Below are 57,671 nucleotides of genomic sequence, written 5' to 3' on the forward strand. Positions count from 1 at the left end.
TCGACATCAACCTGCCCGGGATGAACGGGTTCGAGGCGATCGAGCACCTGAAGAGCTCGCCCGAGACACGCGCGATCCCGGTGGTCGCGCTGAGCGCGTCGGCGATGGAGCGAGATCTCAGGCGCGCCGAGCAGGCGGGTTTTTCCCGGTACCTGACGAAGCCGGTGAAGATCGAGGAGCTCGAAGGGGCGCTGTCGGAACTCGTGGCGAGGCCGCGGGCGTGATCGGGAGGATCCACGGCAAAAGGAGGGGATGGCCCGAGGAGGGCCCCGGCTGGTAGGCTGCGGACGCACGCATGAACATTCGCGCCTCCAGGATCGTTTTGGTCGTCGCTGCTTGCCTGCTCCCCGCCTGTGGCGGCGAGAGCGCATCGTCCCCGCCGCCGGAGATGCCGCCATCGAGCGGCGCCGCGGAGCGCGAGGAAGCGCCGCCCCCGCCGCCCGAGGCCGATCACGGGCCGGAGCCCGGGGAGGGTCCTGCGGCGAGCGAGGACACGAAGAGCCCCAAGCCGTCCGCGACGAGCGAGGACAAACCCGCGACGGCGGCGTCGGACGTGCCGGGCGCGAATCTGTCGATCGGGCAGCTCGAGGCGGACGGGCTCATGGCGAAGGACATTCAGTGCAAGACCGAGGGCGGCGGAATGGCGCTGCTCGGGGCGGTGCTGGTGACGGCGTGGATGTCGCCGCAAAAAAAGGCGCTCGACGCATGCGCGCCGGCCGGGACGGAGACGCGCGTGGTGTGGAAGGCGCGCGGCGGGAAGGTGACCGATGTGCAGGCGGCAGGGAGCCCCAAGGTGAAGGCGTGCGTCGAGCGAGCGCTCTCCGGGGGAAAACCCGTGCTCGAAGGGCATTGCGCCGCGACGGTCGTGCACGGAAAGTGAAGGGGAGGACGAAACGATGACCCGCCGCGCATTTTCCGTTGCCGTGTATCCGCGATATGAAGGGCGCATTCTCTTGATTCGTCATCGGCGGCTCGGCATCTGGCTGCCGCCGGGCGGGGAGATGCTGCCGGACGAGTCGCCGCTCGAAGCGGCCGCGCGCGAGCTGCGGGAAGAGACGGGGCTCGTCGGTCGGTTCCCCGTGGTGAGCGATATCGACGGGACGCCGCCCGGGTTCATCGGGTACGAGGAGCACCCGGCCGGGAGCAAGGGGATTCACCTCAATTTCGTGTTCGTCGCCGATGTGGACACCGACGTCGTGCAGCCGAACGACGAATTCGAGGAGTGGCGCTGGGTGACGCATTTCAACGACGTCGGCGGGCCGCCGAACGTGGCCCAGCTCGGGCGGATCGCGCTCGCGGCGCGGGCGCGCGGGTGAAAGGCGCGCGGGGCGGCGATTGCGCGCCCCGCGCGTCGGTTCGGTGGAAAGGGGGGAGCGTCAGTACACGGACTGGATCCAGTCCTTCATGGCGCTCGGGCTGCAGCCGTGCTTCTTGTGGCCGGCGCCGAGGCTGAGCTCCTGGATGATCTGCGTGCAGGAGCAGCCAGCGGTGTCCTTCATGGTGAAGGAGAGCTTGGGGCTCTTCGACTCGCCGACCGTGAACGACGCGCCGCCTTCCCAGATGGAGTGATTCGGGTTCAGGCCCTCGGTGGCATCGTCGTACGTCGAGTACTTGCACTCGTCGACGTTGTCGCAGACGCCGTCGTAATCGCTGTCGCCCGTGCAATCGTACTCGCAGGCGTTCCCCATGCCGTCGTAGTCTGCGTCCTTCTGGGCGGGGTTCGCCACGTAGACGCAGTTGTCGCAGACGTCGCCGACCTTGTCGTAATCAGCGTCTTCCTGGTAGGAGTTCGGCTTGTCCTTGCAGTTGTCGCAGACGTCGCCGACCTTGTCGTAATCAGCGTCTTCCTGGTAGGAGTTCGGCTTGTCCTTGCAGTTGTCGCAGACGTCGCCGACCTTGTCGTAATCAGCGTCTTCCTGGTAGGGGTTCGGCTTGTCCTTGCAGTTGTCGCAGACGTCGCCGACCTTGTCGTAATCAGCGTCTTCCTGGTAGGGGTTCGGCTTGTCCTTGCAGTTGTCGCAGACGTCGCCGACCTTGTCGTAATCGGCGTCTTCCTGGTAAGGGTTCGGCTTGTCCTTGCAGTTGTCGCAGACGTCGCCGACCTTGTCGTAATCAGCGTCTTCCTGGTAGGGGTTCGGCTTGTCCTTGCAGTTGTCGCAGACGTCGCCGACCTTGTCGTAATCGGCGTCTTCCTGGTAAGGGTTCGCCTTGGAAGGGCAGTTGTCGTAAGCATCGCACACGTAATCGTAGTCGGCGTCCACGCAATCCAGACGACTCTCGGCCGTCCCGAGCTCCTGCTCCTCGTCCTCGGGGGTCGCGGCTTCCATGCAGCCCACTGCGATGAGCGTCGTCAAGACGGCGGTCAAGGAGTAGAAGGCATTCTTTCGTTTCATGCGAAACACACCCCTCTTTGTGCGAAATCGACATGCAAGTGCGCTGTTTGCCCCGACGCACGGGACAGACGCGCAGCGCAGGTCCGGTGACGGCAAAACCCCTCCGTGTGCGGCATTCGTTGCCCACACGAGGGCCGGGCATTGTGAAGGACCCGACCCGCGTCGAATTCGTGCGGACACTATTCACCACGACGGGGTGACCATCAAGGTGAATTCGAGAGGTGAAGGCGAGGGAGGGGAAGCCCTTCTCGATGGAGGGATTTCCTGGAGGGGGACGCTGGACGATTCCCATTGATTCGTCGAATCGCGGGACGATGAGGGCGACCGCTCGCCGTGGCGGCAGTTTGTCGGCGGAGGCGGTGGCCGCGTTATCGGCCAATCACTTGTTCACGAGATTGATCCAGTGCTGCATGACGCCGGGGGGGCAGCCGAATTTGTCGAGGCCTTTGCCGTTGATGCCGAGCTCATCGCGGATCTGCTTGCAGGTACACCCAGCGGTGTCCTCCAAGGTGAACGAGAACTTGGAGTCGTCGCCGTTCCCCAGTTTGCCGACGTCGAATGCCGTACCGCTCTTCCCCGTGAAGATGGCGTGATTCGGCTTGAGGCCGCCGGGCGCCGTGTCGAGCTCCTTGTCCGTGTTGTCACATCTGTCGTCGTCGTTGCAGATCGTGTCGTGGTCTTCGTCCTTGCAGGGACCGCTGCCGCCGCCGCCGACAACGTCGCACGCGTCCCCCTTGCCGTCGCCGTCCGAATCCGTTTGACCGGGGTTCGGGTCGTTCGGACAGTTGTCGCAGACGTCGCCTCTGCCGTCGCCATCCTTGTCCCCCTGCCCGGGGTTCGGGTCGTTGGGACAGTTGTCGACGTTATTGCATACGCCGTCTTTATCCGAGTCTGCGCAGGAGACGATTTCACACGCGTTCCCGACGCCATCGTTGTCGTCGTCCGCCTGGCCGGAGTTCGCCGTGTTCCGACAGTTGTCGCAGGCGTTGCCGACGCCGTCGTTGTCGGCGTCCGCCTGATCCTCATTGTAGTCGTTCCGGCAGTTGTCATCGGAGTTGCAGACGCCGTCATTGTCGTTGTCCGCGCAACCTGCGATGAGCTGCTCCTCCGCGGTCTCGACGATTTCGTCCTCGCGACGCGAAGAATCCATGCAGCCTACGGCGACGAGCGTGGCGAAGAAAGCAGTCACGTAGTGGAAGCCATTGGTTCGTTTCATGTTGAGACACACCCCTCTTGTTCGTACAGGAACGCTCATGGCCGAGCCCGGCGCCTCGCTTCGGATGAAGGCGTCCGCTCGACCCTCGACATCGCCATTGCGCTGTTCCCCCCGATGCTCATGGGCGGAACGCACGACGCGTGGGGACGGTGGCGGCAGAACCCCCTCCATGCGCGGCTTTCCCCACCCGCACGGAGACCGGAACAATCAGGAGCACCGCTCCCGCGCCGAATTCGTGCCGCACTATTCACCACGGATCGGCGGTCATCAAGGAGAAATCGGGAGGTCGAGGCGAGGAGGGAACACGCCGCTGGATTGACGGATCACCCGAACCAGAGCGCAAAGTCGCGACGAACCCGCTCCGTCGGCGAAAAGCCGCGGTCGTCGGGAACGCCGGAGTTTTTCCCGGTGCTTTGGTGATTGTCTGGAGGATCGGGAAGGGGGCCCGCGATATGGAGCGAGGGGTGGTCACTGGAGTGACCAGGCGAGCGCGCGGGGCATTGCAGCGATTACTTGTTCACTTGGGAAATCCAGAATTCCATCGTGGTGATGCTGCAGCCGTGGTTGATCATCCCCTGGCCGAGGCCGAGCGCTTGAATGATCTGCTCGCAGGAACAGCCGCGCGTGTCCTCGAGCGTGTAAATGCGCGGCGCCGGCTGGCCCTTCATGCCGCCCGTGTCGAAGATGGGGTCACCGTCGACGAGAGCATAGCGGTTGTACCAGAGCGAGATGGCCGGCACGGACACCTCCGGGATGACCGTGAACTTGCAGAAGTCGTCCTGGTCGCAGATGTAGTCCCGGTCCTTGTCGACGCATTCGCACGTGGGGCTCGGGTTCTCCGGGCAAGCGTCCTCGAGGTCGCAGATGCCGTCGTCGTCGATGTCCGAGCAAGGAGGCGGGGGCGGCGGTGGAGGCGGCGGAGGCGGCGGCGGAGGCGGAGGCGGCGGCGGAGGCGGCGGAGGCGGCGGCGGAGGCGGCGGCGGAGGCGGCGGCGGAGGCGCGTCGCAGGCGTCGCCGAGCCCGTCGCCATCGCTGTCGAGTTGATCGGGGTTGAAGACGCCCGGGCAGTTGTCCTGGTAGTCGCAGAGGGAATCGACGTCCGCGTCGGCGCAGGCGTCACAGGCGTCGCCGAGGCCGTCGTGGTCCACGTCTTCCTGGCCCAGATTCGCGTGGTGGGGGCAGTTGTCGTCCGGGTCGCAAATCGTGTCCTTGTCGGCGTCGGCGCATTCGCAGACGTCACCAATGCCGTCGCCGTCGGTGTCCTTCTGGTCGGGATTGCCCCACGCCGGGCAGTTGTCGTCCTCGTTGCAGATCTTATCGCCGTCAATGTCGGGACACGCCGCGTCGCAGACGTCACCAATGCCGTCGCCGTCGGTGTCCTTCTGGTCGGGGTTTTTCCAGGCGGGGCAGTTGTCGACGGCGTTGCAGATGAAATCGCCATCGATGTCCGGACAATCGCAGACGTCGCCGACGCCGTTGCCGTCGCTGTCCTTCTGATCCGGGTTCTCGTGATCGGGACAGTTGTCGACGCCGTCGCAGATTCCATCGAAATCGCGATCGGGGCAAGTCACGGGCGGCGCGACGAGGTTGTCCCGGGAAGTCTCCACGTCCTCGCCGTGGCCGAAATCCATGCAGCCGGCGAGGATCATCACCGAGACGAGGCCCGTCGCATACTTGAAGCCATTCCTTGGATTCATGGAAAGTATCCCTCGCTTCCGTGGGGCGATTGCCATGGGCGGGACGGAGTCGCGCCGTATGCGACGGCGCGCTCCGATGCACGAGCGGTAAGCGACGCGGAAGCTCGCGCGGCCCTTCGCGATCGATGGAGAGGCTCGGCCACGCGCGCGCCGATGCGGGAGCACACGCGTGTCCGCGACGCACCGGGCCACCTGCCCCCGCGTCAATTCATACCGATACTATCTAGCCGGGGAAGTTTGGCTTTCAAGCCGATTCCGCGATGAGCAAGGCCGCGTCATTGCGGCGAATATCCAGGCGACGAGGAGACCTGGAGACCTGGCGGCGGCGCGAAAGGAGGGGAGGGGAGCGTGATTCTACGCCCAGGACGTGTCTTCAGGAATGCGGCGTCGAGGAGGAGGCGGAGTCGGCCGTGCGCAAGGAAGGCACAGGCCCGTCGGGCGCGGCGGCGAGCAGGAGTTTCGGCTCGACGCCCGTATGCGTGGTGATGAGCCGCGCGCCGCGCTTCCACGTGAAATATTGCCAGATCCAGTTGAACATGACGAGGAAGCGGTTCTTGAAGCCGATCAGGAAGAAGACGTGGACGGCCATCCACGCGAGCCAGGCGAGGAAGCCCGCGAGCTCGAGTTTTCCCATCATCGCAATGGCGCGCTTGCGGCCGACCGTGGCCATCGTGCCCTTGTCGAGGTAGGCAAAAGGCTCGCGCGGTTTTCCCCGGAGCTCGGCGCGAATCGCGCGCGCGACGTATTTGCCCTGCTGAATGGCCGCAGGGCAGAGGCCGGGGACGTCGACGCCGTTCTTGTCGCGACAAGCGGCCATGTCGCCAATCGCGAAGACCTCGGGGTGGCCAGGGACAGCGCAATCCGCGCCGACCTTGACCCGGCCGCCGCGATCGAGCTCGATGCCGAGCGCGCGCGAGAGCTTGGTGCCGCGGACCCCCGCAGCCCAGACGACGGTGGCCGCGTCGATGCGCTCGCCATCCCCGAACGCAATGCCATTGTCATCGATGCGCGCGACGGGTCTCCCTTTTTCGACGGCGACGCCGAGGGAGGCGAGCTGGGCCTCGGCGCGTTTTCCGAGGTCCTCGGGGAACGCGGCGAGAATGCGCGGGCCAGCCTCGACGAGGACGACACGGGTCGACGACGGGTCGATGGCGCGAAAATCCTTGGAGAGGACGTGCGTCGCGAGCTCGGAGAAGGCGCCGGCCATTTCAACGCCGGTGGGGCCGCCGCCAATGACGACGAAGGTGAGTAGACGTTTGCGCGCCTCGGGGTCGGTCGTGCGTTCGGCGCCCTCGAAGGCGAGGAGCATGCGCTCGCGAATGCGCAGCGCCTCGTCGAGGGTTTTCAAGCCGAGCGCGTGCGTGCCCCACTCGTCGTGGCCAAAGAAGTTGTGCGTCGCGCCGACGGCGAGGACGAGGTAATCGTAGCGGAGCTCGCCCTTGTCGAGCAAAAGCCGCTTGCCCGGGAGGTCTATGCCGGTCGCCTCGGCGAGCAGGACGCGCACGTTCCGCTGGCGAGAGAAGACCGAGCGGATGGGGACGGCGATGTCGGCCGGCGAGAGGCCCGCGGTCGCGACCTGGTAGAGCAAGGGCTGGAAGAGGTGGTGGTTCGTGCGGTCGACGAGCGTGACGCGGACGGGCGCGCCCGCGAGCGACATGGCGGCGTTGAGCCCGCCGAATCCTCCCCCGACGATCACCACATGAGGCATGTCCTTGCGATCGGCCATGCGGCACCTCCCAGGCGGCCCGGGTTCGAGTAGACCCCGGGCACGCCGCGAAACGGAAGTCTTTTCGACGGCTCCGTAGGGAAGGGGACACGTGAAGGCGAGAGGGTACGCGTCGCGCGCGGAGGTGATGGGCGTCGTCCCGATTCATGACTTACCATTTCCCTCTTGGGGGGCGGCGCGCCCGCTCGCGAGCGCCCGATCGTGCATGATCAAGAAAACACGAAACGAACGTCGCGTGTCGGGGGGCACGGCGAGGGCGCGGCCTTCGCGTCGCCGCGCGGCCTCGTCCGAAGAGCCTTCGGGGTGGACGTTCCTGACGAACCACGCGCACGTGCTGTTCTGTCTGGCCGAGGATCCCGAGGTGCGGCTGCGCGACGTGGCCGAACGGGTGGGGATCACGGAGCGCGCGGTGCAGCGGATCGTGACGGACCTGGAAGGAGAGGGGTTCGTGACGCGATCGCGGGTGGGGCGGCGGAATTTGTACGAGGTGCATCCCGACAAGCCGCTGCGGCACCCGATCGAGGCGCACCGCGACGTCAAGTCGCTCCTCACGTTGATCCTCCGCGGCCGGGCGCCGAGGGCCGCGCGCTGACCGGGAAACCCCATCCAGGACAAAAAGCACCGGAAACGCAGGGCCCTGCCCGTTTGGGGTTGGCTCGGGACGAGGAGCCGTGCTACCTCGGTGGCGCTTTGGGCGCGCGTCCAAGGCCGTCCGACCAAACGGTCGCGGCCGATGGGCACGTCGTCTGGAGGCTGGAGAGATGGCCGAGTGGCTTAAGGCACACGCTTGCTAAGCGTGCGATCGGGAAACTGATCCGAGGGTTCGAATCCCTCTCTCTCCGCCAGCCACGAACGAACAGGAACGAAGAGCGCGTCAGGGCGCGCGCCGTCCCTGGATCAGGTACACGAGCTCCGCCAGCGCGTGGACGTCGAGGCACAAGCGCACGGCGTCGCCACGCACGATCGCGCCGTTGTACGGGCCCGCGAGCGCCACGAGCGGCGGCGCCGGATGCAGCGAGGCGTCCTCGATCTCGCCGACGGACGTGACCGAGATGAAGAAGGAAGGTTCGTCCTCGCGGCCCGGATCAAGCTCGAGGAGGTAGGAAGGTCCATCGTCGGGGCCGAGCGCTTCGCCGGTCTCGAGGGCGCCGAGGCCACGCACGCACGCCGCGAGGGGGAAGGCGAGCGTGTTCGGGAGGTCGACGCCGAAGGAGATGCGGCGGACGAGGCGCGCAGGGATCGCATAAACGGCCTCGCCCGCGCGGACCCAGAGGACACGCACGAGGCCTCGTTCGAGCGGGACGTCGAGGGTAGCCGTGAGGCCCTCGGAAGGGCGGCTCGCGAGGCGCACGGTGCCGCCAAGGCGCCGCACGGACTCACGCACGAGGCCAAGGCCAAGGCCACGGCCCGCGAGGAGGTCGACGTTCTCGCGCAAGGTGAAGCCCGGGACGAAGAGGAGGCCGAGGAGCGCTTTGTGATCGGCCGAGACAGCACGCGCTGACGCGATGGCGCCACGCGTGACGGCGCGCGAGCGGACACGCTCGATGTCGACGCCAGAGCCGTCGTCACGCACGACGATGCGGAGCGAGGCGCCGCGTTGCTCGGCGGAGATTTCGACGCGGCCGGCGAGAGGTTTGCCGAGGTGCGCGCGCGTGGTCTCGGGCTCGATGCCGTGGACGATGGAGTTCTGGACGAGCTGCAGGAGCGGGTCGAAGAGGCCCTCGGCGACGCGGCGATCGACGAGGGTCTCGCCGCCACGCGCGAGGACGCGGACGTCACGACCGAGCCTGCGCGCCTGCGCGATCGCCGCGGAGACGACACGATCGAAGAGGGTGGCGACGGGCGTGGTGCGCATGAGCGCGATGTCGGCGTGCGCGGACGCCGCCTCGAAGCGCGAGCGCTCGGCGATGCCGAGGAGCGTGGCGGCCTCGGCGTCGAGGGCGTCGGAGAGGGCCGCGACGGCGGCGGTGGCCTTGCGGAGGCGTCTTTCGCGGCGAGGGAAGGCGTCGTGCGGGCCGCGGGTCTCCGCGAGCGAGCTGCGGACACGACGGGCGCGGGTGGCGAGGACGCCGAGCTCGCGGCCGGCCGCAGCGATGGCGGATTCGGCGCGTTCGAGGGAGCGGACACGATCGAGGAGGCGATCGAGAGCCGCGGTGGAGACGCGGAGGGTTTCGCCGGAGAGGCGCGCAGCGTGAGGATCGAGCGAGGGCTCAGGGGCGCTGTGCGGGGCCGGCTCGGGAGAGCTGTAGGAGGGCGGAGGTTGCGTGCTCGAACGAGCGCCGTACGCGAGGCGGCGGAGGACCTCGACAGCGCGATCGGGCGCGGCGACGAGCTCGCCGAGCAGGCCCCGCCAGCGCGCGATTTCGGCGATGGCACGGCGCGCCTCGACGTCGCTGCGGTTCGCGTCGCGCGCGCGATCTTCGAGGCCGTGGCAGAACCACGCGGTGGCGTCGTCACCGGCCGCGAGCGCGGCCGCCTTCATGGCGTGCACCTCGCGGAAGATGCCGGCGATGATGCGGGGCTCGGGGAGCTCGCCGGAGAGGAGCTCGTCGACGCGCGCGAGGCGATCGGTCATCTCCGCCGCGTAACGCGCGCGTTTTTCGGGCGGCGCAGGGCGGCCGCGGAGATCCCACGGCGGCTCGGGCCAGGCGGGCGCGGGGATGGCGCGGCCCGCGGCGAGAGCTTCGCCCGCGATGGAGAGGACGGCGCGCGCATCGACGAGGGCCGTCGTGTCGCCGTCGACGAGGCGCCGCTCGATCCGCGCGAGCGATTCGAAGAGCGCACGCTCGCCGGCGACGCCGGCCGAGCCTTTCAGCGCGTGAATCGCGCGGCGCGGGGCGTCATCGAGCGCGTCGCCTTCGAGCAGAGGGGCGTGGCGCTGGATCTCTTCGAAGAGAAGACGGGTGAGCTCGCGATCCGCCGTCACGGCGAGGCCCCACCGTCGTCGCCCTGCGGCGATCCGGGCGAGGCTTCCCCTGTGCGACCTTCGTCCCCGAGCTCGCCGAGCAGGCACGAGAGAGGCGCGAGCACGGGGCGAAGCGCGCCGAGCAGGAGCGGGCGCGCAGGGGTCGTGGCGCGGAGCGTGGAGAGCGCAGAGAGCAGGCCGCGCGCATGTTCGGCCGCGAGCGTGACGGCCCGCGCGACCTCGGGATCGATGCCGGTGGCGCGCCGCAGGTGACGCTCGACGTCGGCGAGCGCGAGACCCGCGCGTCCGGCCGCGTCGCCGAGCGCGCGCGCGGATCCGCCGGTCTCGTCGGCGGCCACGAGGACGTTCGCGAGCTCGCCGCGGATGAGGCTCGTCTCGGCGGCCATCTCCTCGACGACCGCGACGAGGTCGCGCGTGGCGTCGGCGCCGCGCACGGCGTGCGTACGGATCTCCTCGGAGAGCAGGAGCAGCGCCTTGCCTTGGGGCTCGGGGGTGCGCGCGCCTTCGAGGCCCGCGTTGAGCGCGACCACGCTGAGGCGCTCGAAGAGGTCGGCGACGCGCGTGGCCGCGAGCGTGAGGCCTTCGGCGTGTGCGGCCATCGCGCCGGCGCGCTCGGAGACGCCCTCGATCGAGGCGCGTTGCCGCGTGACGGCTTCCATCAGGCGCGGCGTACCCTCGGCGGCCTCGGTCACTGCGCGTTGCGCCTCGCCGTGCGCCGACCAGAGCGCCGTGTCGATGTCCGCCGATGCCTCGGGCGCGCTCGCGGGCTCGGCTGCGCGCCGGAGCACGTCGATCCACCTGCGCCTGCGCGGCGCGCTCACGACGCGGCCTCCGGCGAGCGGAGCACCGCGGTGCGCGCCGTCCAGATCGCCTCCTCGGCCTCGCGACGGAGGGCCGCGACGTCGAGGATCGCGGCGTCCGTCTCGCCTGCACGCACGAACCCGGTGCGTGCTTCTTCGTAGAGCCCCGACGACTCGATGGCGCGTCCCACGATCGCGACGGGCTCGCCGCCGAGGTCGCAGAGGACGGCCGTGGTGCGTTCGTTCTGCGCCGACGGCGAGAGCCCTTCTTCGTCGATGCAGAGGACCGTGACGACCTCGCCGTTCGCGAGCGCGACGCCCGCGGCGGGCTTGCGTAGGCCCTCGACGGGCGTGATCGAGGGGAGCACGAAGACGCCGCGCACGACCTCCGCCGGCACGAGCACGAAGCGCCCATCCTTCGCGACCGAGACCCTCACGAGCACGCCTCCGCGTCGCACACGTCTCTCTCCCCTGCCGCGCGTCTACCTCGTGCGAAGGACGCGCGACTGCAAGAACTGGTAGATGATCTTCACCGCGTCGAACGAGCCGACGGTGCTCTCCTTGACGACCTCGCTCACGGTGCGCTGCCCGTTCACCGCGTCGAGCACGAGCCGCTCGGGCCGCGCGAGCTGGCCGGGCGAGAGTCCTTCGAGGGCAAACTGATCGATCACGAGCACTTGATCGAAGTGGATCGTGCCCTCCATGAGCCGCCACTCGTCGACGCGGCGGAAGCCTTCGAGCACGAGCGCGCTCACGCCGAGGGTGAGCTTCGCCATGTCGGCCTCGGGGCGGAACGGCTCCTTCGTGAAGGAGAAGCGCCCGTACGGCCAGCGGAGCATGTCGTAGATGAGCTCGCTCGATTGCTTCGTCAGGATGTCGACGAGCTCCTCGCGCGTGACGATGCCGCGGGCCACGACCTCCTCGCCGAGCAGCTTGTTCGAGCCGCGCAGATCGGCGAGCAGCGCGTCGAGCTGGTCACGCGTGAGCGCGCCTTTCTCGAGGAAGTACCGGCCGAGGCGGTACTCTTCGGTCGCGCCGCGCGACTGCACGAAGTCGATCTGCCCCTGCCGCATGGAGATCGTGATCGAGGTGCGGTTGTTCGTGACGTGCAGGACGCCCGTTTGGCGCTGCATGCCGAGCACCTGGAGGATCTCGGCGAGCGCCACGACCGAGAGGTCGCCGCTCATCGCCTCGCGGACGCCGTCGCCCGGGTCGAGGTCCTTCACCGTGAGCGATAGGGTGGCGAGGATGTCGGGCGTCATGGCGCGCGCGACGGCGGCCATGACCGCGGCCTCGCTCGCGCGGTCCTGCGGCGAGATGGCGAGGATCGCGGGGACGACGGCGTTCGCGACCTGCTGGGCGAACTCGACGCTGGCGCGCTGCCGCGCGTGCCGGATGTGCATGCTCGGGCGCATGCTCTCGGCCGGCAGAGGCTCCTCCTCGGGCATCTTCTGGCCCTCGGGGACGGGGCGCGGCGAGCGGCCCTCGGCGGTCTTGGCGAGCGCGCCCTCGACCACGGTGACGAGCGCACGCGCGTCGAACGGCTTCGTGATCGCGTCGACCGCGCCCGTTTGTTGGACGAAGGTGCCGCGGATCTTGTCGCCCTTCGCGCTCATCAGCACGACGGGCAAGGTGCGGTGCGTCGCGTCCGAACGAAGCTCGCGGCAGAACTGGTAGCCGTTCATCCGCGGCATCACGAAGTCGAGCAGGACGAGGTCGAACTTCGGGCCTTTGCGGATGAGCTCGAGCCCCGCCACGCCGTCGCGGGCGGTGGTGGGCTCGTAGCCGTTGCGGGCCAGGATGGCGCTGACGACCTTCAGGATGGTCGGGCTGTCGTCGATGATTAGGACACGCGCCGCGCTTGCCATGTGGGCGGCGCAAGCCTAACTCGGGCTGCCGGAGATTCGCGCAGCGAAAAACCGTAAATCGTACCGCTCTGCCCAGCGGTCAGGCGAGGCGGGGCACGCCGGCCCGAAACTTGGCCGTCTCCGGTGGTCCCTGGCACGAGAGACGGCTGTGCCGAAGCCTCGTTCGTTCCCCGCGCCCGCCGAGACACGCCTCGCATGGCACGAGCGCGCCTTGCGTTTCGTCGCCGTGGCGCTGCCGTTCGGACTCGCGCTCACGCGAGCCACGGGCAGCGGGCAGTGGAGAGACGATTTACCAGCGCTGCGCGATCTCGGCCTGCTCGCGGTGGGCGTCGGAGGCGGCGCGTCGACGCCGCTGACGCAAGCGCTCGGCCTCTTGCCGCTCGGGCCACGGACGTTTCGGGCCGCGCTCGGCGGGGCGATCGCGCTCGGGGTCGCGTCGATTTTGCTCTTTGGTCTCGCGCGGCGGCTCTTGCGGACGCTCGGCGCCGGGCCGACGCTTGCCTCGGGGCTCGCGGCGCTCGGGACGCTGACGGCCGCGCTTTCGCCGGTGTGGCAACGCGAGGCGACCGTGGGCGGTGGCGCGATGATCGCGGTCGCGCTCGCGCTGGGGACGCTGCTCGCGGGGACCTCGATGCTCCGGGCGGAAGGCACGGATGCAGTGCGCGGCGCCGCGCTTTTTGGCGCGCTCGCGGGGGCGACGCTCGCAGAGAGCCCGCCGTCTGCGTTCGCGGCGGTCTTCGCGGTGCTCGCGACGCCGATCGCCGAGCGGCTGCCGTTCGGCAAGGCAGCGGGGATCACGCCGTCGCCGATCCCGTCGCGCAAGGTCGTGGCCATCTCGTTCGCGTCGATGGCGGCCGTCGCGCTGCTTTTGCTCGTGCCGCTCGCTGTTCGGCCGCTCGCGCCGCGGGCGTTCGCCGACGTCGGCCGCGCGCTGTCGGCCGCGGATCTCACGGGCTTCGACGTGGCCGGGCCGCGGCTCTCGAGCCTCGCGGCGTGGGCGCGCGAGGTCGGCGTGGCGTCCTTGCTCATCGCGCTCGGCGGCGTGGTCGTCTCGCTGCTCGCGCCCAGCGCGCGTGGGCTCGTCGCGCCGCTTGTCGCGTTCGTCGCGTTCGACACGTTGATCCCTGCGCGCGCGTTCGCTGCGCTTTACGCGGATCCGATGACGCCCGTCCGCGCGCTCGCCGTGGCCGCGCTCGCCGTGTGCTCGGCGCTCGGCGTCTGCTGGGTGACGCACAAGCTGCTCGAGCTGCGCCTGCCGATGGCGAAGAGCGGCGCGGTGCTCGTCGTGGTTTTTCACGTGACGCTCGTCGCGCTCTCCTCGGAGGAGGCGGGATACGTCGCGGATCGTGGCAAGCAGCTCGCGGCCGAGGAGTGGACGGACGGCGCGCTCGGCAGGCTCGAGCCGAGCTCGGCGATCCTCGTCCGCTCGCCGGCGCTCGCGTTCCGTCTCTGGGCGGCGCGGCTCCTCCGCGGCGAGCGGCCCGATGTGCTGATCGTGCCGGAGCGGCTTTTGCATCGCGGGCGCGTGGCGCTCAGCCTTCTCGCGGTGGAGCCGGAGATCGAGCCGCTCCTCCGGGATTACGCGATCTCGGGGCAGCCGAGCGAGTACGCGCTGTCGAAGCTCGCCGACATGCGGCCGCTGCACGCGGAGATCGAGCGGAGCTGGCCGCGGCGGCTCGTTTCGCACCTGACGGTCGACGGATGCTGGCTGGAGTATGCGCCGCAGCCGCTCGGGCCTTCGGATCGCAAGCTCTCGACCACGGCGTCGCTGCAGCCGATCCAGCGCGTGATGGCGGCGATCGCCGCGCCGATCGTGCCGGACACGGCGACGTCGACCGTGGTGGCGGGGACGCTCCGGGATCAGAGCGCGGTGCTCTCGATGCTCGGCGAGCACGACGCGGCGCAGGCGTTCCTCGACGAGGTCGGTCGTCTCGCGCCGGGCGAGGTGGGCCTCACGGGCGCCTCGGTCAAGCACGTGATCCTGGCGAAGGCGATGATGGTCGCCGCGAACGCGCGCGCCCCGCGCCGCCCGGGTCCTTCGGCGTCACGCGTGCCCTGACGGAACGATCGGCTCAGGACGCAGGCAACGTCATCACCTGCTGGCTCGGTCGTTCCGGCTGACGGATCGCCTTCACGCGCCGCTCGAAGCTCCGCCGATCCTCGTCGGAGATCGTCACGCCGCCGAACCGCGCCGCGAGGTAGATCTCGGTGAGCTCCAGGATCTCCTCCGCGAGCGGATGCGACATCGACACGAGCGCCTGCGCATGCCGGAGCGGCGGTACGCTCGGCGAACGGCCCACGCCGCGCGCGCCCATCGCCATGTCGAGCCCCTCGTAAAGCGACGTCGCCAGCACCGCGCTCGCAGAGCGAGGATCCGCCGCGCGTGAGGCCGCGGCCGCGCGTTGCTTCTTGCGCCGCAGCCAGAGCGCCGCGCCGCCGGCCGTCGCGATGACCGCCGCCACGACGAGCAGCCCCGCGCGACCTCGCGGCCCGCCCGTCGTCTTCGATCCGCCGCGACGATACCGCGACGTGAGACTGTTCAAGAGCCCCACCTGCTGGCTCAGATCGTAGCTCACCACGTGCCGATCCCAGCGCTGGCTCGTGGCCTCGATGAGGTCGCGCAGGTAGGCCCACACGCCCACGATCTCGCTCTTCGGCGCTGCGTCGGCGGGCGGGGTCGGGTCGAAGGTGAGCCAGCCGTACTCGTCGATCCACGCCTCGACCCACGAGTGCGCGTCGCCCTGGCGCACGGCGTAGAACCGACCGAAGCGGTTGTAGCTGCCGCCCACGAAGCCCGTCACGTTGCGCGTCGGCACGTCGAGCGTGCGCAGCATGATGGCCATCGCGGTCGAGTAGAACTCGCAGTGCCCGCGCTTCGACTCGAACAGGAAGTGATCGAGCGGCTGCGGATCCTTGCCGGACGGCGAGGCGAGGTCGTACCGATACTCGGTCCTCAAATGATTTTCGATCGAGCGGGCCCGGTCGAGCGGCGTCTTCGCGTCCTTCGTCCAGTCCGCGGCGAGATTGCGGATCCGGTCCGACATGTTCCGCGGCAGCGTGAGGTACTTCCAGCGCTCACCGCTCGGGAGCTTGCGGAACGAGGGCGTCTTCTTGCGCGAGAGGAAGATGTCGTACTTGATGCCGCGGTCGTCGATGGGCTGGTAGCGAAGCTCGCCCTCGGGGCCCTTGAAGGCCATCGCCTGCGGCTCGGGCGCCACCGTCGCGCGTGTCCGCAGCCGGAGGCCCGAGGCGTACGGCGGCAGGAACATCACAGGCGGATCGATCGGCTCGAGGTCGACTCGCATCACCGGATCGAGCGCCGAGTCCGGCCAGTGATCGTCGATCGGGATGATCCCCGCCTCGGTCTCCGTCGCACGTTTCCACGACTCGCTCTGCGTCCACGTGCGACCGTCGTACGCGTCGAGCGCAGCGCCGCGCAGGTGCAGCGGGATCCGCGCGGGCGGCGGATCGGGCAGGTTCGGCATCTCGATGCGCATCACGAGCGTCGGGTCGCTGCGCAGGACGCCCACCTCGCCGAGGTCGACGCGGCCCGAGAACCCGATCACGCGGCCCGAATGCCCGCGGTTCAGGAGCAGGAGCGAGAGCCCGACGCGCGGGAAGAGCACGAAGAGCAGCGCCGTGAACACGAAGATCGGCACCGAGAGCAGGCACGTCACGCCGAGGAACGTGCGACCCACGACGCGGCGCGAGCGCAGGATGCGCGGCACGTCGACGGGCAGCCCCGTGCGGTCACGCGCGCCTTGCCGGTAGTTGCCCTCGACCTCACGCCGGAGGTGGCTCAGCACGAGCGCGCCCGGCGCCACGATGATCACGCCGAGGAAGCAGAGCCCGTAGCCGAGGCCTCCGCCGAGCACCGTGCCCGAGATCAGGTGCAGGAGCGCGAGCACGATCACCTGCTGGTCGTGCGCCGCGCCCTTGCGCGTCGCGAGCCGGATGATCTGCAGCGCCGCGGCGAACTCGATCACCACGTCGAGCACGTTCGCGTTCGCGTCGAAGAGCAGCCGCCCGATCTGCAGCGCGAGCACGCCGATCAGCGTGATCGCGTCGAAGTGCTTGAGCGCCGGGTACTTCTCCCAGACGTCGCGGATCAGGAGCGCGATGACGAGCCCGCCGATGAGCGAGCCGCTCACCCAGGGCCCGAACTGCCCGCTCGCGAGGAGCGCGAGGATGCCGAGCACCGCGAGCGCGTCGGTCATCACCCGGTGAACGAGCCCGAACCTCATGCGTGCCCTCCGCTCGTCCGCCCAGGACCGCCCCGCGAAAGCCCGCGGCGCTCCTGGATCTCCTGCACCCGATCCTCGTCGACGGCGTCGAGCAGCGCGAGGAACCTGAGGATCCGGTCGGATCCGATGTTCCTGTCGCCGCGCGCCTCCTCGCCGAGGTTCGTCGCGACGACCACGCCGTCGCCGCGCTTGATGTGGGCCACGGCGCGCGAGGCCACCTCGCGGATGCGCTTCTCGAACTGCTGCGCGAACGCGTCACCCGAGCCCTTCGGCCGCACCACGTCGATCACGAGCCGCACGTCAGGCCGCGTCTCGCGCGCCCGCTCGCGCAAGACCATCTGGCTCGTGATCGCGCTCTTCCGCCAGTAGATGTCGCGCGGATCGTCGCCCTCGCGCATCGGCCGGAGCGCGTACGTCTCGTCGCTCGTGCCGCGCCCCGCGGTGCCCACGCCGCCGAGCGCGCGGCCTCGATCCTCGGGCGGCAAACGCACCGGATCGACGGCCGGATAAATCACGAGCTCGCCGTCCGCCATGACCTCGCGCGATTTCTCGAACAGCCCGAAGGGGAAACGCGTCGCGATGCGGAAGCCCGTGTGCCGATCGCGGCCCCGGCGCGCGGGCGTGCGCCGGTAGGCGGCCACCTGCGCGCTCGACGGGCTGATCTTCAGGAAGAAGCAGCGTTTGTCCGCGGGCTGTCCGGCGCGCAGATCCTCGACCTCGATCGCGTACGAGGGGATGCGCTTCTTGTGGTTGTAGACCTCGATCTCCACGAGGTGCGCCCGCCCCACCTGCGCCCGCGTCGGCAGCCTGCGCGTCACCGTCAGCGTCCGCAGCGACAGCTCGCTCATCACGCTCGACACGACCATCAGCGACAAGAGCATGCCGAGCAGCAGGTAGAGCAGGTTGTTGCCCGTGTTGATCGCCGCGAAGCCCACGCCGAGCGTGATGCCCACGAAGTATTTTCCTTCGCGGGTGAACTTCAGCCGCCGCGGCATCTTGAAGCTGAAGAACGAACGCCAGAGCCGCGTGAGCGCGTTCTCCGGGCGCGGCGCCCCCGGGGTGCCGGGCAGCGGCGCGAGCGGGTGCGGCACGGGCAGCGGCGTCGCCTCCGGCCGCGTGACGCGACTGTCCCGGGGCGGTTTGTCGCCTCGAACGGCGAGCGACTCGGCCTGCCTCCGGTCCGCCACCATGCGCGCCTCGCTCAGAGCGGGACCGGCACCCGCGCGACGATGTCCCGCACCGCGTTCTCGCACTCGTCGCGGCTCGGCATGTAGCCCTCGGCGTGCGCGGCGAGGCGGATCCGGTGCGCGAGCACGGGCACCGCGAGGTCGTGGATGTCGTCGGCGATGCAGTAGGTTCGCCCGTGCAAGACGGCGCGGCTTCGCGCGGCGCGGGCGAGGTTCATCCCGGCGCGGGGCGAGGCGCCGAGCGAGAGCGTCGGGCTCGCGCGCGTCGCCGACAGCACGGCTTGCAGGTACGTGGCGAGCGATGCGTCGAGCTCCACCCGATCGACCTCGCGCTGCAGCGCGACGAGCGCCGACGGCTCGAGCACCTGCGGCACGGCCTTGATCCGGTCGCCGTCGCCGCCCTGAAGCAAGAGCCGCATCTCCACGTGCGGCGGCGGATACCCGAGCCGGATGCGCACCATGAACCGGTCGAGCTGCGACTCCGGCAGCGGGAACGTCCCTGCGAAGTCCTGCGGGTTTTGCGTGGCGAGCACGAAGAACGGGTCGGGCAGCGGCGTCGTCACGCCATCGACCGACACCTGCCCTTCGTTCATCGCTTCGAGCATCGCCGACTGCGTCCGCGGGCTCGCGCGGTTGATCTCGTCGGCGAGCAGAATGTTCGCGAAGATCGGCCCTTGCCGGAACACGAACTGCCCCGTGCGCTGATCGAAGACGCTCACGCCGAGCACGTCGCTCGGCAGGAGGTCGCTCGTGAACTGCACGCGCCGTAGCTCGCCGCCCACGGCCTTTGCGAGGGCGCGCGCCAGCGTCGTCTTGCCGACGCCGGGCACGTCCTCGATCAGCACATGGCCGCGCCCGAGCAGCGCGATGAGCGCGAGCTCCACGGCTTCGGGCTTTCCTTCGAGGGCCTGCTCCACCGCGGAGCGGAGCTCCTGGAGCACGGGCGTCGTTTCCCGCGCGATCGAGAGCGCCGACGTCATTGGGGCTGATGCTAGCACGATCATCGGAGGCGCCTCGGGTAACCTCCTGATTTCTGGAGCGTGGGGTACCGGGGCGCCGATCCTTCCCGGCTCTCGGCCCCTGCCGCCCTTCCTTTCGGCGAGGCGTGTGGCCCGACCCCCGGGCCGCATGTATGCTCCGCCGTCGTGGCCGTCCCCGGTCCTTCTCGGGCCCCTTCAAACGATGACGACGAGCGTCGGAACGCCTCCTCTGGAGAGGCCGACGCGCTCGCCTTGACCCCGTCTCCGGGCGGCGCTGCCCTGGAGTTACCCGGGACGAGCGCGCCGCTTTCGGAGCCGACACCGCTCATCCCGCCCTCCAAACAGGGCAGCCTCTTCTGGCGGATTCGCGGGATGATCCGCACGGTTCGGCCGAGCCAGTGGGTGAAGAACCTCTTCGTCCTGGCGCCGGTCGTCTTTGCCAAGCACCTGACCCACCCGTCGATCATCAAGAGCGCGATCGGCGCGTTCGGCGTGTTTTGCCTGCTCGCGGGCGCGGTCTACACGATGAACGACATCGTGGACGCGAAGGCCGACCGGGTGCATCCGGTGAAACGCTTCCGGCCGATCGCGAGCGGCCAGGTCCCGGTCTCGCTCGCCAAGACCATGGCGATCGCGCTCGTCCTCACCGCGCTCGGCGGCGCGCTCCTCGGGCCGATCAAGTTCTTCATCGTCGCGCTCGCGTACTTCGCGCAGAACGTCGCTTACTCCTTCGGCCTGAAGAAGATCGCGTACGTCGACGTCGGCCTCATCGCCCTCGGCTTCGTGCTGCGCGTCCTCGCCGGCGGCTTCGCGACGAACACGCCGATCTCGGGCTTCATGGTCGGGTGCACCGCGCTCCTCGCGCTCTTCCTCGGCTTCGGCAAGCGCCGCCACGAGCTCGCCTCGGCGGCGAACGCCGGCAAGCAGCGCGCCGCGCTCGAGGCGTATTCGCCCCGCGCGCTCACCTTCGCGCTCGCGGCCACGGGCATCGCGACGATCGCGACGTACCTCGCGTACACGCTCGACCACGACACCCAGCGCTTCTTCGAGAACCCCTGGCTCTGGGCGACCACGATTCACCCGCTTTTCGGCGTCGTCCGGTTCCTCCAGCTCGTCGTGAGCCGCCCCAAGGCCGAGAGCCCGACGCAGGAGATCCTGCGTGACGTCCCCTTCATGATGAACATCATGATCTGGGTCGCGGAGGTCGTGTTCATCGTCTACCGGCTGAGGCCCTCCTGATGGCGGACGAGGCGAAGGCGAAGGAAGAACCGGGGAAAGTCCCCGAGAAAAGCGACGCCTGGACCGACCTCGGCCTGACGCTCCCCATCTTTCTCCTCTACCACCTCGGCGTCGTCTTCCTCCCCGTGCGGAACGCCGCCGATCCCGTCACGGCCGAGCTCTCGGCCCTCGCGAAAAACAGCCTGCCCACGTACGCGGGGCTCACGGTCGCGATCGGCATCGCGTTTGTCGTGGTCCTCGCCGCCACGGGGCAGAAGCGCGCGCTCGAAGGGAAACGTTTCGCGCTGATCGCCCTCGAAGGCACGCTGTACGCGATCCTCATGCGGTTTGCCGCCTCGTACATCGTCGGATCGCTCACGCTGGGCCCGAGTGTCGAGACGCGCGGCGTCTTCTCGGGCGTGGTCATGTCGATGGGCGCCGGTTTTTACGAGGAGATCGCCTTCCGCGCCGGCATCTTCGGCCTCGGCGCGCTCGTCGTGAAGGCGATCTTCGGCCCTGGGATCCGCCGCCTCGTGCTCACGCTCCTCTGGGCCGGCGTCGCGGCGGTCGCGTTCTCAGCCTGGCATTACGTGGGCGCGCTCGGCGACTCGTTTGACGTCCAATCGTTCGTCTTCCGCGCCGTCTGCGGCCTGGTCCTCACGGCGATCTACGTGTTCCGCGGCTTCGCGCCTGCGGTCTGGACGCACGCCCTCTACGACGTCTGGGCGATGGTGCTTCACGGATGAATCGAACAGCCCGCTCGCTCGCCCTCTTCTCGAGCTTCCTCCTCGCGGCGTGTGTCGCCGGCACACCGGAGACCCCGGCGCGGGGTCAGGGCGCGCCTCCGCCCTTGCCGGAGGTCAAGACGGCGCCGCCTGCGCCGGGCATGCTCTGGATCCCGGGCGCCTGGCATGACGACGGCGTCCAATACGTATGGATTCCAGGTCGATGGGAGTCCCCGCGGCGCTCGACGCAAAACCCTGACGGGTAACAGAGGCCACGACGGGTTGCTTCACCACCAGCGCCGTGCTTTCTCCGCTTATGTGACGCTCGCCGAGGAGATCGCTGCCCTGCCGCCGGCCCTGCTCGCTCGCCTTCGAGCGCGGGGCTTCGATCCCGACCGTCTCGCCGCCTGGGCCGCCATGATCGGCCAGGATCGCGACAAGCGAAACCGTTTCGCGGGTTCCGTTCTCCCACCCGCCGAAGGGGACGTCGTCGACGCACCGGCGCCGGGCGGCCCCGAGTACGCGCGTTTCGAGCAGCTTGGCCGCGAGGCGCTCGCGCGGGGCGAGGTCGCGCTTTGTGTGCTCGCGGGTGGCATGGCGACGCGCATGGGCGGCGTCGTCAAGGCGCTCGTCGAGGCTCTCCCTGGAAAAACATTCCTTGATCTCCGCCTCGCCGAGATGGAAGCCCTCGCGCGCGGGACGGGCGCGACCTGTCCGCTCTGGCTCATGACGAGCGAGGCCACCGAAGGCCCGATCCGCGCCGCGCTCGGCGCTCGTCTCGACACGGGCGACGTCGCCACGTTCGAGCAGTTCGTCTCGCTCCGCCTCACGCACGAGGGCAAGATCTTCCGGGACGAACACGGCGAGCCGAGCGTCTACGCCACGGGCCACGGCGATCTGCCCGACGCGCTTCGTGCGAGCGGACTTCTCGATCGGTTCATCCAACGAGGTGGCAAGACCGTGTGGATCGCGAACCTCGACAACCTTGGCGCCACCGTCGATCCGGTGATCCTCGGCCTCCATCTCGCGCACGGCGGCCCGCTGACCGTCGAGGTCGTGAACAAGGTCGGCAGCGACAAGGGTGGCGGCCCGATTCGCTGGAACGGCAAGAAGATCATCGCCGAGGAGATGCGCCTGCCGATCGGCTTCGATCCGGCGCAGATGCCTGTGTTCAGCACGAACACGTTTCTCGTATCGGCCGAGGCGCTCGCCTCGCTCGACCTCGCGTGGACGTACGTCGAGGTCGACAAGACGGTCGGCGAGGCGAAGGCGGTCCAGTTCGAGCGCATCGTCAACGAGATCACGACCGCGCTCGACCCGCAGTTCCTCCGCGTCCCGCGCGACGGGGCCGCGTCGCGCTTTTTGCCCGTGAAGGACGTGCCCGAGCTCGAGCGCCGCAGGCCCGAGATCGAGGAAGCGCTTCGGGCCCGAGGGATTCTTGCGTAGGTAGGATTCGTTCAGACCAGTACGGATCGCGCAAGGGAGCCACGGATTTGCACTTCGAGATCACGCACGAGTTCGACGTCCCCCTCGATGCCCTGGAGCTCGCTGTCCTCTCGCCCGACATCGGCTTGATGATGGCCCCCTTCCTCGCCGCGACGAGCGTCGCTTCGGTCGAGACGATCGAGCACGTGATCGCGAACGGCGAATTGCGCCGCGTCCTTCGCTACCAGGCGAACGCGCCGCTCGCGATGTTCCGCGGCTACGACGTCGCCCGCGAGGCGCTCTCCTGGGAAGAGCGCTGCGTCTATCGCCTCTCGAGTTACGTGGCCTCTTGGTCCGTCTTCCCGCGCGAGCAATTCCGCAAGTATTTCAGCGCTTCCGGCACCTGCCGCCTCGAAGCGGCGCCCGAGGGACGCGCGCGCAGAACCGTCGAGGGCGACATCGAGATCAAGGCTGGCGTACTCTCCTCGCTCGCCGGCCGCATGGCCTTGGTCGAGATCCGCAAGATCTACGACGCCGAGGCCGAGACGTTGCGCCGCCTCTCGACCTTATGAAGAAGCTCTCCGCCCTGGCCCTCGGGGGCCTCGCCCTCGCCGCGTTCACCACGTCCAGTGCCCCTCTCCACGCGCAGAGCGCGTACGTCCCCGCGCCGGGCCGTCCCGTCGCGGCCGGAGACGATGCGTCGAGCATTGCGTACAACCCGGCAAACCTCGGGTTTTTGCCCGGCGCGGAGCTGCGCTGGACCATGGCGCAGGCCGGCGCGGGCGCGGGCACGACGAACGGGCATGCCTTCGATCTCGGCCTGCCGCTCCTCGGTTTGTCCACGGGCCTGCGCGTCGATCTGCTCGACGTCAGTACGCCCGCCGGCGCATCGGCCTCGCAACGGTGGTTGCGCTGGGCGCTCGCGACGAACCTCAGCGACACGTTCGCGCTCGGCACCACGTTCGGCTGGTCCTACGCCGAACGAGGCGACCTCGACGAGCAGTTCGGCGTGACGACGGGCCTCACGATTCGCCCGTTCACCTGGCTCTCGGCCGCCGTCATCGCGCGCGACTGGACCACGAACGCCGATCGCCGATACGACGTGGGCCTCGCGCTCCGCCCGTTCTGGGGACGCCGGTATGCCGAGCTTGGCCTCGAAGCCTCCATCCACGAGCGCACCGGCGACGTCACGCCACGCGCCACGCTCGGCCTCGACGTCCCGCGTGTCGGCCGCCTGCGCGGCGAAGTCTCCGTGCGTGACCTCGCCGCGAGCCCCGACCTCACGGCAATGGTCGGCCTCGACCTGAACTTCGCGACGCTCCAGGCCGGCGGCGGCGCGATCTTCGGCGGCGGCGACGTCGGCTATTACGCCACCGCCGCGCTGCGCACCTACCGCGAGCCGGGTTTGCCCTCGCCCAAGCGCGTCGCGCGCATCCGCATCGACTCCACGCCCGGCGTCCGCAAGCACGTCCAGCTCCTCCGACGCCTCTGGCGGCTCGCCGAGGATCGCAACGTCGACGGCGTCGTCCTCCAGCTCCGCGCCGAGCCCGCGAGCTCGCTCGCGCATGCCGAGGAGGTCGGCGACGCGGTTCGCCTGCTCCGCGCGAGCGGCAAGAAGGTCCTTTGCCATCTCGAAGACGCGGGCGGCCGTTCGCTCCACGTCTGTGCGCAGGCCGATCGCATCGCCATGAATCCGGCCGGCGGCCTTCGCTTCGCGGGCCTCTCCTCGCAGTACATGTACTACGGCGGTGTCCTCGACAAACTCGGCGTCCGCGCCGACTTCGTCCGCGTCGCCGAGCACAAGCTCGCGGCCGAGCAGTACACGCGCAAGGACTCCTCCGAGATCGGGCGTCAGGACCACATGGACCTCCTGACGCAGCTCGAAGGCATCTACATGCACGACGTCGGCGGCGGCCGCAGGATGCCGCTTTCCACGCTGCGCAAGACCATCGCGAAGGGCCCTTTCATCGCGCCCGAGGCGCGCAGCGGCGGCCTCGTCGACGTCCTCGCGTACGACGACGAGATCGACGAGGTCGTCGAGGAGACGATGGGCGGACGCGCGCGCATCGTCGACGACGTCGCGCCCACGAACGCGCCCACCTGGTGGGGCACGCCTTCGAAGATCGCGATCGTCTACCTCTCGGGCGACATGGTCGACGGCGAGAGCCAGACGATCCCGCTCGTCGGCATTCGCCTCGCTGGCTCGTACACCATCGCGAAGGCCCTCAAGCGCGCGCGCGAGGACGCGAGCGTCAAGGCCGTCGTCTTCCGCATCGAGACCGGCGGCGGCTCCTCCCTCGCGGCCGACGTCATTCTTCGCGAGGCGATCCTCACCGCGAAGGCCAAACCCTTCGTCGTCTCCATGGGCACGGCCGCGGCGAGCGGCGGCTACTACGCCTCCGTCGCGGGTGGCCCGATCTACGCGAACCGCGCCACGATCACCGGCTCGATCGGCATCTTCTACGGCAAGGTCGACCTCGTTGGCCTCCTCGGCAAGCTCGGCGTCGGCCTCGAACAATTCCGCACAGCTCCCCGCGCGGACGCCGAGAGCCTCTATCGACCCTTCACCGAGGAAGAGCGCAAAGAGCTCGGCGTGAAGGTCAAACAGTTTTACGACCTCTTCATCGCGCGTGTCGCCGAAGGCCGCAAAATGAAGCCCGAGGACGTCGATGCCGTCGCGCGCGGCCGCGTCTGGACCGGCCAGCAGGCGCTCGAACGCAAGCTCGTCGATCACATCGGCGGCCTGCGCGAAGCGCTCGACGACGTCCGCTCTCGCGCCGATCTCCCGCACGACGCGCAGCTCGTCGAGTTCCCCGAGGACGACGACAGCCTCCTCATCGCGCTCGCCAAGCTCGCGGGCATCGCCGCGGTCTTCCCGCAAGCGGGCGCCGTGCCGATCGTCATTCCTCCGGCCTTGCTCGACCTCGCGCGAGGCCTCGCGCCCTTCATGGTCTACGACGGGACGAAGCCGCTCGCGCGCCTCGACCTCGTCGGCGACGTCTCCTTCGGCGGCGCTCCGGCGACCGTGGACGACGAACTGCCGTGACCGACGCCGCGCCTCTGCCCGTCCTCCATGCCGAGGACGCTCGCATCACGATCGACGACGTCGTCGCGATCGACCGCCTCACGGTCCGCGCGCGCGGCGATCGCATCCTCTGCACCGGCGAAGCCGAGGCGCTCTTCGCCGCGCTCACGGCCGTCCCGCTCCGCTCGCGCGCGCCCTCGCACGACGACGCGGCCATGCCGGGCGAAGCTTCGATCACCGCGGGCACCTTGCACGTCGCCGGCCTCGACGTCGCCACGCGCGCGCACCTCGACGCCGCGGGCATCGCCCCGCTCGATCCGCCCTTGCCCAAGGGCACGACCGCGCACGACTACGTCACCTGGAGCGCGCGCCTCGCCGGTTTCTCTCCCCGCGCGGCGCGTGACCTCGCCGCCTCTGCGCTCGAACGTGTCGGCCTCTCGTCCTTCCTGCGCCGCCCGGTCGACTCGCTCGAGCTCCCACCGCGCCGCGCGCTCGTCCTCGCGCATGCGCTCGTCGCCGATCCTGCGATCCTCGTCCTCGAAGCGCCGCTCGCCGGCCTCGACGGCCCGGCGGCGGCGTTCGTCATGAACGCCCTCTCGCGCGCGACTGACGGCCGCGGCGTCATTCTCTCGGCCGAGCGCCTCGACCCGGGCACGCCGGAGGGCGATCTTGCGCGCGCGGCGACCGACGTCCTCGTCTTCGCGGGCGGCGCGCTCGTCCTCGAAGGCGCGCCCGAGGCTCTTTTTGCGGGCGTTCGCGTGTATGGCGTCACGATCCGCAAGAACCCGGGCCCCTTCCGCGAGGAATTGCTGGCGCGCGGAATCGAGGTCACCGGGGGGCCATTACGGATGAGCGTACGGCTTTCACCGGATGCCTCGACGAAAGACATCGTCGCGGCGGCGAGCAAGGCGCGGGCTCCGCTCGTGGAGATGTTCCCGATCGTGGGCTAAGATCTGCCCTCGGGGGAGGGCGGATCCATGGATCGGGACGACATCGCGCTTTTTGCGGGGACGCTGCCGGGGGTGGCGGCGTCCGAGGAGCTTTCGCCGCTCGTGGAGCGGCTCTTGCCGGGGAACGAGGGCGCGCGGGAGCTCGAGGTCCTCTCCGACGAGCTCGTCCAGGCCTGGGCGCAGCGAGAGGGCTTCGACCCCCAAGCGCATTACATCGTCAAGGCGCACCCCACCCATTCCGACGTTTATTCCGTCTCGCTCTACGAGGTCGAGGCCATTCGCCACTGGTCGACGCCCGAGCTCGTCAAGCTCCTCCGCCTCGTCCCTGCCCTCTTCGCCCGGTATTACCCCGAATCCCCCGAGGCCCGCGCCCTCCTCCCCGGCTTCGACGGATTCGACTTTCACGCCTTCGCCCGCCTTTACCGCGAGAAAATCGCCCGCGGCTTCGAGCACGTCAGCCTGCTCGGTTTTCCCCCGGACGCCCTTCGCCAAAAAGACGCCCGCGGCGACATTCGCCTCGCCGATCTCTTCGTGCCCACGCGATTCATCACCGACGATCGCGACCAGAAAAAGCCCACACTCGCGCAGCTCCTCGATCGCGGCCGTTCGGCCCTCATCCTCGGCGATCCGGGCATGGGCAAGACCACGCTCCTTGCGTTCCTCTCGCTCCTGCATTCGGATCCCAGCGTCACCCTCGAAGGTTATCGCGCCTCGCCCCGACGTGTTCCTTTTTTCGTCTCTCTCCGCGAATACGCCCTCGAATCCCACAAGACCGAGCTCGCCCTGATCGATTTTCTCGCCGTGCGGGCCCGTTCGGACCATTCCCTCTCGAATGCCCACGCCGCGTTTTTCGAGGCCACCCTGCGCATGGGCGAAGCCATCGTCCTGCTCGACGGCCTCGACGAAGTCGGCTCCTCCACCACCCGGAGCCGTGTCGCCAAGGCCGTCCGCGAATTCCGCGCGGCATACCCCCGTTGCCCCGTCTGGGTCACCTCCCGCATTCACGGCTACACGGCCGACATCGCGCTGCCTCGCAACGAATTCGAGCACCTCCGCATCGGCCCGCTCGCCGACGAGGACATCGACCATTTCATCAAACGCTGGTATCGCATCCAGATCCCGGACAACGATCGCCGTCGCGAAGAACAACAAAACTCCCTCCGCCGCGCCGTCTTCCGCACCTCGCAGGTCCGCGCTCTCGCCACGAACCCGCTCCTCCTCACGCTGATGGCGTTCGTTCACCGCTTCCTCGGCCATTTGCCCCAGGAGCGCGGCGAGCTCTACGAAAAATGCGTCGACATGCTCCTCCGCACCTGGCTCGACGCCAAGGAGCGCCCGGAAAAACACGCCTTCGAGCGCCGCGCCCTCCCCACGGAGCTGCCGCGCGCGTACCTGGAAAAACTCGCCCTCCACGTCCAGTTCCGCGCGATCAGCGACGCCCACAGCGTCCGCGGCCTTTTCTCCCGGGACGACGCCCTCGATTTCCTCACCCAGCTTCACCGCGAGCGCGCCGAGGACGAAGAGCGCGACCTCTCCTACGACGTCGCCCACGCCGAAATGCGCGATTTCATCGATTTCGCTTGCGATCGCGTCGGCCTGCTCGTCGACCGCGGCGGCGGCAAGCTCTCCTTTTTGCACCTCACGCTCCAGGAATACCTCGCCGCGTATGCCGGCAGCTTCGACGTCGACCACGAGGACGAGGGCCGGTTCGTCCGGGAACACCTCGGCGACGGCGCCTGGGAAGAGGTGCTCCTCCTCCGTTGGTACGTCCTCGCGAGGAAACGCGGCGAACGCCGCCGCAAGCTCGTCCGTGATCTGCTCGGCGAAATCGTCGACGAGTTGACCAAAACGCCCGAGCATCCGGGCTGGCTCACCCTCGGCCGCGCCATTCGTGACGGCCTCGTCTCCCGCGAGCGCGACCGGCGCGTCATCCTTTCGGTGATCCTCTCCCGCTGGGCGCAAAAACCCGCTTTCTCGGGCGATATCTTCCTCGTCCTCGACGACATTTGCGAATTCGGCGATTCCGACCTCCGGAGCGAGCTCCGCGCCGCCTGCGCCGATCTCCAGGAAAAAGGCTCCACCGCGGAAGCCCTCGCCGCTCTCCACCTCGAAGGCAAGCTCCTCGGCGACCTCCCCGGCGCGGCCGATCGCATTCGCGCCCGCCCCGACCTCGCCGAGCTCTTGCCCGACCTCGTCGTGTTCCGCGACGAACCCGCGCTCGGCACCATTCTCGACGAACGTTCCACCGTGGATCACTGGGCCACGGCGCTCGCCGCGCTCGGCGGCACGGCCGTTTATCGCACCACGCTCGGCTGGCTCACCGGCCTCTCCGAGGCCCCGGTCCCCTTCGAGGCCCCGTTCCTCGGCGCCGCGCGCTGGCTCCGCGAGCGCATTCGCTCCGAGATCAGCTCACGCCTCGCCTACACCGAGCATTACCCCGAGCGCGTCCATTTCCTCCTGCAATCCCCCTACGGCTGGCGCCTCTCCGACTGGACCCATACCCTCACGTCGCCGCTCGCCTTCCGCAAGATCCCGCAAGCCCTCTCCGCGCTCCCGCAACCCGCGCCGATCACCACGACCCTCCGCCACCCGAAGCTCGCCCGCGACCGCATGGGCGACGCCGACCTCGTCGAGGTCCCCATCATCGAGCGAATGGTCCGATTCAATCAGGACGCCCTCGCCGCCTTCCCCCAGGGCGAGCCCATTCCCGAGGACGCCGTCCACCGCATCGCCACAGCCTTCGTCCGCACCGTCGTGCGCACGTTCGCCTGGAGTTTTCCGCGCTCCTTCACCGGCAACCCCAAGCCCACGTTCGTCCGCGAATTCGTCCAGTCCCTCGGCCGCGACCTCCGCAGCGACATTCTCCGCTCCTTCGGCCGCGCGTTCGCGCAGAACTTCGTGCGTGATTTCTTCCGCACGCTCGGCCGCTCGTTCCTGCGCTCCTTCGGCACGGCGCTCGGCCGCGATTTCGTGCGCGACCTCGTCCCCGCGCAGGATCGCCGTCGTTATGTCAAGCTCCTCGGAAACCCCGACGCCTCGGCCGACGCGCTCGACTGGGAGGCCCGCTGGGATCAAGCGCTCGGCGAGGAGGCGCACGTCGCCCGCGTGATCGAACAGGACGATTTCTGGTGGCTCATCTACATCCACCGCCCGAGGCTCGGCATTCACGCCGAGGCCCGCCCGCCGAATTTGACGTTCGACTTGAAAAACCCGCTCGCCCTGCCCGTGCTGCTCGCCGACGTGGGCACCCTTGCGGCGAACGAATGGCTCTTTGCTTTGAGCCGGCACCTCCACGTCCACCCCTCCGACGAAAAATCCTCGGACGAGGCCTGGGAGACGTGGCTCGATCAGAATCCCGTCGATGCCTTCTGGGTCGCATTCGCCTGGGACGAGCACGCCAAGCTCATTCGCCGGCACCACGGCCGCCTCGACGGCCCGCTCGGCGCGCTCGCCCTCGCCCACGCCGATTACGCGTCCCTCATGACGGGCTTCGACCTCGTGGCCACCTGTCCCACGTGGAAATCGTTGCTCGACGAAGCCGGCCCCGAAAAGGTCGCCGCCCTCCGCGTCCTCGGAGCCACGCCCGCGGCCGCGTCCGCTCCCGCTTCCGCCGCCGCTTCCGCTCCCGCTTCTGCGCCCGCGGCCGCTTCCGTCTCCGCCCCCGCGCCCGAAGCCGCGCCGCTTTTCACGTGGCTCCACCTCTCCGACCTGCATTTTGGCCTCCCGGGCGCCGGCGACCGCCACAACCAATCGCAGATCCTCTCGATTCTCCGCGACGATCTCTCGACCCTCGATCGACAAAAGGTCCCGCGCCCCGACGCCATTCTCGTCACCGGCGACATCGCCTGGAGCGGCAAGCCCGATCAATACGCCGAGGCCTCGAAATGGCTGCTCGATGTCGCCCAGCGCCTCGGCCTCGCCAAGGACCGCATCTTCGTCGTCCCCGGCAACCACGACGTCGACCGCAGCATCGACGCCGATCGCAACGTAAAACGCCTCCTCCGTGGCCTCCGCGGCGGCGACGACGACCTCGACGACGCCCTCGAAAACCCCGACGACCTCGACCTCCTCCGCCGCCGCCAGGCCGCCTACCTCGAATTCGCCGCCGCCTTCGCGCCCGCCTGCCGCGACCTCTTCTGGTCGAGCACCGAGACCACCCGCGAAGGTTTGTCCCTCCGCCTCATTGGCGCGAACACCTCGCTCCTCGCCGCCGGCGACGACGACGCCCGCAAGTTACGCCTCGGCCAGCGCCAGCGCGCCCTCCTCAATGACGCCGCCCGCGAACGCGAGCTCGTCCTCGTCCTCGGCCATCACCCGCTCGAAGACGATTGGCTCGCCGAGCAACGCGACCTCGCTCGATTCCTCGGCAGCCGCGCCCACGCCTATCTCGCCGGCCATGTCCACGACGCGAAGAGCGAACGCATCGTCACGGGCGGCGGGGCCGACGCGCTCCGCATCATTGCGGGCGCGGTTTATGGCGGACGCGAGCGCGACATTCCCCACGGCCACGCTTACAGCGTCACGTCCATCCACCACGCCCCGAGCGGCGGCGCCGTCCTCCGCGTCCACCCGCGCCGTTTTTCCTTCAAGAACTACGACTTCCGGCAGGATATCGACAGCACGGACGAGGGCCGCTCCTATGCGGAGCACCCCCTCGCCCGTTTGTCGCTCCCCCCCGCGGGACCGCGCTTCGTCCGTTGATCATCACCCACGCAGCCTTCGTTTCGTTGGCCTTCGCCGGGCTCGGCTGCGCGCCTTCCGTCTTGGCTTCCGCCGTCGTGTTCGGGGCCGAGGTCGCTGCGCCGCCGCCGCATCCGGCCGTGAAGGAGGTCCACAACGCCCTGTTGTCCGGGACGCGGAACCTTTGCACACAAAGGTGATCTTCCTCTGGCTTGCTGAGGCCAACGATCGTAAGCGACGATCGGGATGACGCTCAAGGAGAACATCGGGAAGGACCACCTGCGCTACGACGCGGCCGCCGGGCTGGTCGTCTTTCTGGTCGCGCTTCCGCTTTGCCTCGGCATCGCGCTCGCGTCCGGCGCGCCGCTTCTCGCCGGCCTCGTCGCGGGTGTCGTCGGCGGCATCGTCGTCGGCTTTTTCTCGGGCTCGGACGTCAGCGTGAGCGGCCCGGCCGCGGGCCTCACGGTCATCGTCGCGACCGCGATCCACACCCTCGGCTACCCGTCCTTCCTCGCCGCCGTCATCGTCGCCGGCGTCCTGCAGATCGCCTTCGGCGCCCTCCGCCTCGGCGCGATCGCCGACTACGTCCCCACGGCCGTCATCAAGGGCATGCTCGCGGCCATCGGCATCGTCATCGTCTTGAAGCAGATCCCGCACGCGCTCGGCCGGGACCTCGACTTCGAGATGGACATGAGCTTCATCGAGCCCGACGGCAAAGAGAACACCCTCTCCGCCATCGTGAAGTCGCTGCTCAGCGCGAGCGGCGGCGCCGTGGTCATCTCGCTCGTCTCGCTCTTCATCCTGCTCACCTGGGACAAACTCGTCGTCCCGCGGGGAAAAATCTTCAAGTTGATCCCCGCGCCGCTCGTCGTCGTCGTCGTGGGCACCCTGATCAACGAGGCGTTTCGCCTCGGCACGAACGGGTATCACCTGAAGGGCGAGGACGGGCATCTGGTCTCGCTCCCGATCCTCGGCTCGCCCGTGGACATCGTCGGCGAGCTGTCGCGCCCGCTCTGGGCCGCCTTCAAGGATCAACGCATCTACATCACGGGCGTGACCCTCGCCGCGGTCGCGAGCCTCGAATCGCTCCTCGCTCTCGAAGCCGGGCAAAGGCTCGACCCGTACAAGCGGATCGCCCTGCCGAACCGCGAGCTCGTCGCGCAGGGCCTCGGCAACATCACCTCGGGCCTGCTCGGCGGCTTGCCCGTCACGTCCGTCGTCGTGCGCACGAGCGCGAACGTCTATGCCGGAGGCCGCACCCGCTGGTCGACGATCCTCCACGCCTGCCTCTTGCTCGCGGCGGTCCTCTTCCTCGGCCGCGTGCTCAATCACGTCCCGCTCGCCGCGCTCGCTGCGATCCTCATCGTCATCGGCTCGAAGCTCGCGCCGCGCTCGCTCTTCCAGCAGATGTGGCGCGAGGGCCTCGGCGCGTTCGTGCCGTTCACCGTGACGATCCTGGCGATCGTCTTCACGGACCTGCTCAAAGGCGTCCTCATCGGCCTTGCGATCGGCGTCTTCTTCGTCATCCGCACGAACTCGCACGCGGCGATGATCGTGGTCTCGCAGGACAACTACGCGCTTTTGCGCTTCAACAAGGACATCAGCTTCGTGCACAAGGCCGAGCTCAAGGAGAAGCTCGCGGCGATCCCCGAGGGCACGACGCTCATCATCGACGGCACGCGTGCCCTCCACGTCGATCGAGACGCGTTCGAGGTGCTTGACGATTTCGTCGAGAACGCGAAGTTCAAGGACATCAAGGTCGAATTCAAGAACCTGCGTGGGAAGCGCCCCGACGGGGAGCTCGCGTCGGGAAGGGAGTCGTGATGGACGCGTACAAAAAGCTCCTGCTCAGCAACAAGGCCTGGGTCGCCGAGAAGCTCGCCATTCGCCCCGACTACTTCGAGCGCACGGCGACGACCCAGACGCCCGCCTTCCTGTGGATCGGCTGCTCGGACAGCCGCGTCCCGGCCGAGTCCGTCACCAGCACCGAGCCTGGCGAGCTCTTCGTGCACAGGAACATCGCGAACCTCGTCGTCCACACCGACCTCAACATGCTCTCGGTGCTCCAGTACGCGGTCGAGGTGCTCGAGGTGAAGCACATCATCGTCTGCGGCCATTACGGTTGCGGCGGCGTCCGCAACGCGATGACGAACCGCTCCTTCGGCCTCATCGACAAGTGGCTGCGCCACATCAAGGACGTCTATCGCGCGCATCGCCGCGACCTCGAGACCCTCGCCGACACCGGAAAGCGCCTCGACCGCCTGGTCGAGTTCAACGTCGCCGAGCAGGTGCAGAACCTCGCCGAGACCAGCATCGTCCAGCACGCCTGGGCGCTCCACAACCGCCCCACGCTGCACGGCTGGGTCTACGATCTCCGTACCGGCTTCCTCAAGGAGCATGCCCGCATGGACCCGGGCACGCCGCTCGAAGACATTTATCGTTTCGATTTCGACGACGCGCCACCCAAGCGTTGACGTCCTCCCCCGAGGGGCGGGGCATGGCCATTTCCAGCCACCCCATGGCCGCCTGCGGCCATCGTGCCCCTCCTCGCGCGTGCTCTCCTCGCTCGTATGAGCACCGAGCACCCGCCGTCCTCCGCGACCTGGGTCGCGGGCAAGACGCTTTGTATCTTCTCGGCCTTCACGTACGGCCTCCTCACGGCGCTGATCGACGTCCTCGATCCGCACCACCTCCGCAATCCCGGTTGGCCGGGGCATGCGCGGTTTCACCTGTTATGGCTCGTCAGCGGGGGAGCCCTGGGCGCGCTCACCTCCATGTACCTCTTCTGGACCGCGACGCCGCGTTCCCTTGCGCGCATCCGGACAGGCGCCCTCCTCGGCTCCCTCCACATCGGCGGATTCTTCCTGGCCGCCCTCTTCAAAAACGCGGCGGGCGCTGAATTCGACGCCGATGGCCGGGTCCTGTTCGGCTTCCTCCCGCCGGCCATGCTGCATTTGATGATCTCCGCGGCGCTGCTCCTCGCCGGCGTCTCCCTTTGCCACAAGAAAGGGGCTGCGACATGAGTGCTCGAACCGTCAGCACCCCTGTCCTTATCATCGGCGCTGGACCGTCGGGCATGGTGAGCGCCTTGTGCCTCGCGAAGCGCGGCATCGATTGCATCCTCATCGAGCGCCGGCAGGGGCTCGACACGCATCCCAAGGCCCACGAGCTTTCCGCGCGCTCGATCGAGATCCTCCACGAGCTCGGGCTCGGATACGACGAGCTCTCCGCGGAGGCATCGCCGGCGGAGGACGCGGCCAAAGTCCTCTTCTGCGACACGATCGGCGAGGAGTTCGGCTGCATCGATCTACGTGCCGGCAGCATCGGGCGCAAATACCGCGAGCACCTCGAAGCGCCCATGCCTTACCTCAATCTCTCCCAGGTCGAGCTGGAGAAGATCCTGCACAAGCACGTCGCAGCCTCGCCGCGCATTCAGTCGCTTTACAACCACCAGTGGAATTCCTTCGAACAGGACGAGGAAGGCGTCACGAGCCGGATCGAGAACCGGGCGACCGGCGAGACGTTCACCATCCGCAGCCAGTACGTCCTCTGCGCCGACGGCGCGGGGAGCCGGGGCCGCAAGGCCCTCGGCATCGAAATGAGAGGCCCGGACAAGCTGCTCGACGTCGTCAATGCTTACTTCCAGGCCGATCTGCGCCACGTCGTCCGCACCCGCGGCAAGCTCTACTTCATCTTCTCGCCCAAGGCGCCGGGCAGCGTGTTCATCGCTCACCATGTCGAGAAGCGATGGGTCTTTCATCACCCCGTGGCGACACCGTACGAGAAAATCGAGGAATACACGCCCGAGGTGATGCAGAAAAAAATCAAGGCGGCGCTCGGGCGCGACGACGTGGAGATCCGGATCACGTCGACGAGTCACTGGCGCATGACGGCGCAGGTGGCGGATCGCTTTCGGAGCGGGCGCGTTTTTCTCGTCGGCGACGCGGCCCATCGATTCCCGCCCACGGGCGGGCTCGGCATGAACTCCGGGATCGGCGACGCGCACAACCTCGCCTGGAAGCTCGCCATGGTGCTCGATCGACGCGCTCCGCCCGCTCTCCTCGACAGCTACGAAGCCGAGCGCCGCCCGGTGAGCCAGACGAACTGCGACGAGAGCCGGCTCAATTACGAGAGAATGGGCGAGGTCGCGGAGGCCTTCGGCATCAACGTGAAGGACGCTCGATGGCTGACCGAGACGCTTTCGAGCTCCACGATGCGCGCATTGCCCAAAAAGCTCCGCGCCTTCGCCGAACGACAGGCGCAGCGCTACGCCGAGAGCGTCCTCTCGCGGTACCATCGGGATCCATCGGTGCGCGAGCGTGTCCTCTCGGCCATCGCGCAGCAAAAATCCCATTTCGATCGGATCGGCCTCGACCTCGGCTACACCTACGAAGAGGGCGCGATTCTGCGCGACGGCTCGCCGCCGGCCGCATCCGACGACCACGTGTCCTCGTACGTCCCCTCGACGCGGCCGGGCGCCCGATTCCCCCATTTCTGGCTCGACGGTAACGACCGCCGGCAGAGCAGCCGATCCCTCATCGATTACCACGCTTCCACCCTGCTCGTCGGCGCGGCGGCCACGGCGCGGCCTTCGGACGTCGAGGCGCTCGACCAGGTCGAATCGCTCCACGGCGTCCGCCTCTTCAAGCTGGGGGCGGCGGAGATCCCCGCTTGTCACGTCGCCGCGGTGCACACGGCCTTGCAGATCGAGCCCGACGGCGCGCTCCTGATCCGGCCGGACGGACACGTCGCGTGGCGACAGCCGCGCGGCGTGACGTTGTCCGTCGTGCTGATCGCGTCAATCGTGCGGCAGGTGTACGGAGCCTAGGGCTTGCCCCTTTGCCGGCCGCTCGGGTACGGTCGGCTTCATGACGACCCCCGCCCCTGCCGTGCGCCCCCAGAGCCAGAGCACCGTCGCGGTTCCCACGGCGGCGCCCGCGCCCTCCGGCCGCCTCGCCGTGCTCTCCGCGGCGGCCATGGGTGCGCTCGCCATCCCGCTGCCGATCCTCCCGGACCGCATCGTCACGCGCCTGCGCGGCGCCCTCGCCCACGACACGGCCACCCGCCACGGGATCAGCCTCACCACGGACGCCCGCCTGATCCTCGCCAACGTCGACAGCGAGCAGAACGCCGCCCGCGCCCTCGGCCGCAAGGCCGCCGAGGCCATCGGCCTCGCCATCCTGAAGCGTGGCCTCGGCCCCCTCGGCGCCCTCACGAACCTCGCCCGCGCCCTCGAAGTCTTCGCCTTTGGCCACCTCTTCGACCGCTATGTCGCGCAGGTCCGCCGCTCCGGCGCCGTCCGCATCCATGCCGAAGAGGCCCGCAAGATCCGCGAGACCATCGACCGCGCCTTCCTGCACGCCTTCTCCCCGATGCTCCGCCCGACGCCGATCACCTTGCCGGACTCCATCGAGGATCTCCGCGACGAGTTCACCCGCTGGATCGACACGGCCATCCTCACGGGCGCCTCGCTGCCGAGTTATGTCGAGCGCCGCCTCGAAGCCGCCTTCGACGAGGTCGTGAGCCAGAATGGTTGAGCGAGACGCGGTCGATCTTTCCCACCCTCGCGCCGTCCTCGGAAAAACCCGGCGCGCCATCCTCAAGATCGGCTCGAAGAGCCTCACCGGCGACGCCTGGGACCGCCTCGCCCAAGACGTCGCCGCCTTCCGCGGCCACCGCGCCGGACGCGGCGGCGGGCGCAGCGTCGTCATCGTCTCGAGCGGCGCGATTGCCCACGGCATCCAGAAGCTCGGCCTGAAGAGCCGCCCCAAGGACATCGCCTGGCTGCAAGCCGCGGCCGCCGCCGGCCAGAGCATCCTCATGCAGCGGTACGAGGAGGCCTTCGACAAGGTCGGCATCCCCGTCGCCCAGGTCCTGCTCACGCATGCCGACCTCGCCGACCGCGCCCGGACGAACAACGCCCGCGGCGCCCTCGGCGCCCTGCTCGAAGCCGGGTGCGTCCCGATCATCAACGAGAACGACGCCGTCGCGGTCGAGGAGATCAAGTTCGGCGACAACGACCAGCTCGCCAGCATGGTCGCGCCCCTCGTCGACGCCGACCTTTTGCTCCTGCTCTCCGACGTCGAGGGCCTGCTCGACGCCGAGGGCCGCCGTGTCCCGCTCGTCCGCAGCATCGTCGCCGAGGCGCGCCCGCTCGCGGGCGGCTCGACCTCGGGCGTCGGCACGGGCGGCATGACGAGCAAGGTCGAGGCGGCGCGCCGGGCGACGCTCGCCGGGGCCCACGTCGTCATCGCGCACGCCCGCGAGCCTGGGATCCTCGGCCGCGTCGTGTCCGGCGAGGACGTCGGCACCTTCTTCCCGGCCGTCCCCCAGCGCCTCAGCGCCCGCAAGCACTGGATCGCCTACACCCTCCGCCCGCGCGGCGTCATCCTCGTCGACCGTGGCGCGGCCGAGGCCATCTGCGCGAAGAACCGCAGCATCCTCGCGGTGGGCGTGCTCGGCGTCCGCGGCGTGTTCCAGCCGGGGGACGCCGTCTCCGTCGTCGACCCTGACGGCCGGGAGATCGCGCGTGGCCTCTGCCGCCTGTCGCCGTCCGACGCGGCGCGCGTGGCGGGGCAGAAGCGTGAGGAGGAAGGGGAGGAGATCGTGGTCATCCATCGGGACGACCTCGTCGTGCTTCCGATGGAGTGAGCTCAGGCTGGAGGGAGAGGGGAGGGGGCGGGGAATCGACCGCGGAGGCTCAGCCCTTGGCGGGCGCCTCGGCTCCGTCGACCTCTGCTGCCTTGGCGCTCTTCGTCCGCGTCTTGACGCCCTTCTTCGCGACCGCCGACCGATAGGTCCGCGTCTTCTCGTATTTCGCGAGCAGGGTCTTGTCGCCCGTCGTCTTCGCGCGGCGCTCGATCGAATCGGCGAATGCGTTCACCTGCCGCTGCCTCTTGTCGTCCTCGAGTGCCCGCGTCTCTTCCATCATTTCGACGAGCTTCTTTATAGCGGGCAAGCGCGCGTCGAGCATCGCGACGCGCTCATTCGACTCCTGGAAGGCCTCGATATCGGATTTCGTGATGCCGGCCTTGTCGCCGAGGAGGGCCTGGTTCGTGAGAATCTCGGTGACGACCTCGGCGAAACCTTCTTGTTCCGAGCACATACCCACCCGGGCGCGCGGCGGCAGGTCGACGAGGAAGTGCGCGAACGCGGTGCAATCGTGGACGAGCGTGTCGAGCGCGACGGCTCCAAGGGATTCGGCATGATGGGATCTCCTCCCCAAAGCGGGGGGAATGAATGGGGATTGCGACTCCACGCGCAACGGCGCGAGGAGGGTGGGGAGGATGCGTACGGCGGATTTGTTCGCAAGGGGCGGAATCCTGCTCTCGTGGAGGGAGATGCCGCGGGCGGGGTTGATCGATGCCGCGCGCGGGGTCGATCGATGCCGTCCGCGGCTTCCCCGAGGCTGCCCGCGACTCCCATGAAGCCGCGCGCGGGGTCGTCGATGCCGCGCGCGGCCTTTCCGAGGCTGCACGCAGGGACCACGAAGCCGCGCGCAGGGTCGAGGGACGCCGGCCGCGGCTTTGCAGGATGCCGCGCGCGAGGTCCGGGATGCCGCGCGCGGGGTCCGCGATGCCGTCTGCGGCTTCCATGATGCCGCGTGCGGGGTCCGCGATGTCGCGTGCGGCTTCCCTGAAGCCGCGTGCGGGGTCTGCGATGCCGCGCGCAGGGTGGCGCGATGCTGCTCGCGCCTTCGCCGATGCCGCGTGCGGCCCCTCCGACGCCGCCCTCGGACCATGTGTGCCGTAGCACGAATATCCCGTTGACAGCTCGTTCGGTCTCGGTAAGAGCCCGGCCGACAACGCACGAGGGGGGCTCGTGCGTGGAGGTTGTCGTCATGCGCTGGGCTGTCCTGGTCCTTTCCTTGCTGCTCGTCCTGTTTCCCTTCGCGCGCGCGAGCGACGAGCCCATGCCGTCGGAGCTCCCCGAACCGGCCCTCGCTTGTCCGACCTACGCCGGGCACCACGCATATCCGGCCATGAACCCGCTCGCCAAGGCGCCTGCGCAAGGCGCCCTGTCCCTCGACGGATCGTTTGCCGTGTCGGCCACGGGTTCGGCGACCCATACCATTCCGCTCATCGTGCCCCCGGGGCGGAGCGAGCCCGCCCTCTCGATCACGTACGACAGCAGCGTCGACATCGGCCTCCTTGGCAAGGGGTTTTCCTTCCAAGGGCTCTCGATGATCCACCGCTGCAGCGCGAACCTCGCGCAGGACGGCGCGATCCGCGGGGTCCGGCTCGACCTCGCGGACCACGTTTGCCTGGATGGACTGCGCCTGGTCCAGGTGGGCCAAGGGAAGGACACGATCGGCGCCTTCGCCGAGTACCGCACGTTCCCCGATACGCAGACGAAGATCCACGGGTATGGCGCGCCCTGGAAAGATGGCTTCGATTCGATCTATTTCGTCGCCTACCGGCGCGACGGTCGCATCGTCGAGTACGGCAAAAGCAATGCCGCGCGCGTCGTCTGGCGGCACGGCATCACGCGCGCCTGGAACATCGAGCGGGAGCGGGATCGGTTCGGCAATACGATCCGGTATCATTACACGACGGACGCGAACGCGGAGAGCGGCGCCACGCGCGAGCGCGTACCCGACCGGATCACGTACGCGGGTCACGTCGACGCGGACGGCGTCGAGACGCAGGGCAGCCGCGAGGTTCAATTCCGCTATACCGTCAACGACGGCGGCGCCATGTTTTACGAGGGGGAGCGCATCTCGCGGGACAAGCGGCTCGCCGGCGTCGACATGTTCGCCGACGGGGTGAAGGTCCGCTCCTACGAATTCGATTACGACCAGGATCCCATCACCGATCGCTCCTTGCTCGTGAAGGCCGAAGAATGCGCTGCGGGGGACCTCACGCAATGCAAGCCTGCCATGCGGTTCGGCTGGAGCGACGGCGGGGCCCAAGGCGGCTTCGAGGCGAGCCCGCTCTGGCCCCGCGTCCCCACGAGGAGCGAAGACCCTCAATATAGCTGGACCCTCGCCGACGTGACGGGAGACGGTCTCCCGGACATCGTCACGTCCACCACCCACCCCGAGACGGGAAGGAACCGCTGGTTCGTGTACGAGAGCCTCGGCGGCGGGAACATCGGTGTGCCCGTGGAGTGGGCGGACCTTTCCTATCCGACGGGCTTCCTCGGGCAGTGGCTCATCTCTCCTCTCGACTACAATGGCGATGGTCGCATCGACCTCCTCATCGATCAACCGACGGGCGTAGGCTGGAACTTCCACCACGTCCTCGTATCGAAGCCGGAGCCGTCGCCCCACTTCGAACTCGTCGCCACGAAGATCATGCGCCAGGCGCATTTCCTTGCATCGGAGTTCACGCTCGAGAGCGCTTCAGGCTGGACGCTCGCGGATCTCGATGCCGACGGCATGCTCGATTTCGTCGGATGCGACGACGAGCGGACGTGGTACGGGGGCGTGAATTACGTGGAGGACAATTGCCTCCCGGGCGAAGACTGCGAGCCATCGCTCGCGTACTGGCGCGCGCACCTGTGGAGACCGGGCGGATTCGAGGAAAAAGAGCGCCACATTCCGGCGCTCGACGGCGTGTCTTGCTGGACGATGAAGCGGTTCTTCGGGGCGGTCGACTGGGACGCGGACGGGCAGACGGAGCTCGTCACGGTCGACACGGACGGGACGTGGTGGGTGCATCGGCTCGATGTACCTTCCCTCGAGTGGGAGAGCCGGTCGACGGGTCTTCCCATGGCCAATGCCCTCGGCGTGAATGTGTGGGATGACCCGGTCGCGATCATGGTCTCCTATCCGCTCACGAAGGTGCACGCTGCGAGCATGAACGCGGAGTGGGATGGGCTCCGGGTGCTCTTCCCCGACGTCAATGCCGACGGTTATCCCGACCTCCTCCATGTAGGCAACCTCGGCACGAACATTGTCCCCTTCGTGTACGCCAACCACGGGCGCGACGAATTCGAGTTCTTCGGTGGGGTCTACGATCCCTTCCCGGGCGCCGACGCCTATGCGTTCGGATACTCGCCGTACGCGAGGGTCTTCGACTACAATCGTGACGGCCGCGACGACCTGTTCATGCCGGCGCCGGGATCCTGCGGAGATGATCCGTGTTACGTGGTGTACGAGAGCGGCAAGCTCGGGGAACAGGCGACGATCACGGCCACATCGATCCGGTTCGAGAATCCATACGGCGAGACCGTGCCCCCGCAATATCTGCTCCGCACGATCGATCTCGACGGGGACCAGGACACGGACATCGTGTATCCGTCCCACGACGCGCAGATGGTCGCGTACCGGAACCGGGCGCCGCGGCGCCTGCTCACGACCCTCACGACGGGAAGGAATCCCAAAGACCCGGGCGATACCGGGTTCGTGCCGGATGTCGAGATCACGTATGGTGATCTGCTCGATCACGGTGAGCCCACCTATGCGCCGCGCTCGGATCCGGCGAACGGTTGCACCTATCCGCGTGTCTGCGTCGTGGGTGGCGCCCCCATCGTCTCGTCGTACCGGATGAACAATGGCAAGAACGAGGCACGAAGGTTTGAGGTAGAGTATCGCGATGGCCGCGCGCACCGGCACGGTCGCGGGTTCCTCGGGTTTGGCGAGCGTATCTTGCGTGACCTCGACACGGGCACCGAGATTCACGAGCGCTCCGACAACGTGACGTTCGATTCCGTGCGGAAAACGTTTCCGTTCGCCGGAATGGTGATCGAGTCCGAGACGCGGATCTCCGCCGCGAAGGAGGAAGTGAGCACGTACCTCGTGGAGCCGGAGGTCATCCCGACGAACGGCGGCCTCACCTATTTCGTCACGACGCGGAGGACGGAGAAGCGCCGCGAGCAGGACGGCGACCTCCTCGAACGCACGTTTACCGTCGTCGATGACGTCGACACGTTCGGGAACGTGCTCGAGATGCGATCGTTTACCGATGGCGTCGACCTCCTGAACAAGACGACGCGCACGGTGACGAATGATCCCGCGCTGTGGCTGCTCGGCCTCGTGGAGAAGGAGAAGACGTGCAGCTCGGCGCTTGGCGAGACCCAGTGTCGGGAGATCGAGCAGGCGTTCGACCTCCGGGGCGCGCTTTGGCGGAGCACGCGCGCGTCGAACGACCCCGCCGCGCGGCGCGTGGTACACTTTCTGCGCGATGACTTCGGGAACGTCACGAGCGTGCTCGCGGACGATGCCTTCGGGCATCACCGGGAGGCATGCGTGACGTACGAGCCCTCGGGTACGTACCCGTGGGCGATGCGGAATGCTGCGGGGCACACGTCGTATCACGTGTTCGACACGGGTCTCGGCGTGGAGCTCTCGATGCGCGATCCGAACGCGCTCGTCACGAAATGGCGCGTGGACGGGTTCGGCCGCGTCGTCGAGGAGCACAGGCCGGATGGGGTCGTCAGCACGCGGAGCTTGACGCGCGCCAAGGATGGCGGGCCGCTCGCGAATGAATGGGCGCTGCACGTGCACGAGGCGACGCCGGGGCACGGCGCGCGGGAGACGGTGCTCGATTCGCTCGGGCGCCCGGTGCGGCAGCGATCGAAGGGGCCGGATGTGCTCATGTCCGGGATCTCGGAGTTCGGGGTCGGGAAGTGGATCGTTGCGGAGAGGTCGTACGATTTCCACGGGCGAATGGTGTGGGAGAGCAATCCGCACATCGAGGGCGACTCTCCGGCGGCCGGGCTCGGCACGACGTGGGAGTACGACAACGCCGGGCGCGTGATCTCCACGAAGGCGCCCTGGGGCGCGATTTCGAAGCATACGTACGACCAGGACCAGGTCTTCACACAGGAGAGCAACCCCGATGGGGGCGTCCTGACGAAGAGGACCCTTCTCGACGCGCTCGGGAGGCCGCTCACCGTCGTTGACGCGAAGAGTGGCGAGACGACGTATACCTATGGGCCGTTCGGGCTCGTGCGCGGCGTCGAGCTGCCCGACGGGACGTCCCGGGAGACGGTACACGACGATTATGGCCGGGCCATCGAGGAGACGGATCCGGACCGGGGCAAGACGACGTCCGTTTTTGATGGATTCGATCAGGTCACGGATCTCGTCGACGCGCTGGGGCGGCATTACAAGTTCGAGCACGATGTGCTCGGCCGGCTCACGCGCCGCGAGCAGGGCGGCGGGGTCTCGACGTACGAGTTCGACATGGCGGACCATGGCGTCGGCTTCCCGTCGCGTGTGATCGGCGCGGACGGGCACCGGGTCGAATACAAGTACGATTCGCTCTCGCGGCCGTGGTATACGACGCTCCGGCTCGCGGATACACGCGCGTTCGCGGCGTGGCGCAGTTATGACACGTACGGTCGACTCTCGAAGATCGCGTATCCGGGCGCGGGTGGTTTCAGCGTCTTCCACGAGTACGACACGACAGGCACGCTGACGGCGGTTCGCCAAGGGGTCACGCGGGATCTCATCTGGCAGCTCGACATGGTCGACGGCGCGGGGCGCACCGTCATGGAGACGTTCGGGAACGGGGCGCTCACAGAGCGCGATGTTTCACCGCGGAGCGGCGCCGTGGAAAGCATCTTCACGCACCACGGCACGAACATGCTCCAGGGACTCGTGTATCGGCGCAACGTGCGGCTGAACGTCGATTCGAGGGAGGACAAGCGACAGCAGAAGATCGAGCGGTTCCAGCACGACGAGCTCGATCGGCTCACGTGCAGCCGGGTGGAGGACTGCGAAACCCCGCTCTCGTGCCTCGAATGGAGTGGGCCGTGCGATACGGTGATCGAGTATGACGCCGTCGGCGATATCACGTTCAAATCGGACGTCGGGAAATACGAGTACGACCCCGCGCATCCGCACGCGGTGCAGTTCGCGGGGAGCGCGGCGTTCGCGAACGACGCCGTGGGCAATCAGATCACGCGGCCGGACGTGACCATCACGTATACGGACTTCGACCTGCCGCGGTCGTACGTGCCAACGGCCGGCGGCCCCGCCACCACGTTCGAATACGACGGCCATGGGGCGCGGGTGCTCGGCCGGCGTGGGGAGCGGGAGACGATCTATTTCGGGGATCTCTTCGAGCAGGAGACGGGCCCCGAGGGGGTCGTCGAGCGATACTTCGTGAGCAATGGCGAGCGGGTGGTCGCGATCTTCGAGCGGCGCGGCGAGAACGAGGCGCGGCGGTTCGTGCACGTGGACCACCTCGGCTCGGTCGACGTGATCACGGACGAGGCCGGCGCGGAGGTGGATCGTCGGAGCTTCGACGCGTTCGGGGCGCCGCGGGATCCCGCGTGGGGTGGGAGTGCCGGGGCGTCTGCGAGCACGGGGATGCGGCGTGGGTTCACCTGGCACGAGCAAGACGAGGAGGTCGGGCTCGTCAATGCGAAGGGGAGGATCTACGACCCGAGGATCGGGAGGTTCTTGCAGACGGATCCCATCGTCTCGGATGTGCTGTCCGGGCAGGCGTGGAATCCGTATTCGTACACGTTCAACAATCCGCTCGCGTACGTGGATCCGAGCGGGTATCAGTCCATTCTACTCGGCCCAGCGACGCAGCCCTCATTGCCCGGGGGTGTCCTCGACGTCCTCATCATCGGCCCGCCGCGGATACCGAAGGACCCGGAGGCGATGACCGGCATCGTGGCGGCGTTCCGCGCGCATCTGCCGGGCCCGCCGCCGGCGTCGTTGCCGGACTCGGCGGAGCCGGAGGCGAGCTTCAAGGAATTGCCCGCGGTGCAGTATGGCGGCGGCGTGGTGGCGGGGGCGATGATCGGCGCGGTGCCCGGCGGGAGTATCGGGGCGCAGATCGCGATCGATTCGGGCGCATTGGCGAAGGGGACGCCGGACGCGCGATTCGGGAAGGCGGTCGGGGAGATCGGCATCGGGCTCGTGCAGATGGTGCTCGGCGTGGGCGGGTCGTTCGTGGGTGGTGGGATGAGCACCACGGGCGGGGGCGCGCTCGTCGGGGTGCCGATCGCGGTGGCGTCGGCCGGGCTGATCGTGAATGGGTATGCGGCGGTGGGGGTGGGGATTGACGGGTTGACGCAGGCTTGGTCGGAGGGGTCGGGAGCGGGCTCTGGGGGGGCAGCGCCATCGACTCCGGCCGCAAAGGGTGGACTCACAGAAGCGGAGAGGGCCACTAGCGAGCTAGCGGACAAGTTGCAGTTCACCGGGACGACGGCCAAGCACATGGCAGAGGCTGGACGTCACGTTCCGCGCCATACGTTGGCGGAGGCGATTCAACACGGCACCCGGATGCCTGACCCGCAGGGCGCTTCCGGGGCGATCAAGATCCTCCAGCAGATCACCGTCAACGGCAAGTCGAGGACGCTCGAAATCATCTATCGCGAAGCTGACAACACCATTCTGCACTTTCTCTACAAATGAACCTCATGGTCGAGTTCCACCCTGAAGTCAGACTGGCAGCGCGAGCTGCGTACCGCCGAAGCGAGCTAGCCTTGGAGTACGCTCTAGAGCCAACGCCAGCCGCGCCCGAGCGTAGTGGTATCCAGGCTAACGTGGATGCCGCGCTCGGCATTACCTCGCCGAAGTGGCTGGCCATCGCAGACACGCTCGTCATGGTGTTTTCGGGTCGCGATGCCTCTCTTACTGCGTTTGATGCGTACACGAACATCGACCTCTGGACACGCACAACGGAGTTGGCCACGCCAGAGGTGGTCGGCGAGGGGACAGTGCGTCTCTCTCTACCGCCCTCCGACACGGACCGCATCGACATGGGTGTCGTGCCTAGCTTCCAATACTCTGAGCGACAAGCTCGGCTTCGTATCGGCTTCGGGCGACAGCGACACGGAATTCGTCACTACGCGGTATCCGATTGTTTGATCGTTGGCATCGACGATGACGGCCTTGCGACCCTGGAACTGAGTCATCTTCGAGTCGAGTAGGCCTGGCTCGGAGAGCTCCACCGAACCAGCTCGCCAGCATGGTCGCGCTCCTCGTCGACGCGACCTCTTGCTCCTCCTCTCCGACGTCGAGTGCCGAGGGCCGCCGCGTCCCGCTCGTCCGCAGCATCGCCGCCGAGGCGCGCCCGCTCGCGGGCGGCTCGACCTCGGGGGTCGGCACGGGCGGCATGACGAGCAACGTCGTCATCCATCGGGACGACCTCGTCGTGCTTCCGTCCGAATAGACACCTGAGTTACAGTACTGGGACTATTTCGAAGTCCTGGCCGATGTCCTTCTTCCGTCACCCTCCCTTGTGGTTCCCTGCGGTTTGGCTCGTCGCGCTCGCGGCGCCGGGGGTTTTTGCTCAGACTGCCGCCGAATCTGCACCTTCGGCGTCACCCCCCAGCTCCGGAACGTCATCCCCCAGCCCCGAGACGTCACCCCCCAGCTCCGAGACGTCATCCCCCGCGGGGACTCCGCCCGCGGCCGAGGGGACTCCGCCCGCGCCCTCGGCGACCCCGCCCGCGCCCATCGCCCCCACGCCCACGCCGGCCCCGGGGCTCTCGAAATTCCAGGTGCAATCGCATGCTTACAGCGGCCTGCGCTGGGTGGGGTACACCGTGGGCGCCAGCATCCGCGGCGGCGGCGGCTTGTACGGCTCCTCGCTCGGCCAGGGCAACCCGCTCGTCACCGGCTACCGGTTCGTCGAGCGTGGCGGCTTCATCTCTGGCCTCGTGGTCGGCGGCATCTTCTACCTGCTCGGCGCGACCGTCGCGAGCATGCCCGACTCCGCCAGCATGACGACCACCACCGACACCCGCACGAACCAGTACGGCCAGCGCGAAGTCGTCACCACGAATCACTACACCGCGACCTACGATCGGAGCCCCGAGGCACGGCAGGCCGCGCTCGACGCCGCCGAAGCGAGCGCCAAGGGCCTCGTTGCTTATCGCCAGCAATCCTTCGAGCTCGACGTCTACACCCGCGACTGGTTCGGCTCGCAGCTCGGCGACGCCCGCGGCTACCGGATGAACTTCCTCTTCACCGTGTACACGGCCAAGCGCTTCATCATCGAGGGGGGCTTCGGCTTCGGTGACGTGAGCGCGATCATCCCGGGCAAGGACATCCTCGTCGAGGAGAAATTCATCGGCATTCCGATCCGGTTCATCGTCCCCTGGGGCCCGCTGTATGCGCAGGCCGCGCTCGATTTGAACTTCCGCGGCCTCGATTTCGGAGCGCTCTCGGAGGAGGGCGAGGTACGCAACGTCGACGGCCGGTCCATGACCGTCGACCCGGTGCGCCCCATTCCGCTGACCCTCTCGGTGCACGCGATGCTTTGGCGGCTCAACCTGTCGGTCGGCGTCGAGACGGCGCGACCGTGGACGGGCCAGTTCGGGTATGTCGCGACGGCGGGGGCGAGGTTTTAGCCATGGGACTCCGCATGCGACCGCTCGCCGCCGCCTCGATTCTCTTCGCGGCCCTTTCCTTCGCGCCCGACGCGGCGCGCGCCGACGACTGGAGCCCGCGGGACGAGTATTCGAGCGACGATCTCGCCTCGCAGCGCTACGGCCTGGGCACGACCCATTTCGCGAGCGTGGGCATCGTCTACATGCCCGGCTCCATCGTCGATTTCGAGGAAGACGAGCAGAACCCGCCGATCTCGGGCACCGGGTCTTTCACGGTGGCGGCGGCCGTCCTCCCGCTCCCCACGCTCTTCGGAGGCATGGGCGGCATGGAGGCGGATTTCTCCATTGGCTTTCCGGCCTTCAAGTCGTACTTCGGCGGCTTCGGCGCGAACCTCGGCCTCGTCGTGCAGCCGATCTCGTTCCAGCACCTGCGCGTGAGCCTCGCCGTGGGCGGCGGCTTCAATGCTCACGGCTATGGCTACGTGAAGCCGCGCATCGCCTTCACGATCGTGCCCGGCTACGTCGACGCCGAGGCCACGTACCGCTGGATCCCCGAGACCGCGAGCAACATCTTCGGCGGCCGGGAGGATGGGCTCGAGGACGAGGGTTTTGGCGAGCACAAGCTGCGCGCGTCCTTGTTCGTCTCGTTTCGACCGAAGACGGGCAACCTCGAAGAAGATTTCGGCAAGGTCGGCGTGCACCTCTTCTACGAATACACCCGCGTCAGCGGCGATGAAGAGGAGCTCGCCCGCGTCCGCATCCGCCCCGGCGACTACATGAGCTTCGGCCTCGCCGCCGCCCTCTGAGCCGACGGCGCCCCGGACATCCGCCACGCATCGTTCGAAATCCGGGAACCCACCGCCAGGAGCGCTGTCGGTCACACCATGCGCTCGGGCCTCCTCTTCACGAACGGCATCCTCCTCGCGGGCATCTTTGCGGTCCTGACCATCGGCCCCGGGACCCAGTCGAAGCGCCTCCTGCCCGCCGACTCCACCCAGGCCACCGAGACCCCCGTCGACATGGCCGCCCTCGAATCGGCCGCTGCGCTCGCGCCCACCGTCGATTCCGTCGTGGCCCTCGCCTCGGCGTACGTCGACCGCGGCCAGCCTGGCCTCGCGAGCGCCGTCATCGAAAAGGCCCCCCGCGCCATTCAGCTCGATCCCCGCGTCGCCGACGTCGCCGCCCGCGCCCTCTTCCACCGCGGGCGGGCGCGCCAGGCCCTCGCGACCGTCGAGGACGCGCTCGACGCCTGCGACGCCGAGGCCGTCGCGTGCCGCTCCTGGCAGGTCGCCAAGGCCCGGCGCCAGGCCGCGTTCCTCCACGAGGTCGTGGCCGCGGGCATCGACGACCCCATGACGGACCCCGCCGCCGTCCGGGCTGCCTACGAGCGTTCGACGCAGAAGGTCGGTCTTATCGCAATGCGTTAACGCCGCCGGGGGGTGTCCGCGTCACGTGACGTAAGACGCACCCAAGGAAAATCTGGCAGCGTTGTCGGATGCCCCATCGGCGCTGCCATGTCACGATTCTTCTTTTGGTTCGTCTCAGGGAGCGATGTTCGTGAGCCTTCGTCGCTGCGTACTCGGGAGGCGATTGCCAGCGTGTTGAACCGACGCGAACCCCGGTCCTCCCCACCTTCCTCGCTCGGCGCCCGCCTTTCGAGTGGTCTGCCCTGGGCGACGGTCTTCGTGTCCACCTCTCTCCTCGTCGGCTGCAGCCAGCCCACCAAGCGCCCGATTGCGACCCCCGCGTCGCACCGTCAGGCCGAGGAGCGTCCCTTCATCTTCCAGCCGCCCGTCGATCTCGACGTCGAGAACAAGATCAACGCGGTCGTGCGCATCGTGGGCGACGTGACGTGCACCGGCACGCTCATCGCCGAGGACCTCGTGCTCACGGCGCACCACTGCGTCTCGGAGCGCGACGCGGACGGGCAGGTGCAAAACCGCGACAAGGATCCGGAGAGCCTCACCATCGAGCTCGGCGGCGACGACCTGCCCTGGGGCGAGGTGAAGGTGCGCGCGATCGTGAGCCCGGATTGCGGCTACGTGTCCGGCGAAGGCGACATCGCGATCCTCGTGCTCTCGCGCAAGCTCGTCGGTGTCCCCACGCTGAGCCCGCGCATCGAGGAGGCGCCCGCGGCAAACGAGTCGATTTACCCGATCGGGTTCGGCAGGTGCGCGCTCTCGCGCACGCCCATCCACCGCATCGAGCGCGTCGGCGGGCCGATCGGCAAGGTGCGCAGCGGCGACTTCATCGCGGTCGCCTCGGTTTGCCCCGGCGATTCGGGCGGACCGGCGTACAGCCCGAAGCGGCAAGACGTGGTCGGCGTGGTCTCGGCCTCGGTGATGGATGGCGACGACGCCACGGCGGCGCCCTCGATCTTCGTGCGTCTCGACGCATGGCGCGAGCTCTTCAGCGCGGCCAAGGAGATCGCGAACGGGACGAGCCCGAGCGAGCTGCCCCCGTTCCGGAGCTGCCAGCGCTGAGGGTGCATCGCAGGCTGCTGCGCGGCTCGATGCGTCGGTCGACCTCGCTCGACGTACGGAGTACGCCTCGCTCGGCCTCCCTAGCCTCGAGCCGCTCGCGACGCCTGCGATACACCCTCAGAGGCGCCGGATGCTCGCCCGCCGGGGCGCGCTTGCGATACGATCCGCGCTTCGATGCAGAAATTCGGCAAAGCGCTCGGCTACACCGTCCTTGCCCTCGTGGTGGTCTTCGGGCTCCTCCGGGTGCTGCTTTTCAAGACCTGGACCGTGCCGACGACGCTCCGGCTTTCGGCGTCGGTCGCCCCCACGCTCGACGGCGGGGACTTCGTGGTGCTCTTGACCCGAGGCACGCCGGGCTTCGGCGACCTCGTCCGCTGCAAGGACCCCGAAGACCCGACCCAGTACGTGGTCGGCCGCATCGTCGGCGTCGAGGGCGACAAGATCGAGATCACCGGCCGCAACGTGGAGATCAACGGCAAGCGCTACAACCCCGTGCAAGCTTGCCCGCCGCGCGACTACAAGACCTTGCACCCCAACACCGAGGCCGAGGTCGAGCTCGAGTGTGGCGTCGTGGAGATGGGCGGGGGGTGGCATTACCGCGGGCAGACGAAGTCCAGGACGAGCCCCCTGATCTTCAAGGCCGAAGTGGGCGAGGGCATGGTTTTTCTGCTCAGCGACAACATCGACCTCTACGACGATTCTCGCGAGTTCGGTACGCTGGAGCGCGCTTCGTGCAAGGAGCGTGTCGTCTTCCGGTTCGTCGGCAAGAACGGCTGGGGCGACGAGGATGCCCGGATGAGGGTGATCCACTGAGCCGCCACGGACGATCCTTGTTTGCTTGACCCTCCTCGCGATCGCCGTCTAGAACCGGGTGTCCCCGAGGAACGACGTTGGGCAACGAGCAGCACGAGATAGGCATCGTTTGCGGACAGTGCGACACGTGGAGCCCCATGGGCGCCGCGAGCTGCACTGCGTGCGACAACGATCTGGCCCTGTTCGGGAGCCGGCAATCCGTGCTGCCGACGCCGCCTCCGCCTGCGCCCGTGCGCCCGGCGGTCTCGGCACGCCCCGCAACGACGCCCGCGCCGCCGCTCAATCGGCCCGTCGCGCCGTTGCCCGCGCCCTCCCTGGGACCTCGCCGCGCCCCCGCGGCCGGCGCCGTTCCCGCGCAGAAAACCCCAGCACGAAGCGAGTTCGCGGACCTATCGCAGGAGGAGCTCATGGAGCAAGCCCGTAACTACGTCTGCCGTTCCTGCTCGAGCGGTGTCCCCTCGGGCCACAAGTTCTGCGGGAGGTGTGGGGCTGCGGTTCCCCTCGAGATCCTCAACGCGCAGACGCTCTTCTTCGGGGACATGCAAAACCCGGCGAAGGCGAAGCTCATCCTGATCCGCGGCGAAGGCATGGATGGCTTGAGCTTTCACCTGAAGGCCGAGCAGCACATCGTCGGCAGGAACGGGCAGCTCGTCTTCCCGGACGATCCGTTCGTCTCTCCGAAACACGCGAACTTCTTCTACCGAGACGGCAAGCTCGTCGTGCGCGACGAGGGCTCGCTGAACGGCGTCTACATCCGCGTGCGCGGCACCGTCGACATCGTCCCGAGCGACACGTTCCTCGCAGGCGAGCAGCTCTTCCGCCTCGATGCGAGCCCCAAGCCCTCCGACGGGCAAGACCCGGACGGCACGTATTTCTATTCGTCGCCGAAGCATCCGAGCCCGTTCCGACTCACGCAGATCCTCCAGGGCGGCGCCGTCGGCATGACGGTGTGCGCGCGTGGTTCGTCGCTGCAGATCGGGCGCGAGGGCGGCGATCTGAACTTCCCCGGCGACCTCTACATGTCGGGCTCGCACTGCCGGATCGAGGAGAGCGGCGGGAAGTTCTCGCTGACCGATCTGAACAGCCGCAACGGCACGTACGTGCGCATCAAGAGCGAGCGCGAGCTCGGGCACGGCGACTATCTCTTCATCGGCCGCAAGCTCCTGCGCGTCGAGCTCAACACGAACTGAACGGGGCCGCCTTGACCACGAAGACCCATCGGCCGCTGTGCTTCGCCGACGCATCCGGCGGCGCGCTCGCGGCCCTCGGCGCCGCCGTCGCGCGCGCGCTCGGGCACACGGACGCGGTGGCGGCGACCCTCAGTGAGGCGTCGCCGCTGCCCGCCGAGGTGCCGGCCGTGCTCGCGGAAATCGGGCTGGAAGCGCCGGCGATCTTGAAGCTCGAAGCGGCGCTGTCGAATCCGCACACGGTCGTGTGGCTCGCGGAGGGAGCGGCGCCGGTGGCAGGTGCGCGGGCGCTTCCGTGCAAGCTCTTGCCGGCGGACGCGGGCGAGCTCGAACGGCTTTCGACGGCGCGAATCGTGCGGGACCGGATCGAGCGGATGCTCGAGACCGATCTCGCCGCGAGCTGAACGACGCCCTCACCCCCGGCCCCTCTCCCTCGCGGGAGAGGGGAGAAGACGCGCGTGCGAAGTGGGTCAGCGCTTGCGGTTCGCGCGGCGCGCGATGTCGTCGCGGGTCGCGGCGATCGTATCGGCGACGTCGAACGCGGCTTTCACGGCGGTCGTGAGCGCGCGGAGCACCGGCTCGGGGATGAGTTCGATGAGCCGTTCGAGGTCCACCGGGCCGTCCGTGTTCGGGACGTAGCGGTCCATCAGCTCGGCGAAGAGGTCGTACTTGCGCGAGAGGTCGTCGAGCCGCTTGCGGAGCGCGTTCGCCTCGTCGCCCTGCGCGTCGCCGAGCAGGCCGAGGGCGCGGCGCGAGAGAGCGCGTTTGTCCTGCACGACGCGGCGCAGGCGCGCGAGGTAGGCGCCGATGATCACGTCGGGGTACTTGCCCCGCAGCGTGTACGAGTCGTGCCGCGCGCCGGACTCGCGTCGGCGCTCGATGATGCCCGCCGCTTCGAGGCCGCGCAGGTTCGCGAAGATGTTGCTCTTCGAACGACCGAGCTCCATCGAGAGCTCGTCCATCGAGCGCGGGCTGTCGGCGAGGTAGAGCGCGGCGACGACCTGGCCGCCGAGCCGCGTGATGCCGGGGAACGAGGCGGCGATCTCCGCGCCCACGCCTTCGAGCAGCGCCTTTCGTGCGGCGACGACACGTTCGTCGGGCGTGCTCGGTTCTCCGTCCGGGTCTGGCCTGCGAGAGGTCATCGCGGGCGCCAATGTAGCGTCAGGAGTCGTCCATGCACAGGGACGCGTGTTTGCCGCGGGGCACGCCCTGGATGAACTCGACGGGGCATGCGAAATCGAGGACCGGGCCCGAGGGCTTCTTCAGCATCTCGCCGATCTCGATGGCGCTCGCCTCGGACCAGTCGCGCGCGCCGTCGAAGCGAGCGCGGATGATGCCGTTCTTGTCGATGACCCAGGTCTCGGGGAAGAGCTTCGTGCCGTAGCGGCCTCCGACGATCTCCGAGTCCGCGTCGAAGAGCACGGGGAAGGGCGGATCGCCGTCGAGCAGCACGCGCAAAAGGTCACGTACCTTCGTGCGGTCCTCGTCGATCGTCACGGTCACGAGGACCATGTCCTTGCGGCCGTGGAGCACGCGCGCGAGCGTGGCGAGCGAGGGCATCTCCTCTTTGCAGGGGCCGCACGTCTCGGTCCAGAAGTTGAGGAAGACGATCTTGCCGCGGAACGACGAGAGCCGGACGGGTTTGCCGTCGAGGTCGGGCAGCTCGAAGTCGGGCGCGAGACGATCGCGGCCGGCGTACGCGGGGCCGAGGCCACACATCGCGGTGCAGCTCGCGCGGACCTGATCGTTCTTCGCGGCGGTGACGAAGCCGAAGACGGCGACGGCCGCGGCCACGATGAAGAAGATCTGCAGGAGCGTGGACGACTTCATGCCTCGACCTCCATAGCGCAAGGGCGCCCCTCCGCCCACATGCTCAAGGCGTCTCCTCGCGGAGCAGCCGCAAGAGCCGCGCCTCGTCGACGCGGTGCTTCATGATTTTACGCCCATCGAGCTCCACGACGGGCACGTCCCAATCGTAGGCGGCGCGCTTCTCGGCTGGGGCCTCGTGGTCGAGGTCCAGGACCACGAGCTCGAAGGGCTCCGTGCGGCGCACGCGTTCGAGGGCCTCTTCGGCCACGTCGCAGAGGTGACATCGCACCCGCGTGTACAGGGTGATCGTCTTCATGCGCTGGCGACGATGGAGAGGCTCTTCTTCGGCTTCTTCGGGGTGAGCGCCTCGAACGCGCGCTTGTAAGCGGCGAAGGCGCCGCCGCCATGCACGGCTTCGAGCACCGCGCGGCCCTCGGCCTCGCCGCCTTGCGCGAGCACGGCCTCGACCCAGGCCCACTTCGCGCTCGTCGAGCGCACGTCCGCGCGGCCCTTGAGGCCGCGGCGCAGCCGTTCGAGCCGCGCGTTCACCACGTCGATGCCCGCGAACGGCGCGTGCGCGAGCGGCGTGTTGCGCTTCGGGCAGAAGGGCGCGATGCCGAGCGCGATGGGGACCTTTTGCGAGAGCTCCGTGACGAAGCGGACGCACTCGTCCACGTCCTCGTCCTCTTCGCCGGGCACGCCGATCATCAGGTAGAGCTTCATGCGCGGCATGCCGTGCTTGCGCGCCATCTCGGCCGCGCGCTCGAGGTGGCGGATGCGCGCGCGCCGATCGAGGATCTCGCGCACGCGCTCGCTCGTGCCGTCCATCGCGGTCGTGAGCGTGCGGTAGCCGGCCAGCTTGAGCGCGCCGACGAACTCGTCGGAGAGCTTGTCCGGGCGCAGGCTGGAGAGGCCGACCTCGCAGCCGCGTTCGGCGAGGGTGCGGACGATCTCCACGATCTTCGGGTGATCGCTGACGGCGGCGCCGACGAGGCCGATGCGACGCGCGTCTTCGGGGATGAGGCCGAGAATTTTCTCCTTCGGGACGATGCGCATGCCGCCGTTCGTCGAGCGGCGCATCACGCAGTAGGCGCAGCCGCGCGAGCAGCCGCGCTCGGTCTCGATCAAGAACATGTTCGAGAGCTCGGTGTCGGGCGTGCGGATCGGCGCCCACGCGGGGAGGAGCTCGTCGTCGCACTGCGCGATGCCGGGCATGGAGGCGCCGTGGCGCGAGGGGACGAAGACGTGCGGGGTCTTCGCGAGCGCATCGAGCGCGGCCTCGCGCGAGGGCGTGTCGCGCAGGATTCGAAGAACCTCGACCGCGAGCGTGTCGGCTTCGCCCATGACGATGGCGTCGGCGAAGGCCGCGAGCGGCAGCGGGTTCGAGTTCGTCAGCGGGCCACCCGCGAGGATGAAGGGATCCCGCGACGAACGCTCTTCGCGGAGCGGCTTGATCCCCGAGGCTTCGAGCAGGCGCACGACGCCCGCGGTTTCGAGCTCGTAGGCGACGCTCATGGCGATCACGGGGTAGTCGCGGAGCGGGCGGAGCGACTCGTACGTGAGGGGGACGGCGCGCGGGCCGTGCTCGTCGTCGGGCAGGAACGCGCGATCCGCGGCCATGTCGGGCTCGTGCTGGATCGACTTGTAGACCTGCAAGAAGCCGAGCGAGCTCATGCCCGTGCGGTAGGGCGACGGGTAGGCGAGCGCGACGCGCCAGGGCGCGTGTTTGTCGAGGCGTCCGACCTCCTCGGCGAGGCGCCGCCGGATGGTCGCCACGGTGACGTCACGTGACATTCGGGAAGAGACTCCTTCAGCAGGCCCGGTGGCGCAAGCGATCCCAGCCGATTTCATCACGGAAACACCCGAGATCCCCGCGTCAGCGGGCGGAGGGGCGTGAGAGGTGCACGGCCTCGCCGTTGGTCTCCCAGACGACGTCGCCGCCCCGGTCGGTCCGGGCGATGGTGATGGCGCGCGCGCCGAGCGAGGCGAGGACGCCGGGGTCGGGGTGGCCGTAGCGGTTGCGCACGCCGGAGCAGACGAGGGCCACGCTCGGGCGAACGGCGTCGAGGAAGGGCGGCGTCGTCGAGGTGCGGCTGCCGTGGTGGCCGAGCTTGAGGAGATCGGCGCGGAGCGCGGCGGGGTATTTTTGGATGAGCGCGCGCTCGGCTGCGGCCTCGGCGTCGCCGACGAGAAGCGCGGCGTGGCTACCGTAGGTGATGCGCAGGACGAAGGAGTTGTCGTTCGCGCTCTCGTCGGGGACGAACCCGGGGCAGGGGGCGAGGACTTCGACGGTCGCGCCGCCGATCACATGTTTGCCGCAGAGCGTGTCGGGCCTGCGAATGGGAACGTTACGGTGGCGTAGGTTCGCGAGCATCGCGGCGTACGTCGGTCCGGCGCCGTGGTCCTCGCCCTGGCCCGTGTCCCAGAGCTCGCCGACGTCGATCGCGGGGAGCGTGGAGATGAGCCCGCCGAAGTGATCCGGGTGCGGGTGCGAGAGGACGACGATGTCGACGCGTTCTTTGCGGAGTGCGCGCAAGACGGGGAGCACGACACGCGTGCCCGTGTCGACGGGGCTTCCCATGAAGCCGCCGCCGTCGATGAGCATGGTTTTTCCGTCGGGCAGATCGACGAGGATCGAATCGCCCTGGCCCACGTCGAGGGCGCGCACGCGCAGCAGTCCTTTTGAGCTCCCAGCATATGCAGCGCACTGCTCCAGCACGAGGAGCGCGGCAAACCCGAGCGCGAGGGCGGTGCCGCGGCGAAGAGCGTCCTTTGCGAGGGCCGCCGCGAGCGCGGCGATGGCCACGGCCGCGAGCTGCGAAGGCGTGGGCGGCGGGAAGGTGACGATCCCGCCGAGATCACTCGTCACGCGGGCGACCGCGCGCACGGCGATGAGCGCGCCCGAGCCGAGGAGCGCCGCGCCACGCTCGACCGGAGGTGCCCATGCGAGCGCGGCGTGCAGGAGGCACACGGGCAGCGCCGCGAGCTCGCCGATCGGCGCGGCGACGAGGTTCGCGAGGATGCCGAGCAGCGGCAAGGAAGGCGTCATCATCGCGAGGAACGGCGTGCAGCCGACCATCGCGGCGAGCGTCGTGGCGATGGGGCGGAGCACGGCGCGGACGGGCGCGGGGCCACGCACGAGCCGTTCCGCGATGGGTCGATCGAGCCCGAGCAGACCCGCCGTTGCCGCGGCGGACAGGACGAACGACGGGTCGCTGCCGACGAGCGGGTCGAGGATCGCCGCGAGGAGGAGCGATCCGCCGAACGCGCGCACGCCGCTCGGGCGACGGCCGAGCGCGCGCACGAGCATCACGACGGAGAGCATGCCGGCGGCGCGTAGAGCCGAGCCGCTGCCGCCCGCGAAATCGGCATAGAGCCACGACGTGGGGATCGCGAAGGCCGCGGAGAGGCGACCGACGTCGAAGCGCGCCGAGAGCGGCGTGACGCGCAGGAGCAAGGCGCGCGCGGCGGCCGCGAGGCCCGCGACGGCGAGGACGAGGTGCGTGCCGGAGACCGCGAGCAGGTGGGACAAACCGCTCCGGCGGAAGGCTTCGTTGTCGGCCTCGTGAAGATCCGTCTCGCCGAGGACGAGGGCCCGCGCGAGCGGCTCGGCTTCGGGGTGGAACGTCGCCTCGATGCGGCGTCGCACGTGGGCGCGGGCGCGATCGATCCAGGTGGTGATGCCCTGGCCGCGGGAGACGCGCTCCAGATCGACGAGACCTCCCGACGCGGCGACGCCGCTCCGCGCGATGGAGGGACGCGGGTCGGGAAGGCTCTCGTTCAGGAAGAGATGGACCGGGGCGAGGTCCGCGACGAGACGCACGCGATCGCCACGCGCGAGATCCTCGGGCGCGCCATGGAGTCGCGCGCGGAGCGGTTCGGTGAGCGGACCCCGTTCGCAGGCGGTCTCGAAAAACTCGACCTCGATGCGAGCCTGGCCGCGTTCTTCTCCCGGAGGCGTGGGTTCACGCTGCACCACCGGCGAACGCAGCACGATGGCTTCTCCTTCGCATCGACCTGGAGGCCCGAGCGCCTCGGTCACGCGCGCGTGCAAGGCCGCGGCCTCGTCGATCGCCG

General features: G+C 68.7%; 46 protein-coding genes and 1 tRNA gene (2 of these 47 cut by a window edge). 30 read left to right on the forward strand and 17 right to left on the reverse strand.

Features of this window, described 5'->3' with window-relative positions; all coding sequences use genetic code 11:
• The 3 genes from KEG57_RS09435 to KEG57_RS09445 form a co-directional block, all read left to right on the forward strand.
• A protein-coding gene (locus KEG57_RS09435; protein WP_272419320.1) for a PAS domain-containing hybrid sensor histidine kinase/response regulator crosses the window boundary here: on the forward strand, positions 1-224 show its end. The gene continues 1,675 nt to the left of window position 1, outside the view; only the last 224 of its 1,899 coding nucleotides appear in the window; the start codon falls outside the window, past its left edge; it ends in the stop codon at positions 222-224.
• Between the two features lie 71 nt (positions 225-295).
• Positions 296-880: a hypothetical protein gene (locus KEG57_RS09440; protein WP_272419322.1), complete on the forward strand. Its 585-nt coding sequence runs from the start codon at positions 296-298 to the stop codon at positions 878-880.
• A 16-nt stretch (positions 881-896) separates the two neighbouring features.
• Positions 897-1,316 (forward strand): NUDIX domain-containing protein, encoded by a 420-nt coding sequence (locus KEG57_RS09445; protein ID WP_272419323.1) that lies wholly within the window; start codon positions 897-899, stop codon positions 1,314-1,316.
• A gap of 60 nt (positions 1,317-1,376) precedes the next feature.
• Here the strand turns inward: KEG57_RS09445 and KEG57_RS09450 are convergent, their stop codons facing one another.
• The 4 genes from KEG57_RS09450 to KEG57_RS09465 form a co-directional block, all read right to left on the reverse strand.
• A complete protein-coding gene (locus KEG57_RS09450) occupies positions 1,377-2,393 on the reverse strand; it encodes a thrombospondin type 3 repeat-containing protein (protein ID WP_272458379.1) in 1,017 nt (338 codons plus the stop codon).
• Positions 2,394-2,772: 379 nt separating this feature from the next.
• Positions 2,773-3,609, reverse strand: a complete 837-nt coding sequence (locus tag KEG57_RS09455) for a thrombospondin type 3 repeat-containing protein (protein WP_272458380.1) — start codon at positions 3,607-3,609, stop codon at positions 2,773-2,775.
• A gap of 509 nt (positions 3,610-4,118) precedes the next feature.
• Positions 4,119-5,306, reverse strand: coding sequence for a thrombospondin type 3 repeat-containing protein (locus tag KEG57_RS09460; RefSeq protein WP_272458381.1), 1,188 nt, complete (start codon positions 5,304-5,306; stop codon positions 4,119-4,121).
• Positions 5,307-5,679: 373 nt separating this feature from the next.
• Positions 5,680-7,032 carry an NAD(P)/FAD-dependent oxidoreductase gene (locus tag KEG57_RS09465; protein WP_272419327.1) on the reverse strand — a complete coding sequence of 451 codons (1,353 nt, stop codon included), beginning with the start codon at positions 7,030-7,032 and terminating at the stop codon, positions 5,680-5,682.
• Between the two features lie 235 nt (positions 7,033-7,267).
• On the opposite strand from KEG57_RS09465, the gene KEG57_RS09470 reads away from it, so the two are divergent.
• Positions 7,268-7,624: a helix-turn-helix transcriptional regulator gene (locus KEG57_RS09470; RefSeq protein WP_272419328.1), complete on the forward strand. Its 357-nt coding sequence runs from the start codon at positions 7,268-7,270 to the stop codon at positions 7,622-7,624.
• 163 nt (positions 7,625-7,787) lie between these two features.
• Positions 7,788-7,877: transfer RNA gene (locus KEG57_RS09475), tRNA-Ser, on the forward strand.
• Positions 7,878-7,906: 29 nt separating this feature from the next.
• Here the strand turns inward: KEG57_RS09475 and KEG57_RS55525 are convergent.
• From KEG57_RS55525 to KEG57_RS09495, 4 genes are read right to left on the reverse strand one after another with little or no spacing between them, the layout of a single operon-like run.
• Positions 7,907-9,958 carry an ATP-binding protein gene (locus KEG57_RS55525; RefSeq protein WP_272458382.1) on the reverse strand — a complete coding sequence of 684 codons (2,052 nt, stop codon included), beginning with the start codon at positions 9,956-9,958 and terminating at the stop codon, positions 7,907-7,909.
• The gene (locus KEG57_RS55530) at positions 9,955-10,779 is read right to left on the reverse strand and encodes a methyl-accepting chemotaxis protein (RefSeq protein ID WP_272458383.1); all 825 of its coding nucleotides are present in this window, start codon (positions 10,777-10,779) and stop codon (positions 9,955-9,957) included. The genes KEG57_RS55525 and KEG57_RS55530 overlap by 4 nt, the downstream gene beginning before the upstream one ends.
• Entirely contained in the window at positions 10,776-11,216 is a 441-nt protein-coding gene (locus KEG57_RS55535) for a chemotaxis protein CheW (protein ID WP_272419331.1), read from the reverse strand. Before KEG57_RS55535 ends, KEG57_RS55530 begins: the two co-directional genes overlap by 4 nt.
• Positions 11,217-11,240: 24 nt before the next feature.
• Positions 11,241-12,626 (reverse strand): DUF4388 domain-containing protein, encoded by a 1,386-nt coding sequence (locus KEG57_RS09495; RefSeq protein ID WP_272458384.1) that lies wholly within the window; start codon positions 12,624-12,626, stop codon positions 11,241-11,243.
• Between the two features lie 148 nt (positions 12,627-12,774).
• Here KEG57_RS09495 and KEG57_RS09500 point away from each other — a divergent pair, with 148 nt between their 5' ends.
• Entirely contained in the window at positions 12,775-14,685 is a 1,911-nt protein-coding gene (locus KEG57_RS09500) for a hypothetical protein (RefSeq protein WP_272458385.1), read from the forward strand.
• A 13-nt stretch (positions 14,686-14,698) separates the two neighbouring features.
• Here the strand turns inward: KEG57_RS09500 and KEG57_RS09505 are convergent, their stop codons facing one another.
• The 3 genes from KEG57_RS09505 to KEG57_RS09515 are packed head-to-tail and all read right to left on the reverse strand — an operon-like array spanning position 14,699 to position 19,037.
• Positions 14,699-16,870, reverse strand: a complete 2,172-nt coding sequence (locus KEG57_RS09505) for a transglutaminase TgpA family protein (RefSeq protein WP_272458386.1) — start codon at positions 16,868-16,870, stop codon at positions 14,699-14,701.
• A complete protein-coding gene (locus KEG57_RS09510) occupies positions 16,867-18,060 on the reverse strand; it encodes a DUF58 domain-containing protein (RefSeq protein WP_272419336.1) in 1,194 nt (397 codons plus the stop codon). Before KEG57_RS09510 ends, KEG57_RS09505 begins: the two co-directional genes overlap by 4 nt.
• Before the next feature lie 11 nt (positions 18,061-18,071).
• Positions 18,072-19,037 (reverse strand): AAA family ATPase, encoded by a 966-nt coding sequence (locus KEG57_RS09515; RefSeq protein WP_272419337.1) that lies wholly within the window; start codon positions 19,035-19,037, stop codon positions 18,072-18,074.
• A 252-nt stretch (positions 19,038-19,289) separates the two neighbouring features.
• Between KEG57_RS09515 and KEG57_RS09520 the strand changes: the two genes are divergently transcribed.
• From KEG57_RS09520 to proB, 14 genes are all read left to right on the forward strand, one after another.
• Positions 19,290-20,276, forward strand: coding sequence for a decaprenyl-phosphate phosphoribosyltransferase (locus KEG57_RS09520; protein WP_272419338.1), 987 nt, complete (start codon positions 19,290-19,292; stop codon positions 20,274-20,276).
• Positions 20,276-21,001: a CPBP family intramembrane glutamic endopeptidase gene (locus tag KEG57_RS09525; protein WP_272419339.1), complete on the forward strand. Its 726-nt coding sequence runs from the start codon at positions 20,276-20,278 to the stop codon at positions 20,999-21,001. Before KEG57_RS09520 ends, KEG57_RS09525 begins: the two co-directional genes overlap by 1 nt.
• Positions 20,998-21,246, forward strand: a complete 249-nt coding sequence (locus KEG57_RS09530) for a YXWGXW repeat-containing protein (protein WP_272419340.1) — start codon at positions 20,998-21,000, stop codon at positions 21,244-21,246. The genes KEG57_RS09525 and KEG57_RS09530 overlap by 4 nt, the downstream gene beginning before the upstream one ends.
• A 52-nt stretch (positions 21,247-21,298) precedes the next feature.
• On the forward strand, positions 21,299-22,426 hold the full coding sequence (locus KEG57_RS09535; RefSeq protein WP_272458387.1) for a UTP--glucose-1-phosphate uridylyltransferase: 1,128 nt from the start codon (positions 21,299-21,301) through the stop codon (positions 22,424-22,426).
• Positions 22,427-22,473: 47 nt separating this feature from the next.
• Positions 22,474-22,977, forward strand: a complete 504-nt coding sequence (locus KEG57_RS09540) for a DUF2505 domain-containing protein (protein WP_272419342.1) — start codon at positions 22,474-22,476, stop codon at positions 22,975-22,977.
• Complete coding sequence (gene sppA / locus KEG57_RS09545) at positions 22,974-25,451, forward strand: signal peptide peptidase SppA (protein WP_272458388.1); 2,478 nt, start codon at positions 22,974-22,976, stop codon at positions 25,449-25,451. Before KEG57_RS09540 ends, sppA begins: the two co-directional genes overlap by 4 nt.
• Positions 25,448-26,380 carry an ABC transporter ATP-binding protein gene (locus KEG57_RS09550; RefSeq protein ID WP_272419344.1) on the forward strand — a complete coding sequence of 311 codons (933 nt, stop codon included), beginning with the start codon at positions 25,448-25,450 and terminating at the stop codon, positions 26,378-26,380. The genes sppA and KEG57_RS09550 overlap by 4 nt, the downstream gene beginning before the upstream one ends.
• A gap of 27 nt (positions 26,381-26,407) precedes the next feature.
• Positions 26,408-31,081 (forward strand): metallophosphoesterase, encoded by a 4,674-nt coding sequence (locus KEG57_RS09555; RefSeq protein ID WP_272458389.1) that lies wholly within the window; start codon positions 26,408-26,410, stop codon positions 31,079-31,081.
• Positions 31,082-31,306: 225 nt separating this feature from the next.
• On the forward strand, positions 31,307-32,884 hold the full coding sequence (locus KEG57_RS09560) for a SulP family inorganic anion transporter (protein WP_272419347.1): 1,578 nt from the start codon (positions 31,307-31,309) through the stop codon (positions 32,882-32,884).
• Positions 32,884-33,534: a carbonate dehydratase gene (can, locus tag KEG57_RS09565; protein WP_272419348.1), complete on the forward strand. Its 651-nt coding sequence runs from the start codon at positions 32,884-32,886 to the stop codon at positions 33,532-33,534. Before KEG57_RS09560 ends, can begins: the two co-directional genes overlap by 1 nt.
• A gap of 96 nt (positions 33,535-33,630) precedes the next feature.
• A complete protein-coding gene (locus tag KEG57_RS09570; protein WP_272458390.1) occupies positions 33,631-34,083 on the forward strand; it encodes a hypothetical protein in 453 nt (150 codons plus the stop codon).
• A complete protein-coding gene (locus KEG57_RS09575) occupies positions 34,080-35,888 on the forward strand; it encodes an FAD-dependent monooxygenase (RefSeq protein ID WP_272458391.1) in 1,809 nt (602 codons plus the stop codon). Before KEG57_RS09570 ends, KEG57_RS09575 begins: the two co-directional genes overlap by 4 nt.
• Positions 35,889-35,928: 40 nt before the next feature.
• Complete coding sequence (locus tag KEG57_RS09580) at positions 35,929-36,597, forward strand: hypothetical protein (protein ID WP_272419352.1); 669 nt, start codon at positions 35,929-35,931, stop codon at positions 36,595-36,597.
• Complete coding sequence (gene proB / locus KEG57_RS09585) at positions 36,590-37,711, forward strand: glutamate 5-kinase (protein WP_272458392.1); 1,122 nt, start codon at positions 36,590-36,592, stop codon at positions 37,709-37,711. Before KEG57_RS09580 ends, proB begins: the two co-directional genes overlap by 8 nt.
• Before the next feature lie 49 nt (positions 37,712-37,760).
• On the opposite strand, the gene KEG57_RS09590 is transcribed toward proB, so the two are convergent.
• Positions 37,761-38,285: a hypothetical protein gene (locus KEG57_RS09590; protein WP_272458393.1), complete on the reverse strand. Its 525-nt coding sequence runs from the start codon at positions 38,283-38,285 to the stop codon at positions 37,761-37,763.
• Between the two features lie 615 nt (positions 38,286-38,900).
• Here KEG57_RS09590 and KEG57_RS09595 point away from each other — a divergent pair.
• The 10 genes from KEG57_RS09595 to KEG57_RS09640 all read left to right on the forward strand — a co-directional run bounded on the left by KEG57_RS09595 (position 38,901) and on the right by KEG57_RS09640 (position 52,189).
• Positions 38,901-45,380, forward strand: coding sequence for an FG-GAP-like repeat-containing protein (locus KEG57_RS09595; RefSeq protein ID WP_272458394.1), 6,480 nt, complete (start codon positions 38,901-38,903; stop codon positions 45,378-45,380).
• Between the two features lie 131 nt (positions 45,381-45,511).
• A complete protein-coding gene (locus KEG57_RS09600; RefSeq protein ID WP_272419356.1) occupies positions 45,512-45,898 on the forward strand; it encodes a hypothetical protein in 387 nt (128 codons plus the stop codon).
• A gap of 38 nt (positions 45,899-45,936) precedes the next feature.
• Positions 45,937-46,140: a hypothetical protein gene (locus tag KEG57_RS09605; RefSeq protein WP_272419357.1), complete on the forward strand. Its 204-nt coding sequence runs from the start codon at positions 45,937-45,939 to the stop codon at positions 46,138-46,140.
• 331 nt (positions 46,141-46,471) lie between these two features.
• Positions 46,472-47,323, forward strand: coding sequence for a hypothetical protein (locus KEG57_RS09610; RefSeq protein ID WP_272458395.1), 852 nt, complete (start codon positions 46,472-46,474; stop codon positions 47,321-47,323).
• Between the two features lie 2 nt (positions 47,324-47,325).
• On the forward strand, positions 47,326-48,108 hold the full coding sequence (locus tag KEG57_RS09615) for a hypothetical protein (RefSeq protein WP_272419359.1): 783 nt from the start codon (positions 47,326-47,328) through the stop codon (positions 48,106-48,108).
• A gap of 78 nt (positions 48,109-48,186) precedes the next feature.
• Positions 48,187-48,729, forward strand: coding sequence for a hypothetical protein (locus tag KEG57_RS09620; RefSeq protein ID WP_272419360.1), 543 nt, complete (start codon positions 48,187-48,189; stop codon positions 48,727-48,729).
• Positions 48,730-48,987: 258 nt separating this feature from the next.
• Entirely contained in the window at positions 48,988-49,785 is a 798-nt protein-coding gene (locus tag KEG57_RS09625; RefSeq protein ID WP_272419361.1) for a trypsin-like serine peptidase, read from the forward strand.
• 174 nt (positions 49,786-49,959) lie between these two features.
• Complete coding sequence (gene lepB, locus KEG57_RS09630) at positions 49,960-50,598, forward strand: signal peptidase I (protein WP_272419362.1); 639 nt, start codon at positions 49,960-49,962, stop codon at positions 50,596-50,598.
• 77 nt (positions 50,599-50,675) lie between these two features.
• A complete protein-coding gene (locus KEG57_RS09635) occupies positions 50,676-51,788 on the forward strand; it encodes an FHA domain-containing protein (protein ID WP_272419363.1) in 1,113 nt (370 codons plus the stop codon).
• Positions 51,789-51,799: 11 nt separating this feature from the next.
• Positions 51,800-52,189: a hypothetical protein gene (locus tag KEG57_RS09640; protein WP_272458396.1), complete on the forward strand. Its 390-nt coding sequence runs from the start codon at positions 51,800-51,802 to the stop codon at positions 52,187-52,189.
• Positions 52,190-52,255: 66 nt separating this feature from the next.
• On the opposite strand, the gene KEG57_RS09645 is transcribed toward KEG57_RS09640, so the two are convergent.
• The 5 genes from KEG57_RS09645 to KEG57_RS09665 all read right to left on the reverse strand — a co-directional run.
• On the reverse strand, positions 52,256-52,927 hold the full coding sequence (locus KEG57_RS09645) for a GbsR/MarR family transcriptional regulator (RefSeq protein ID WP_272419365.1): 672 nt from the start codon (positions 52,925-52,927) through the stop codon (positions 52,256-52,258).
• A gap of 19 nt (positions 52,928-52,946) precedes the next feature.
• Positions 52,947-53,615 (reverse strand): TlpA family protein disulfide reductase, encoded by a 669-nt coding sequence (locus KEG57_RS09650; RefSeq protein WP_272419366.1) that lies wholly within the window; start codon positions 53,613-53,615, stop codon positions 52,947-52,949.
• Between the two features lie 43 nt (positions 53,616-53,658).
• Entirely contained in the window at positions 53,659-53,910 is a 252-nt protein-coding gene (locus tag KEG57_RS09655; protein WP_272419367.1) for a glutaredoxin family protein, read from the reverse strand.
• Complete coding sequence (locus KEG57_RS09660) at positions 53,907-55,388, reverse strand: B12-binding domain-containing radical SAM protein (RefSeq protein ID WP_272458397.1); 1,482 nt, start codon at positions 55,386-55,388, stop codon at positions 53,907-53,909. Before KEG57_RS09660 ends, KEG57_RS09655 begins: the two co-directional genes overlap by 4 nt.
• Before the next feature lie 82 nt (positions 55,389-55,470).
• A protein-coding gene (locus KEG57_RS09665) for a DNA internalization-related competence protein ComEC/Rec2 (protein WP_272458398.1) crosses the window boundary here: on the reverse strand, positions 55,471-57,671 show its 3' portion. 181 nt of this gene lie beyond the right edge of the window; only the last 2,201 of its 2,382 coding nucleotides appear in the window; the start codon falls outside the window, past its right edge; it ends in the stop codon at positions 55,471-55,473.

Source organism: Polyangium jinanense (assembly GCF_028435365.1).

Bases quoted from the DNA above. Each gene is read 5' to 3' on its own strand.
- KEG57_RS09440 (WP_272419322.1), top strand. From the start codon at position 296: ATGAACATTCGCGCCTCCAGGATCGTTTTGGTCGTCGCTGCTTGCCTG.
- KEG57_RS09445 (WP_272419323.1), top strand. From the start codon at position 897: ATGACCCGCCGCGCATTTTCCGTTGCCGTGTATCCGCGATATGAAGGG.
- KEG57_RS09450 (WP_272458379.1), bottom strand. From the start codon at position 2,393: ATGAAACGAAAGAATGCCTTCTACTCCTTGACCGCCGTCTTGACGACG.
- KEG57_RS09455 (WP_272458380.1), bottom strand. From the start codon at position 3,609: ATGAAACGAACCAATGGCTTCCACTACGTGACTGCTTTCTTCGCCACG.
- KEG57_RS09460 (WP_272458381.1), bottom strand. From the start codon at position 5,306: ATGAATCCAAGGAATGGCTTCAAGTATGCGACGGGCCTCGTCTCGGTG.
- KEG57_RS09465 (WP_272419327.1), bottom strand. From the start codon at position 7,032: ATGGCCGATCGCAAGGACATGCCTCATGTGGTGATCGTCGGGGGAGGA.
- KEG57_RS09495 (WP_272458384.1), bottom strand. From the start codon at position 12,626: ATGGCAAGCGCGGCGCGTGTCCTAATCATCGACGACAGCCCGACCATC.
- KEG57_RS09505 (WP_272458386.1), bottom strand. From the start codon at position 16,870: ATGAGGTTCGGGCTCGTTCACCGGGTGATGACCGACGCGCTCGCGGTG.
- KEG57_RS09510 (WP_272419336.1), bottom strand. From the start codon at position 18,060: ATGGTGGCGGACCGGAGGCAGGCCGAGTCGCTCGCCGTTCGAGGCGAC.
- KEG57_RS09515 (WP_272419337.1), bottom strand. From the start codon at position 19,037: ATGACGTCGGCGCTCTCGATCGCGCGGGAAACGACGCCCGTGCTCCAG.
- KEG57_RS09525 (WP_272419339.1), top strand. From the start codon at position 20,276: ATGGCGGACGAGGCGAAGGCGAAGGAAGAACCGGGGAAAGTCCCCGAG.
- KEG57_RS09530 (WP_272419340.1), top strand. From the start codon at position 20,998: ATGAATCGAACAGCCCGCTCGCTCGCCCTCTTCTCGAGCTTCCTCCTC.
- sppA (WP_272458388.1), top strand. From the start codon at position 22,974: ATGAAGAAGCTCTCCGCCCTGGCCCTCGGGGGCCTCGCCCTCGCCGCG.
- KEG57_RS09555 (WP_272458389.1), top strand. From the start codon at position 26,408: ATGGATCGGGACGACATCGCGCTTTTTGCGGGGACGCTGCCGGGGGTG.
- KEG57_RS09560 (WP_272419347.1), top strand. From the start codon at position 31,307: ATGACGCTCAAGGAGAACATCGGGAAGGACCACCTGCGCTACGACGCG.
- can (WP_272419348.1), top strand. From the start codon at position 32,884: ATGGACGCGTACAAAAAGCTCCTGCTCAGCAACAAGGCCTGGGTCGCC.
- KEG57_RS09570 (WP_272458390.1), top strand. From the start codon at position 33,631: ATGAGCACCGAGCACCCGCCGTCCTCCGCGACCTGGGTCGCGGGCAAG.
- KEG57_RS09575 (WP_272458391.1), top strand. From the start codon at position 34,080: ATGAGTGCTCGAACCGTCAGCACCCCTGTCCTTATCATCGGCGCTGGA.
- KEG57_RS09580 (WP_272419352.1), top strand. From the start codon at position 35,929: ATGACGACCCCCGCCCCTGCCGTGCGCCCCCAGAGCCAGAGCACCGTC.
- proB (WP_272458392.1), top strand. From the start codon at position 36,590: ATGGTTGAGCGAGACGCGGTCGATCTTTCCCACCCTCGCGCCGTCCTC.
- KEG57_RS09595 (WP_272458394.1), top strand. From the start codon at position 38,901: ATGCGCTGGGCTGTCCTGGTCCTTTCCTTGCTGCTCGTCCTGTTTCCC.
- KEG57_RS09605 (WP_272419357.1), top strand. From the start codon at position 45,937: ATGGTCGCGCTCCTCGTCGACGCGACCTCTTGCTCCTCCTCTCCGACG.
- KEG57_RS09615 (WP_272419359.1), top strand. From the start codon at position 47,326: ATGGGACTCCGCATGCGACCGCTCGCCGCCGCCTCGATTCTCTTCGCG.
- KEG57_RS09620 (WP_272419360.1), top strand. From the start codon at position 48,187: ATGCGCTCGGGCCTCCTCTTCACGAACGGCATCCTCCTCGCGGGCATC.
- lepB (WP_272419362.1), top strand. From the start codon at position 49,960: ATGCAGAAATTCGGCAAAGCGCTCGGCTACACCGTCCTTGCCCTCGTG.
- KEG57_RS09645 (WP_272419365.1), bottom strand. From the start codon at position 52,927: ATGACCTCTCGCAGGCCAGACCCGGACGGAGAACCGAGCACGCCCGAC.
- KEG57_RS09650 (WP_272419366.1), bottom strand. From the start codon at position 53,615: ATGAAGTCGTCCACGCTCCTGCAGATCTTCTTCATCGTGGCCGCGGCC.
- KEG57_RS09655 (WP_272419367.1), bottom strand. From the start codon at position 53,910: ATGAAGACGATCACCCTGTACACGCGGGTGCGATGTCACCTCTGCGAC.
- KEG57_RS09660 (WP_272458397.1), bottom strand. From the start codon at position 55,388: ATGTCACGTGACGTCACCGTGGCGACCATCCGGCGGCGCCTCGCCGAG.